Source organism: Flavihumibacter sp. ZG627 (genome assembly GCF_000814325.1).
Classification (GTDB): domain Bacteria; phylum Bacteroidota; class Bacteroidia; order Chitinophagales; family Chitinophagaceae; genus Flavihumibacter.
Genome location: NZ_JPHF01000012.1, coordinates 57,672 through 113,767 on the forward strand (window position 1 = coordinate 57,672; position 56,096 = coordinate 113,767).

The following is a 56,096-nucleotide window of genomic DNA, read 5'->3' on the forward strand; positions in this document are numbered from 1 at the left end:
GGAACTGATATCTGTTCACTTGGAATGGCAGAATGCCCGGATGATCCATCTTATGAAGAAGTTGTATTCATTGATAAGGCAAAGCGTTATTACAAGAAATGCATTATTCATAATGACCGGCTGGTTGGTGCAATACTAATTGGAGATAAATCTGAGTTCCTTGAATTCCGGGATCTGATCCAGCAAAAACTGGAGCTCAGTGAAAAGCGATTACAGTTATTGCGATCGGGAAAAGCTGCTGAGCCGGTGATAGGTAAATTGGTATGCAGTTGCAGCAATGTGGGTGAGGGAAATATCCTCAATAAAATTAACGAGGGATGCAATGATCTGGTGCAGCTATGCCAGCTATCCGGTGCAGGGATGGGATGTGGAAGCTGTCGCCCCGAAGTAAAAAAAATATTAGAGAAATCGTTAAATAAAATACCATGCATTCAATAGAATATTTTCTGTTTGAGGCTGATTTCGTGGAGAATAATATTCGTTGTATTCCCATGATAGTTCGATTGAAACTTGACCTGACGGGGGTTAAGTTTTCGCTAGCTGCCTGGAGTAAATGTTCAGTTTCTGAAAGGCAGGAACTTGCTATGATATCCTGCAACAGTGCCGATGAAAGATTGAAGTATAAAACATATGCAGAAAGGCTGGTTTGTGCGCATACTGATGAGCCGGTAAAATATATACCAGTACCCCTGCAGCCGTTGTGGGATGATATAAGGGCAGTACCCGATGAATTGAAAAGCCATGCGGATATCTATGGTTGGACCATCACAGAAGAACAGTGGAAAGTATTGCCAAGGTTAAGACGTTTTGCATTGCTAAAGCTATGCAGGCCGGGTCATGAGAACCGCAATTTTCCATTGGCAATGCGCGAGTTTGGATTGGTAAACTGAAGATTAAAAAATTACTATGGGCAGCAGTGTTATTCTTAAGATCAATTTCAGGGGCGGAATTATTTCTCCCGGCGACCTGTTTAATATATTGGTTGCTGCAGGCAGGTGTGGGGTTGCCGAAGTGAAATTCGGGCTTCGGCAGCAGATGCTGATTGAACTTTCTGTTGTTTCAGCTCAAAGGTTATCAGAGGCCCTTAATGAACTGGGCATACAACATGAAACAAGTGTTGACCGGTTTCCCAATATAGTAAGTTCCTATCCGGCTGAGGAAATATTTATCAACCAGACATGGCTGAGTGAAGGTGTTTATAAAGATATTTTTGACTCCTTTGAATATCGGCCCACGGTTAAAATAAATATTTCAGACAGCAACCAGAGTTTTACACCCTTGCTTACTGGAAATATCAATTGGGTGGCCAGTATCCAGATTCCACATTACTGGCATTGTTTTATAAGGTTGCCGAAAACGAATTCCATTTATGAATGCAATACACTGGTGTATAGCAATGATATTGCCATGATGAGCCGGAAACTTGAGGTTATAATGAATGAAAATTCCGGAAGCATAAATAGTAAGAAAGAGCCGGATGTGAAGGCGCTTTTCGATGGTATTCTTTCAGGTTCCGTTCTTTCAAAAGTAGCTCCGGGAGCGGCCGTATTACCACCATTCAATCTGCCCTATTATGAGGGATTGAATCGATATAATAACAACAAATACTGGCTGGGAATTTACAGGAGAGATGAGATGTATCCGGTTGATTTTCTAAAAGCATTATGTAAGGTTTGCCTGGACACCAAGATCGGGCAGCTCTGTTCCACACCATGGAAATCAATTATCATCAAATCAATTGAGCCAAACCACCGTACTTTGTGGAATACTGTGTTGGCGCGGTTCCATGTTAATGTAAGGCATGCCGCAAATGAACTCAATTTCCAGGTGGAAGATCATTGTGTGGAGGGACTATCGCTTAAGCATTACCTCTTAAAATACCTGAATGATACAGATACCAGAACATTCGGAATCTGTATTGGGATCAAGACAAGGAAGAAGTCGGAAGTTTTTAGCAGCATTCTGATACGTCGCAGGAGCCTGTTCAACATTGGCGACAAAGGCTTTTTCAATACCTATGATATATTGTGCGCGGAAGAATTCAATCCCAATAAAAGGACAGCTTTTGTTTTCAGCAGGAATAATCCGAAATGGTTATTGCAGGAACAGTTAAGACGCGCAATTCTCTCTTATTATAATATGCCGGTTGTTGAGCAGGTAAAGCCCGCAGCAAGGAACAAAGCAGTCATGCAGGAAATAGTGATGACAGGTGCATGGGAATGCCCTGCCTGCTTTACAGTTTACAATGAGCAATCTGGAGATGAAGGTGCCGGTGTGAGTGCCGGTACGTCCTATGAAAATCTTCCGGATAATTATTGTTGCGCCGTTTGTGAGGAGCCCAAATCTGGTTTTAAAAAACAGGTAGCAGCGAAAAGTTTAGAGACCATTTAGTTCTGAATGCGCATTGAAATTCCGGAAATCATTCAACTGCTCTTTAGGGATGGGAATGAAGAATGATCTGAGTTGCGCGATCATATATTTCATACTGTGTTTTATAAGTTTTCCCTGGAGAAATTCTTCATGAATTGCAGATAATCCTTTCGCAGTATAAATAGCACAGAGCGGTTCGGGCAATTCATTGTTGGTGAAAACATAAGCATCATAACCCGGATTTTCTTTGAAGGAATTGATCAGCAGAAGGATGGTGTTTCTTGTCATCAGTGGCATATCACAGGCAAGAACAAGCAGGTCGAGTGCAGGGCGTGTCAGGTGAACGCTCAAAACCCCTTTGAGTGGACCTTTCAATTGCAAACTATCATTGTCGACCACCAGAAGTTCTTCACGGAAAATGTTGCGATAGGTATTAAACTGGGATTGGTTAACCGAAATCAAAGCCTGTGTTTCCAGTACCGATAAGCAGTCGACGCTTGTCTGGACCCAGGTATCTGCTTCCATTAAGAGAAGACCTTTATCACTTCCCATCCTCGAACTTTGGCCACCACAAAGAACAACTGGTTGCATGATGCCGGTATTTATAAATCCTATTGAGGTTTTCTATCGGAATGTCCAAGTGTTTTTTCCGGATTCACTATATCGCGTACCAGTTGTTTGATCTCTTTGATCTCTGCAAATCCACCATAACTCTTTCTGTCGAATACCTGGTTGTCGTTTACGCTGATAGTGAATTTTCCATTCACTTCACTTGGTTCAAGCGTAACAGATTTGATATCCTCTTCAAAAGTGGTCAATAATTCCTGTGCCATATAGGCAGCGCGGAGCATCCAATGGCATTTAGGGCAATATTCGATCCGGACAATTGATTTCATATTAAATATTCTCCTTTAAAAGTACAGAACACAAACAAAACTGTTGCTGTAATATTCAATAAATTGCAGTATGCTACAGATAAGCCAACTATATATCTATCCCATTAAATCGCTGGGAGGTTTTTCCGTTCAGCAGGCAGCGGTTACTGACCGCGGACTGGAATATGATCGTCGCTGGATGCTGGTTGATGATAACGGTGTTTTTCTAACCCAGCGAATACTACCCGCGATGGCCTTGCTGCAGTTAGAGATGGCTGGTCCGGCTTTGAAAGTGTATCCCAAAAATGACAAGGGGAATAGTATTCTCATTCCTCTAGAAGCAGAAAGCGGTGATGAAATGGAAGTGATTGTATGGGATGATACCTGTTCATCATTACTTGTTAGTAAGGATGCCGATAAGTGGTTCTCTGAAATGCTGGGTTTATCGTGTCATCTGGTTTACATGCCCGATTCATCGCTTCGGTTGGTAGATAAAGGCTATGCGCAGAATGGGGAGGTGACGAGTTTCAGTGATGGATTTCCAACTCTTATTATTGGTCAGGCCTCTCTTGATGATCTTAACCAGAGATTGTCAATGCAAATACCGATGGATCGGTTCCGTCCCAATATAGTATTTAAGGGAGGCAGGGCTTTTGAAGAAGATGAGATGCACTCTTTTACCATCAACGGAATCCAGTTTGCGGGTGTTAAACCTTGCGCAAGATGTGTGATCACTACAATTGACCAGGTCACCGGAGAAAAAGGGAAAGAACCATTACAGGCTTTGTCGGGCTACCGGCAAGTAAATAACAAGGTGTTATTTGGTATGAACCTGCTTCATGAAGGTGAGGACATCATCCATGTAGGAGATGTGATCACGAGGCATTAGCCGCAGCAGCAATATTTTCCGGTACTTCCACTTCGAGGATGATGGTTTTCTGGTTTTTCTCTCCGGGCCGAATGAAGAGGTAATAGATAAGTATGAAGATCATGCCACAGGCGAAGGGGATTGCTGAATAATAACGGTAATGGTCATCCCACTCAAGAAATTCTACTACCATCCAGTAACAGTTTGCAATTATCCAGAAAGCAACAGCAAGGTTATGGTAAAGTTCTGATTTTACATTCCGGGTTTGCCAGGTTATCAACAGCGCGAAGAAAAGGGTGGGGAAGATCATGAATATGCCGAGGGGTTTCCAAAGCATTGCCCAGCTAAGGTCTTTTATCAGCCAGAATACGATATGAAGATTTTCTATTTTCCGGAATTTCTCCGGGATGGAATACATGCGTTTGCTTATCATCAGTATTATTATTCGGTGTAAAAATAAGGGAAGAGCAGGCAGGTTTTTTCATCAGGCGCCAAGGATCCTGGAGAACCTTGATATAGAGGCTTCCTCGTTGATGGGGGTGCCCTCTGTAATATGATTGGCAAATTCTTTTGCCAGCCATGGCGCAAGAGAGCAACCTTTGGTGCCCATCCCATTGAGTATGCCAACCCGGGGATATAAAGGATGCATTCCCGCAAAGGGCCTGCGCTCAACAGATGCGGGTCTTATTGCAGCCCAATGATCCAATACTTTGAAAGGCATCTTCAACCAGTTCCGGAGTTGTGATTCAGTACGATCCCGGAATGCCTTGGTTGGTTCAGGACTGTCGAAAATATTCTCATAGGTTGACCCGGCCCAGAAGTATCGTGGGTTAGATAACTGATTGAAGTGTGGAAATGGCACCAGTGAAATTCCTTTTTTATAAATATGGTCGGCGGGAAGACCTTCTAATTCAACCAGCAATGCTTCACCTTTATTGGGCGTAAATGGAAGCTTGTTAAAGTAAGGTAGATCGAGGCTGCCAACACCATCACAGAATATGATTTTATCTGCAACTATATCTCTATAGATGACTTTATTTTCTTTAATGAGGAGTTCGGAATGGTTGAATTTTCCCTGCAGGAATCGCCCCTCATTTATCAGGTTTAGCTGCCAGTTGGTCAACAGGAAATTCAGATCAATCAGTAGGGCGGGATAGATTATACCAAACCCGAATTCGGCATGCATGAGGTTATGCCATTCCTCCGTGGACGATGGAATAGCAAGGTGTTCAGGCATGACCGGAAACTTCTTTTCGAAGGCGGCTCGCATTTGTTGTGTAGCAAAGGCATGGAGTATGTCAACTGTATCAATGCAATTGATGCTAAGCCTGTTTCCTATTGCGGTGTAAGCTTCAAGGGCAAAGGGAATCAAAGTTTCAGCCATCCAGGTTTTTGCGAGCACCCTTCCCGTTACCGGGTTTATAACCCCTGAGGCTATCCGTGATGCAGTTTGTGAATGATCTTCATCAATAACGATTACATTTCTGCCAGCTTCACCCAGCCACCAGCTCAGCCAGGTACCCGATAGTCCCTGGCCTATAATAATGATATCTGCCTGCATGCTGCAAATCTAAATGAGGGCTATCAAAAAATCCTTTAAATTGTTAATTCCAATTTTAACACTTAATAATAACCAGATGAAAAGGATAGTTCTTGCCATACTCAATATCGTTATACTATTTACAGCTAAGGGGCAGGAGAAATATACCAGGGTGGAAGGAAAGATCATGACCCCATGGGCAGATAGTATTGATTTATCGGCACCACTGAATGAATATCCACGTCCGCAGATGGTGCGCACACAATGGCTTAACCTCAATGGTCTATGGCAATATGCCGTGCTTCCGGTCAATGGGTCAGAAGCAATGCCTTCCTCGTATGATGGAAATATTCTGGTTCCCTTTGCTATTGAATCAGCCTTATCAGGGGTAGGTAAAACTGTTGGCAAGGATAGTGTGCTTTGGTATAAGAGAACAGTTTCCATTTCACCATCGCAGCGGAGGGGCAGGGTATTGCTGCATTTCGGTGCAGTGGACTGGCGGACTGAACTGTTTGTGAATGGTAAATCGGCCGGTATACATGAAGGTGGTTATGATCCTTTCAGCTTTGATATTACAGCGCTGCTTCAGAAGGGAACCAGGCAGGAGATAGGTGTTCGTGTTTGGGATCCAACTGATGATGGGGTTCAGCCGCGAGGAAAGCAGGTGAAGAAGCCGGAGGGTATCTGGTATACATCGGTAACGGGAATCTGGCAAACGGTTTGGCTTGAGATGGTGCCGGAAACTTATATTGCCGCAACCAGGCAAACCCCGGATCTTGATAAGGGAGTAGTGCGTATAAATGCACGTGTTGAATCAGCAAGGCCGGGTGACAGGATAAGGGTGAAAAGCTTTGGTGAAAACAAACTGGTTGCTGAAATGGAAGGCAGTGATGCTGCGAATGTAGAATTGGCTATCCCTAATGTAAGGGTATGGTCGCCGGAAGATCCATTTTTATACCAGCTAAGCATAGCCGTTATACGAAATGGAAAAATAATTGACGAAGTGAAAAGTTATTTTGCCATGCGAAAGATCTCCATGGTGAAAGATGCTCAGGGTATACAGCGTATGATGTTCAATAATAAGTTCCTGTTTCAGTATGGCCCGCTTGACCAGGGCTGGTGGCCTGACGGACTCTATACCGCCCCCACCGACGCAGCGCTGCGTTATGATATTGAGCAAACCAGGGCCATGGGATTTAATATGATCCGCAAACATGTGAAAGTAGAGCCGGCCAGATGGTATTATCATTGTGACCAGCTTGGTATGCTGGTTTGGCAGGATATGCCAAGTGGCGATATGGGTGCGCGATGGGAGAGCAGGCCTGGCGTGGATGGACTTGGAACTGAGATGAACAGAACACCGGAATCAGAAAAGGGATTCCGAAAAGAATGGCAGGCAATCATGAGCAGTCTGCATAATTTTCCTTCTATAGTTGTTTGGGTGCCCTTCAATGAGGCATGGGGACAATTCAAAACGGTGGAGCTTTCTGAACAAACGATTCAATCAGATCCATCACGGCTGGTGAATGCAGCCAGCGGGGGTAATTTTATTGAGACCGGACATATTATTGACCTTCACAATTATCCTGAACCTGCTATGCCCAGAGCTGATCTTTTTGGCGCTAAACAGATCCTTGTTTTGGGTGAATTCGGCGGACTCGGATTGCCGGTAGAGAATCATAGCTGGCAGGATAAAAACAATTGGGGTTACCAGAGTTTCAAAGACAATCAGCAATTGCTTGATCGATATACTGTTTTCATGAATCGTTTTCCTGAGTTGATAAAGAAAGGATTATCAGCAGCCGTTTACACCCAAACAACTGATGTTGAAGTGGAAGTAAACGGGCTGATGACCTATGACAGAAAAAAAATTAAAATGCCGGTTGATAGTCTTAAGAAACTTCATTCAACATTTATTCGTATGCCTTCTGAGTGACTGGTAAATTCTGGTGCATACATACACTGGATGGTACTGATGCCATTGCTGAAAATGCCGGCATGGGAAACAAAAAGCCCGTATTCCATCACGTACGTTCCTTTGGGAAGGTAGCTGATGAAAAAGTTAGTACTTGCATCACGGGTGCTTTCATAATATCCAAGTCCCCCCTGCCAGCGATATCCGCTTAAAACATTAATGGGCTCCAGTCCACTCGCCCGCATGTCTTTTAAATGAACATATTCCATACTCCGGTCGGAAGTTATTTCCATGCGGATCTTCAGTTTGTCGCCCACCTTAAGGGTGGTTCCTTCTGTAACTGGTTCCAGAACAGGACCTGAATTGGTGAGCCTTTCCACCATTACCTGTTTTTTAAGTTTCAGCGGAGATGCTGATGCAGTTATTTTGTCAAGGTCTTCGAAATACTGCCAATACACTGCTCCCCATACCGGAAGATCAGAAGATATATTGCCAGCCTGTTGTACAGTTACATTTATTTTTCCCATTTCAGCATGTACAGCGGTTCCCGAAATTGTTTTTTTGTAATAACCGGTGCCAGCCTCCGCAACATCGGCAGTAACGGTTGTAATGTTACCCAGTGAAACGGTAATTTTAGGTTCAGCTTTCAGCCAGTCATTTCCACTCAGCAGGAGAGCATAGCAGGCATCTGCAGTGGCTTTTGTTGACTGCCAGTGGTTGGTTTGTTTATTCTTCAGGAGCCAGGCTTTTAACAGGCCTGTTGTCTTTGTATTTTTGCCGATTTCTGAGAATGCTTCAATAAGCAGCGATTGTGTTTCTATGGGTGCATCATGCCAGTAATACCTGCTTGCATTATCTTTCCAATACATGCCGAGTTCTTCATTTTTTATGGAGGTCTCTTCGAGCGACTTAAGGATGCTTTGGGCATTTAGTTTATCACCGGTGCGATGGAGGGCTAATGCGATCATTCCTTTTGCCATGCGGTTTCCTTTTTGCCAGTTTTGCTGGATCTCCTTACGGTAATGGTTGGCCGCTGCCACGTATTGACCAGGGATACCATTTTTAGGGAAAAAGCTCCGCATATAATGATACTGCACCGCATAATAATTGAGGTAGGTAACGGTCTTTGCTTTTTTATCGCGTTTGTCGTAATCTTCTTTGATGCGGGCATCCAGATAGGGCAGTGCTTTTTCCACAATACCGGTCAACTCTTCCATGTCTTCAGTAACAGCACCAAGTTTTATCAGGTGACCAATTCCTGTAACGATATACTGGGTGATAAACCTGTCATCGGGTCCCCCTTTGAACCAACTGAATCCACCATTGGGACTTTGCATTTCAAGAAGCTGAGCTGCCAGTTTATTACGGTTGGTTGCCAGCTTTACAAGGTCAAACAATTGAGCGATCCTTTTTTTCTGTTCTGATTCAGATTGTGCTTCCAGTACCCAGGGAGTTTCTTCAAGCAATACCTGCTTCAATTCCTGGTTCTTATGCAGATTACTGAGTAAGGCTGCAGTATCTGCTGTCTGCCATTTTTCCATCACCGATTTTATTCGGGGCATCTGCCTTACTATATGTGCTGCTAACAGGTTTCCATAGAGCCTGTTGAAGGTTTGTTCTGAACATTCGTATGGATAGTCGGTAAGGTAGGTGAGGGCCTGAACAGCATACCAGGCAGGGTTTGAACTATATTCCACTACCACTGACTTATTACTAAGGCTTTCACTATCGGCGCTTTCAAGTAATTTTTTTAATTCGTAGGTTTTGTTTCCTGAACCATTTACAAAGAATGGAACAGATTCTGTAACAAGTTGTCTGTTGGTTAAAACCGGTAAAGAGGCCTCTTCACCGTCACTGATATTTCCGGACCGCGCGATGATTCTCCAGGTTAATGCCTTGCCATAGAGGTAAGGAACTTCGATTGGGAATTTCACCAATTCACTGCTGCCTGCTGCCACGGTAAAATACTGGTTAGGAAAGAAGTTTCTGAACCATCCATCAACGGGTTGGTTGGTGCTGGCGTCGATAAGCTGTAATTCAGCCTGGCCAGTCATTTCCTTATCTGAGATATTTACAATTTTGGTAGTGATCTCCATGCGGTCGCCTTCACGCAAAAATCTTGGCAAATTGGGCTGAACCATCAGGTCCTTTTGCGTAATGATATTCTTTTGAATAAGACCGGTGGCAAGTTCCCTGCTATGTGCAAACAGTTGCCATTTCCAGGTTGTCAATGCTTCGGGCATTGTAAAGCTGAAACTATATGATCCATCAGCATCGGCTTCCATATGGGGGAAGAAGAATGCGGTTTCTTTAAAATCTTTCCTCACCTGTGCAACCACAGCGGGGGCTTGAGGTTTTGGTTTTGGAGCTGGTGCGGCGGCATCAATGGATTTATTCATCACCACTATATCCATATTAGCACTCTCTTCTCTGGCTGATGCTTCACGCTGTACACGGATGCCGGCCGCTTTACCCCTCAGGTAAGTTATTACACGGTTATCGCCGAAGCTCAGTAATTCATCATAGATCTTTTCTTTCCCCTCCATTCTTTTTAAGGTAGGGTATTCATTGCTGGAAACAACACCGGTGAAATTGGTGCCGCCATTCCAATTGGCAGGATTCCAGTATGTAGGCCAAATTGAAGGCTTTATCCATTGATGCAGAGCAAATTGATCCAGGGATGCATCATACATGCTGGTCAGTAATTCAGATGCTATTTTTTCTCCTTTTTTACCACTGATCTTTACCTTCCATTTTTCTTCTGAGCCAGGCAATGTTTTATCGCGAAATGTCTGTACACTAATCTCAAGCTCTTTATCCAGTCGGGGTACAGCAATGATATGATCACTCGAATAGAACCTGTTATGTTTTACATAAAAATGGGTGAAACCCATCCCGCCAAGATCTTCAGGCCTGATGGTATGTTTAAGGTTGAGGATGCCCCGGCTGAGTTTTATTAATTCAAACCTTGAGGCAAATGGCAATACTTTCTCTGTTGATGCCAGGTTTTCTTTTTGCTGGATAACTACTAAGTTGTCTGCATCGCTGCCAAGTCTCAAAAAGATCGTTTCCCCTGGTTCTGCAAATGTTTTGTTCAGGTTGCTGATCATGTAAGAAGGTGCAGGCAATGATTTTGCCGTTGGATCCATCACCAGGATATATGCCTTATTAGTAGCCGTATCGTTGTACTTATCAATGGAGCTTGCCTCTAATACGTACCAGCCCGCTTTTAATTTTTTATTGCCAATACCTATGGTTCCGTTTTCACTTGTAGTGATTGATTGCTGCCATACAGGTGCCAGGGCATTCCAATTTTTGGGATCAGACTCATTACGATATTCATCAAGTGGAAATGCCTTGAGGAATTCCGCTTCCGGAAGGATGAACCTGTCGGGCTCTTCCCAGTAACGTTGCCTGATAAGTCGCCCGGGATGTTGTAATGGTTTTATGCTCACAAAAGTAGAAGAAGCTTCAAACTGTCCGGCAGTATTTGTTGTGGTAACTTTTATCTGCTTGAGACTATCGATGCTGATATATGGAGGTGCTGTAATATTTACCTGGATGGCTTTATACGATACAGGCACAGTTGTATTTGCCGATCTGGTTTCTCCATTCTGATCGGTAACATCAACATTTACTTCATAATCGAAAACGGGATCTGTTTTCGGATCAATATCCTCATCTGGAATTGCTATGAAGGGTATAATAAAACTTCCATCATCATTGGTTGTAATATTTCCGTTTACGATCTCCTGTGTTTCCGATCTTCTGATTGGTCCGCGCATAATACCCCATGGATAAGGGAATCTTGCCATTCGTGTGACCCTGTATGTTATGACTGCATTATTGATTGGGTTTCCCGCATAGGATTTTGCAAATCCAGAAATAGTGACACTGTCATTAACCCGATATGAACCGGTAATGGGTTTGTATTCAACATAAAATCTTGGCCTTTTATATTCTTCCACCTGGAAGAATGCATCGCCTTTGAGAATTTTGTCCTCAAGCCTGAAACTGCCCGTCAGTCCGGATTCGGGAAGGGTGAATTTGCCGCTGTAAGAGCCGTATTCGTTCGTTTTCAGCGATAATGAATCCTGCACTTCACCGTTTGCATTGTATAGATAAACGGTGGTGGTTCTGCCAGAGTATATTTTACTTTTCTGGTCATTCTTATCTTTTGTGACAGCAATTCCCTTGAAGTAAATAATTTGTCCCGGACGGTATATACTCCTGTCAGTAAAAAAGAAAACCCTGCTCTGTTTTTTCTCGTAATCGAGGGTGTCTTTATCATTTAACTCAGCAGGCGAGTAGTTGTAATAATAGCCTTCTTCCAGGAGGAATAGGTGGTCTCCTTTATGATCGATCTCCAGGCTGATCCTTTTGTTCGGATGTTGGCCTATACCAAAGAATCCCTGTTCGTTTGCAACATACCTGACATCCTTTTGTAATTCATATTTTCTGGTATTGTAATCATATTTGCTCTGCCAGGTCTGGATCGCTGCTTTCGGTAATGGGTGGCCGCTGTTTCTGTCGAGAATAAAATATTCATTGTTCCTTTTCACGTAACTGATAGAGGAGATGTGAAAATAGTTGGCTGATAAGTAGGTATCGCCAGCCTGCATATCCGCTTTGCTGCCGGCTAGCAGAATATATTCACCCAATGGCAGCGCATCAACTTTTATTTCCGTGCGATGATCATTGTGATCAATTTCACCTGGAAGGGTTTGCTCCCAGTTGCGGATCGACTTTTGTTTTAGAATGCTTGTCCACCAGTCGTTATTATTGCCATAGTTTTTAGACAGCCAGGCTATTCTTCCCGCCTGATCTACCCTGATCAACCGGAGATAGATCTTATCCAGATTTTTCCAACTCACCAATGTGCGGAAGGGCTGGTCCGGGATATTTACATTCTCCATTGTTAAGCTGAGAGAAGGCTCCTTTATTGATTGCAGGAGGTTTAGACAGTTTATATAACCTTCTGAATTATTTTTTGCTTTAACAACCTCTTCACAAAGACTTATTGCTTTTTTATGGTCAGCGAGTATGGAACTGGTTAGGTGAGAAGCAAGCAGGAATGCTGCTTCATCCGCTGCGGGTTGACCTTTATACTTTGAATAAATATTTTCGAGAGCATTTGCATAAAGCCTTTTTTCACCTGGTATGGTGCTATTATTAAAAATGAAGTGGATCCTGTTTATGTCAGCATCAATATAGGCATCCGGATTTTTATCATTCTTGTGGAATGCCAGCAATTGCTGATAAAGTAATACAGCTTTATAATGATGGCTGCTGGTATCAGGTGTGTGGAACTGGTTCTTTATAAAATCAGCAGCAGGAGCAAAAAGGATCGTATCCTTTAGTTTGAAGGTTTCAGTGGGACGAATAATTTCCGATTCCTCCTGCTGGTAATACTCAATGGCCTTCCACGCCAGCAGGTCATAAAGTGTAGGTCTTAATTTTCGGGCATTTCCCTTTCTGACAATCGCATCGTATTTTTCAATGTTTACCGATTGAAGCAATCTGGATTCTTTCAATGCTTCTGTAAAAGCATTATCTATGGCTTCATGAAAATCTGCTGCTCCCCATGTTCTGAGTGATTCCTTAATATAATTACGGGTGGTGCCTGAATTATAAAGTTCCCAGCGATGTTGCTGGTAGTAGCCAATGTAATAGTCTGCCAGCAAGGTATTCAGGATGGCCTTTGTAGCGCCCGTATTTCCTGTGACCTCCTTTTTAAGATTATGGATGGCAAGCGTATCACTGAATTCCTCCAGTTGCTGTTGTAATCCTATCTTATATACCAGGGCCTTTATTTGCTGGGCTTCCTGTTTTTCTTTTTTTGCCTTTTTGTAAAGGGCATCAATTTCGGTTAAGGCTGAACGGTATAATCCTTTCTTTTCTACAAGCGAATCAATTTTTTCCCACCAGCTGATATAATTGGTTTTCATGTTTTGGGCCGATAAGGTTGCTGTAAATAACACTAAAAAACTGCATGTGAGGTACAGGATTTTGCGAAGGGTCGAGTGCATACCACCTATTTTAGTACAAGTTATCAAAAAGAGTACTAAAGGTAGATGCTGCCATCCACTAATTGCATACGCAACCATTTCAACCTGCACTACCTTAACGTTCTTTTAAGGCAGGCCAGGATCTTATTGTTTTATAAAGCGCCTGTTAATGATTTTATCACCCTTCTTTATGAGCATCATATAACTTCCATTATGGAGGGCGGTGATGTTAAGAGGATATCTTGTAGTGCCTGGAATCACTTGCAGGCTGCCGTATGAAAAACTTCTTCCGCTCATGTCGATGATATCTATTTTGACTTTTGATTCTTCACCACTGCTGATCTGCAGGTTAAGCTGGTTTTGTGCAACTGACGGGAAAATATTATCTACAGCCAGGTGGGTGCCATCCATTTTAACGAGAATGGTTTTGGTATAAGTGGTATTTCTGTTAGCATCTACAAGTTTGATCCTGTAATAATTATCGCCGCTAAAAGGATCGGTATCACTGTACCAGTAACGGGTGTCTTCTTTCTTGCGAAGGGGAACTGTTGCCAGTTTTTCATAGTTACCATTGCGGGAGTTGCTTCTCTCAATTTCAAACCATCCATTGAGCAGTTTGGCACTTGCTATCCATTCGATCTTAACGTTGCCATTGAATGGGGCAGCCATAAAATTTCTAAGCTTAAGTGTGGTTGCTGGGGTTACTGTATTTGCCTGGGTGCTGGCAGGTATGAAAAATGTAGTTGCAAGCGAGAGTAATCCCGCAGTTAAAAGCGTTTTCATTTCCGGTAGTTTACAAAAGGTGTACGAATAAATTTCCTGGTTCAAGGACTTGGAAACTGCTACCGGTTTTTCAGGGGAATGTAGTGGAGTGAGTGCTAAAGTATAAACCCTTTGCTGGAACTGCAAGTGTGTTATGGTTGAATTCGACGAATGGGCAAAAAATAACCGCCTGCTGGAGGCGGTTATTGCTATTAAATCCCGGAAATCATTTATTGTTTGATGAATTTCCCGGTGATAATTTCGTTTTCCTGTGTCAGCCTCACAGTATAGCTGCCGCTGTTAAGCCGGCTTATGTCGAGAGGGTACGACTGGCTACCTGTAGCAACAACAATCTTTTTTTGTATAACCATTCTGCCATAGGAATCAAAAACAAAAACTTCGGTTGGCTGACTGGAGGAACTGCTGACAACGAGATTCACCTGTGTATTTGCAACAGAGGGGAAAAGGTTGTCGAGTGCAAAATGAGCACCACCAACAGCTACTTTAAGAATTTTTGTATAGGAGACGCGACCATTCTCATCGGTTATACGAAGGCGGTAGTGGCTGACGGGTTTAAGGGGGCTCTCATCCGTGAATGAATAAATTGCTTCTCCAATGGCTTTGGCAGGCAGGGTAGAAATGGTGTTGAATCCGCTGTTTCCTTTGATACTGCGTTCAACCTCGAATTTTGAATTCATATGGGTGGCAACACCGGTCCAGCTAAGGTTGACTTTCCCATTGCGGGGAACAGCTGTGAAATTTCGGGTGGTGACGGGGAGGGTTTCAATTGAAGGAGCGACAATAATACCATCAATATAATTTTCTCGATCAGTGTTTCCATTTCCAGAAATTATTACAAAACGTATTGAAATGGTTGTTTCACCGGCAGGTACTATAACAGGTGTTGCAGCATAAGGACCATCATTCCACGCAATAGCTCCACTCGTTGCAAGTACTGGAGAAATTGCAAAATTACTCCAGGTGCCGCCTTCATCAAAGGAGTATTGAACTAAGGTTGTAGCCCCTCCAGAGGGTCTTCTGAATTCAAAGCCAATCACAACAGTTCCAAAATTAGTAATGGGTATATTGGAGATTGTAAAAGATTGAGTTTCTTGTGATGTAGTTGTTTTTAGTAAAACTGCCGAGCCACCTTGGGTACTAGATGTTGGAGGAATTGCTACTGAAGCCCCCGCAGTACCTGAATAATTTGAAGCCGGCAATCCTGATGTCCATCCTGTATAGGTATTGACAGATGGTGACGTTCCTGTTCCAACGTTTTCAGTGAATACACCTAGCTGCGCCTTTGCCTGTAATACCAATAAAGTTGCGGAAATAATAAGAGTAAAGATTCTTCTCATCTTGTTTGATTTAAATGATTAACTGGTTCGGGAAGAGGCAGTCGTCATTACCTTTTAAGAGGTAGAAGGAAATTCGAAGGATTGGAGAAGATTACAGACTGCTAATATAAGTAAAGCGGCCCGTTTAGGGGCCGCATTACAATATTTTAATGTCAACTATTTATTATTTCAGGACTTCTGCCATTTTCCTACCGATGTCGGCAGGACTTTGAACAACATGTATCCCACATTCGTCCATGATCTTCATTTTTGCCGCAGCGGTATCATCGGCTCCGCCAACAATAGCGCCGGCATGGCCCATCCTTCTACCTGGAGGAGCAGTTTGTCCCGCAATAAAACCCACTACTGGTTTAGTTCCATTTGCTTTTATCCACTGAGCGGCTTCTGCTTCCATACTTCCACCTATCTCACCTATCATAACAATAGCTTCTGTTTGCGGGTCATTCATTAATAATTCTACTGCCTCCTTGGTGGTTGTTCCGATGATTGGATCGCCACCTATTCCAATAGCAGTTGTAACTCCCAGTCCGGCTTTTGCAAGTTGGTCGGCTGCCTCGTAGGTAAGGGTGCCGCTTTTTGAAACGATACCCACTTTACCTGGAATAAAGATCATTCCGGGCATGATACCCACTTTACATTCGCCGGCAGTGATCACACCCGGGCAGTTGGGTCCAATAAGGCGTGAGTTCTTTCCAGCCATAAAGTTTTTGGCTTTAACCATATCCTGCACGGGAATGCCTTCTGTGATACAAACAATAAGTTGGATACCCGCGTCAGTTGCTTCCATGATGGCGTCAGCTGCAAATGCAGGTGGAACAAATATGATAGAAACGTTGGCACCCGTTGCAGTTACTGCTTCTGAAACAGTATTGAAAACAGGACGGTCCAGATGCGAACTTCCGCCTTTGCCGGGTGTTACTCCACCAACTACCTGGCTGCCGTACTCGATCATTTGGGTGGCATGAAAAGTTCCTTCCGTACCTGTAAATCCCTGTACAATTATCTTAGAATCTTTATTGACTAAAACGCTCATATGGCTTGGTTTTAATATGTAGATACCCTGATGGGGCCGAATCGGGGGCAAAACTAAGGGAAATTATTTCATCATGTCTTCCATGTTGCGGTTTTCATCAATTTTACCGGTTTGTTCCAGCATTCGCATATCCTTAGCATCGCGAAGGAATTCTGATGCAAATATGAAATCATTCAACCGTTGGTTCTTACTGAAAATGATCTCCTTATTATTTCCTTCCCATTCTTTCACGCCCTGGTACATATAAATGATTTTATCGCCAATTTCCATTACACTGTTCATGTCATGGGTATTGATAACTGTGGTAATATCATATTCAAGGGTTAACTCTTTAATGAGCTTGTCAATTACCAGTGAGGTCTGCGGGTCGAGTCCGGAGTTAGGCTCATCACAAAAAAGGAATTTTGGATTAAGCACTATGGCTCTTGCAATACCCACCCGCTTTTTCATACCTCCGCTTATTTCGGCGGGAAATTTCTTGTTTGCCCCTTTTAATTCAACCCTGTCGAGTACTTCGTTTACTCGCTTTCTTTTTTCTGCGAGTGTCCAGTCGGTGAACATGTTAAGGGGGAATTGGATATTCTGTTCAACGGTGAGACTGTCGAAAAGGGCTGATCCCTGGAAGAGCATTCCTATCTCTTTTCTTATCTCCTTCCGATCTGCATCCCCCATAGTTGTAAAATCTTCACCATGGTAAAGAATTTTGCCTGCATCCGGTTTAAAGAGTCCTACCAGGCATTTCATGAAAACGGTTTTACCGCTTCCGCTTGAACCTATTATCAGGTTGCATTTACCTGCCTCCATTACAGCGCTTACATCGTTGATAACGATCTTCTCACCAAAGCCTTTTTTCAGATTCTGAACTTCAATCACAGTTAATAAGTTGAGATTTGAACTACAATAGGATTGCTGCCAGTAAATAATCGGCAAACAGGATCAGTACACAGCTTACAACCACTGATTTTGTACTTGCCCTGCCGATCTCAAGTGCGCCGCCTTTTACATGGTATCCATAATAGGCAGGAACGCTTGAAATTATAAATGCGAACACATAGGCTTTCACCATTGCGAAGAACACATTATAGGGTAAAAAGGATTGCAGAAGTCCCTTATCAAAATCGGTTGTTGAAAGTATCTGTGCGGCTGAACCGGCTATCCTTCCACCCCAGATGCCAAGGGCAGCCGATATTACTACAAGCATGGGTATTACCAGCAGTGCTGCAACGATCTTTGGAAGAACCAGGTAAGTTTTTGTATTGATCCCCATGATCTCCAGGGCATCGATCTGTTCGCTTACCCGCATATTCCCCAGTTCACTTGCGATTTTTGAACCCACAACACCAGCAAGAACGATGCAGACGAGTGTGGGAGCAAATTCCAGCAATACAGTGTCGCGTACGATCTGTGCGATGGATGACTTTGGAATAAGGGGACTAACCAACTGGTAGGCTGTCTGAAGCGTTGATACGGCACCCATGAAAATAGAAATTATCACCACAATTCCAAGCGATCCTATTCCGATATCAGCGCATTGATGCATGAATTCTTTCCAGTATACTTTGCTGTTCTCTGGCTTTGCGAACATGCCTTTCAGCATTAATAAGAAGCGACCTATTTCAGTGAATAATTTCATTCGTTGCTGGCTTGTTGCGTAAAATACTATATATCTTTCGATACTTTGCTGAAGCGTTTCCACCATTTGGATTTGGTAACAATACCTGCGGTATCTGTTTTGCCGCATTTTATCTGCGCATCAATAACTGCCACCAGTGCCATATTAAAAATGCTGCGTACTGAACTTCCCAGTTGCAATACATGTACCGGCTTCTTCATTCCCATTAATATGGGACCCACTGCATCGGCCCCACCTACTTCCCTTAGCAGGTTGTAAGCAATGTTGCCTGCTGCGAGGTTAGGAAAAATGAGCGTATTAACATCTTTGTCAACAAGTTCACTGAAAGGGTAATTCTCTTTCAGTATATCCTTATTGAATGCTACACTTGCCTGCATTTCTCCATCAACAACCAGGGAAGGATTTTTTTCCTTAACGATCTTACGTGCGCTGGCCACCAATTGTGCCTCCGGTGATGCGCTGCTTCCGAAATTAGAATAGCTGAGCATTGCGATCCGAGGAGTGAGGTTGAAATTCCGCACCTCCTTGGCAACCATTAATGTTATTTCTGCAAGTTCTTCGGCGGTTGGATTAAAGTTAACCGTTGTGTCTGCCATAAAGATCGGCCCCTTTTTGGTAAGCAAGAGGTACATCCCGGCAATTTTCTTTACCCCTTCCTCGGTACCTATTACCTGTAAAGCGGGACGAATGGTTTCGTCATAGTTTCTTGTCAATCCGGAAATCATCGCATCTGCATCTCCTGTTTCCACCATCATGCAGCCAAAATAATTCCTGTCTTTCATGATCTTGAAAGACTCATATTTATTCATTCCTTTTCTCTGACGCTTCTGGAAAAACAACTGGCCATAAAACTTCCGCCTGTCCTCTTCTGCGTCGCTCCTTGGATCGATGATGGGCAATCCTTCCAGGTCCAGATTATTTGCTTCAGCAATACTCCTGATCTTTTTTTCATCTCCTAACAGAATAGGATATGCGACCCCTTCCTCAAATACGATCTGTGCTGCTTTAAGGATCTTAAGATTATCGGCTTCCGCAAATACCAGTCGCTTCGGATCACGCCTTGCCTTGCTGCCAATAACCCGCATAAGCTGGTTATCGAGTCCCAACCGGCGGTTGAGCTCAACAGCATAAGCATCCCAATCAGCGATGGTGGTGGTGGCAACGCCACTTTCAATTGCAGCCCTTGCTACGGCCGGAGCAATGGTGGATAAAAGACGTGGGTCTAATGGTTTAGGGATGATGTATTCGGCACCAAAAACGATGTTGCGCTCATTATAAGCGAGGTTAACGATATCGGGAACAGGTGTTTTTGCGAGATCGGCCAGTGCATGTACCGCAGCCAGTTTCATGGCTTCATTGATCTGCCGGGCCCTCACATCGAGGGCGCCACGAAATATGAACGGGAATCCCAATACATTGTTAACCTGGTTGGGATAATCACTTCTGCCTGTTGCCATGATGATATCTTTTCGGGCGCTCACAGCCATATCATAAGTGATCTCAGGATTAGGATTTGCCATCGCAAAAACGATCGGGTTTTTTGCCATGCTCTGCACCATTTCACGTGTAACTACATTGCCTACACTAAGCCCAAGAAAAACATCGGCATCCTTCATCGCTTTTTCCAGGGTCCAGTCCGTTCCCTTTATTGCAAATGGTTCTTTATCTTTTCCCAGGTCAGTTCTTCCCTGGTGTAAAACGCCATCTTTATCAAATAATATGAAATTTTCATAGCGTGCACCAAGTGAAACATAAAGTTTAACACAGGCCATTGCAGCTGCGCCGGCACCATTTATTACAAACTTTACTTTATCGATCTTTTTCTTTTGCAGCTCCAGTGCATTGAGTAGAGCGGCCGAACTAATGATAGCCGTTCCGTGCTGGTCGTCATGCATCACCGGAATATTGAGTTGCTCCCTCAACTGCTGTTCTATATAAAAACATTCCGGAGCCTTTATATCTTCCAGATTGATGCCACCAAAAGTTGGTTCCAGGGATTTCACAATCTCAACAAACTTAACAGGATCCTTTTCATTTATCTCGATATCAAAAACATCGATATCGGCGAAAATCTTAAAGAGTACGGCCTTTCCTTCCATCACGGGTTTACTTGCTTCAGGTCCAATATCCCCTAAACCAAGTACTGCCGTACCATTACTGATTACTCCTACCAGGTTTCCCTTGGCAGTATATTTATATACATTTTCTTTATTTGCGGCGATCTCGAGGCAGGGCTCGGCTACGCCTGGGCTGTATGCAAGCGAAAGATCACGCTGGGTCTTAGCTTCCTTAGTGGGTACTACTTCAATTTTGCCAGGTTTGCCCTTTGAATGATATTCCAGGGCCTGAAATCTTCTGGTTTCTTTACTCATACAGATATTTTATGGGGCACGGTTGTTTTGAGGGGTGCAAAATACGAAAATGGTATCAGGACGGGTAATTGGCAGTAGCGCCTAGCCATGCCATCATTGCTATTCCGGTGGAGATGGCATCTTCATCTATATTGAATGTTGGTGTATGAACACCTGAACTGATGCCTTTTTCAATGTTCATTACCCCCAGCCTGTAAAAGCATCCTGGGATCTGTTGGGAATAATAGCCAAAGTCTTCGGCACCCATTCGGATCTCGGTTTCTTCTACCCTGGAAGAACCCAGCAATTCAACTGCTTGCTCAACGGCCACAGTATGCAGCATTTCATTATTATAAACGGTGGGATATCCGATATCTATATGCAGGTCAATTTCTGCACCCATTGCAGTTGCCAGTCCTTCTACAATATTCCGGATTAGTTCATGGGCTTTATAACGCCATTCTTCGTCCATGGCCCTGAATGTTCCCATGAGCTTAACTTCATGTGGAATAACATTTGTTGTATGCCCCCCCTGGAAAGAGGTAATTGACAACACGGATCGCTGCACGGGGTCAGCATTTCGGCTGATCACCTGCTGTAAAGCAATTACTAAATGCGATGCAATGAGGATTGGGTCGGCCGTGGTATGAGGTGCTGCAGCATGGCCCCCTTTTGCCTTTATAGTAATATAGATCTCATCGGCGCTTGCCATTACTTTTCCACTCCGGAAGCTCACTTGCCCTACCTGCATTTGCGGGTGAACATGCATGCCAAATATTGCCGCAGGCCTTGGATTTTCCAATACTCCATCCCTGATCATTAGACTAGCACCACCCGGGTTCTTTTCTTCACCGGGCTGGAAAAGAAGCTTAATGGTTCCTTCCCAATCTCCTTTCAATTCATGGAGGATCTTTGCGGCTCCCAGGAGGCAGGTCGTGTGAACATCATGTCCACACGCATGCATGATGCCATTTTTGGTGGACTTATAAGGAATATCATTTGCTTCCTGGATAGGAAGGGCATCCATATCGGCGCGAAGTGCAATGGTGCGGGAGGAGGGATTGCGCCCCTCAATTATTCCTACCACACCTGTTTCAGCCATAATGGTAAAAGGAATACCCTGCTTTTGCAGAAAGTCCTGTATATAGGCGCTTGTTTCAAATTCCTGGTAGCTTAATTCAGGATTGGCATGAAGGTGATGCCTGATGGCAATAAATTCATCGGCATAGGTAGCTGCTTTTTGCAGAATGCTATCTTTTAATGACATTCCGCAAATATAGGGAGAAGCCATCAGCAGAGCGATGCATCAGCGTTCCCCACTTTTATCCGGGTTCACTTCAATGGTATCATTTACTATATATACATTCTGCTTGAATTCCCTGGCCAACTGACGCTGGTAGTTTTCTGCTTCATCGCGGGTCTCAAAATTCCCCACCCGCAGGCGGAAATAAGGACTTTGATAAAGGAGGTATGCTTTAAGCTCCGGATAGAGACGATACACGGTGGTTTTTGCTTCAATAGCCGCATTCCTGTCGGTTGTATTGATCACCTGTATCCGAAAGCCTTTTGCGGTTCGTCTTGCATTGCGGGTGGTGTATTCATTTATCTCTACCTGCTTCTGTATTAAAAGATCTATCCTGGAATCTTTCTGTACCGTTAATGTATCGCCAGGCAATTGCCCAAAAGCAGCCAGTGTAACTAAAGCCAATGTTATCATCATTGCAAAGGGTTTCATATAGGTGGTTTTATCAAATTCCCCGCCAAACTCTATCTGTAGACGTTAATACCCACCCAATTGGTGGTCAGGTGCTCCGGAAACAATAGCAACGCTTGAACTGCACCCAAGTCGGTTGGCTCCTGCATTAACCATGGCGATGGCTGTGGCATAATCGCGGATGCCTCCCGATGCCTTGATCCTGACGGAGGCGGGGAGATGTTTTTTCATGAGGTGAACGGCTTCAATACTGGCTCCTTTTTCGGCGTAGCCAGTGGATGTTTTCATGAAATCAATGCCCAGCGGCCCGAGCTTTTCACAACAGGAAATGATCTCTTCGGGGTAAAGGATTCCGGATTCAATGATAACCTTCAGGATGCGGCCTTTATTGTGGCAAACCTCCACGAGCAGGCTTACTTCTTTCTGGAGATAGGCGTAGTCTGCCTGCCTTAACGCAATAAGATTTATTACCATATCTATCTCATGGGCGCCATCCACAATGGCCAGTATTGTTTCCGCCACCTTGGCTTCCGTAGCAGAATAACCAAAAGGAAATCCTACCACCGTTGCGATTTTTACATTGGTGGGGGCCAGTATAGTGGCAGCTCTTTTAACAAAAGGTGGTGGAACACAAACTGCAGCAAAGCCATATTGAACTGCTTCTGAACAGCATTGTTCAATTTCTGCAATGGTTGTTGTGGGCTTAAGGATCGTATGATCAATGGATGCGGCGATGTTCATAAACAATATATGCCGTTGATAAAAATCGGTAATCGAAGTTATACCATTTACTTATATTCGGCGATAGCTAAATAAACTAACACTCATGAGAAGGCAAACCCTGTTTCACCACGGGCGAAGGCTTACGTCCTTATTGGGCGGACTGCTTTTAGCGTCCCTCGTTCATGCACAGCCGACCTTTCCGGTCAATGGCATAGCAGAAGAACGTCAATCTACTTACGCATTTACAAATGCCACCATCGTTACCAGTGAAAAGACCACCCTTACACCTGCAACACTTGTTGTAAAAGATGGGCGTATCACTGCCGTGGGTACCAATGTACCTGTTCCAAAAGAGGCCATGGTGATCGACTGCAAAGGAAAGTTTATCTATCCTTCCTTTATTGATATCTACAGCGATTATGGGATGCCGGTAGTGGAGCGGCAGCAGCGCGGATTTAATTTTAATGCACCTGCCCAGTTAACCTCTAACCAGAAAGGGCCATATGGCTGGAACCAGGCCATCAAATCAGATGTTTCCGCTTCAACCATTTTTGTTGCGGATGATTCTAAGGCAAAGGGATTACGTGACCTGGGTTTCGGAACGGTATTGACCCATCAGAAAGACGGTATCGCCAGAGGTACAGGTAGCATAGTAACGCTTGCCAATGAAAAGGAGAATAAGGTGATACTAAAAGACAGGGCCAGTGCTCATTACTCTTTTAACAAAGGAAGCTCCACACAGAGTTATCCTGGTTCACTAATGGGTGCAATAGCATTGTTGAGGCAAACTTATATTGATTCCAAATGGTACCAGAAAAACCAGGATAAGGAAGGCCTTAACCTGAGTCTCCGTTCCTGGAATGATAACCAACCTCTGCCGCAGGTATTTGAGGCCAATGATAAATGGAATGCCCTGCGTGCCGATAAGATAGGTGATGAGTTTGGTGTACAGTATATTATTAAAGCTGGCGGAAATGAATACCAGCGCATCAGCGATATGGCCGCCTCTAAGGCAGCATTCATCCTGCCACTGAACTTTCCGCAGGCAATGGATGTTGATGATCCTAATGATGCCCGCTTTGTTTCCTTATCTGATATGAAACACTGGGAACTGGCCCCAACCAATGCCGCTGCTTTTGAAAAAGCAAATATTCCTTTCTGTATTACAACGGCTGACCTCCGTGATACTAAACAGTTTATGGCAGCATTGCGCAAAGCTATTGAGCACGGCCTATCTGAAACCAAAGCACTTGAAGCCCTTACAAAGACCCCGGCAACCTTGTTGGGATTGTATGGTGAAGTCGGAAGTCTTGATGCAGGCAAACTGGCCAATTTCATTATAACTTCCGGACCCGTTTTTGCAGAGAAGACAACAATATTTCAAAACTGGATACAAGGTGAGAAATATGTGTTGAATGAATCAGGATGGGATGCAGCGGCAGGACAGTATACCATAAATCTGAATTCAGATAAAGGCACAACAAAATATTTGCTTGATGTAAAGAATAATAGCAGTGCACAGGTGCTTGATAAAGATACCTTGCCTGCCAGGTTCAGTTTTGATGGCAAAATGGTTCGAATAAGTTTTCCTGAAAGCAAGCAATCCAAAAAGAATATTCGTTTGAGTGGTGCCAGAATTGGTGATGAATGGCATGGCAGTGGTGAGGATGCTAATGGAAATAAAGTGCTTTGGATGGCTAGTCTAACAAAGGCAGCTACTACCAAAGAAGACAGTGCAAAGAAAAAATCATTACCTCAATTGACAACCGTAACCTATCCATTCAACGGATATGGATGGGAAAAGGCACCTGCCCGGGAACCTATCCTGATCCGAAATGCTACTGTATGGACAAACGAGAAGGAAGGTCGCTTGGAGGGTGCAGATGTGATGGTGAAGAACGGAAAGATAACAGCCATAGGCAAGGGACTTGCAGATGGCGGTGCAACAATTGTTGATGGCACCGGGAAGCATCTAACTGCAGGTATAATTGATGAGCATTCTCATATTGCTGCAGCATCCATTAATGAGGGGGGGCAGTCAGTTACGTCAGAAGTTCGCATTGCAGATAACCTTAATCCGGATGATATCAATATCTATCGCCAGCTCAGTGGCGGGGTAACTTCTTCACATATACTACATGGCTCTGCAAATACAATCGGAGGCCAGACCCAGCTTATAAAGTTACGTTGGGGTGCAAATGCAGAAGACCTGAAATTCGCCAATTGGGATCCTTTTATCAAGTTTGCATTAGGAGAAAATGTGAAGCGTTCCGGAGCATCCCAGAACAACCGTTTCCCTGATTCACGAATGGGTGTGGAAGAGGTGCTGATGGATGCATTTACACGTGCGCTTGATTATGACAATGCTGTTAAAGCAGCTTCTTCATCGGCAAAGGGAAAAAAATCTGTGGCTACTGATCCGTGGACTGTTGTGCGTCGTGATCTTGAGCTGGATGCATTGGCCGAGATCATAAATAAAAAGCGTTTCATTACCTGTCACTCTTATGTGCAAAGTGAGATCACAGCGGCTATGCGGGTAGGTGAGAAGTTCGGTTTCACATTCAATACATTTACGCATATACTGGAAGGCTATAAGGTAGCTGATAAGATGAAAGATCATGGCGCCAGTGTTTCCACTTTCAGTGATTGGTGGAATTATAAAATGGAAGTAGTAGATGCCATCCCCTATAATGCTACGTTGATGCACCAGGTAGGGCTTAATGTTGCCATTAATTCCGATGATGCGGAAATGGCCCGTCGCCTTAACCAGGAGGCAGCAAAAAGTGTAAAATACGGCGGCATGAGTGAGGAAGATGCTTTGAAAATGGTGACACTCAATCCGGCAAAAATGCTTCATGTGGATGACCGTGTGGGAAGCATTCGTGTGGGAAAAGATGCTGACCTGGTATTATGGTCCGATAACCCGCTAAGTATCTATGCAAAGGCTGAAAAAACCATCGTTGATGGTATCGTTTACTTTGATCGTGAAAAAGACAAGGAACTGCGCGCTAAGATTGTAGATGAACGCAGCCGGCTCGTTCAGAAAATGATGGGAGAGAAAAAGGCCGGTATGCCTTCACGACCAGCTGAGGCAAGCATGGAATTGATGCATACCTGCAGCGACCATTATCATAATCATGGTTTGCTTGTAGTAGATGCAGATGAAATCAACGGTAACAATTAAAGGCAAAAAAATGAAGAAATTATTATTCACTATATGTTGTGGTTTATTATTGACCACTTCAAGCCATGCACAGGAAAACGTTTACCCTGCTAAGGAATATAAGGGGTTATTATTTATTACGAATGCAACCGTTCACGTTGGGAATGGACAGGTTATTGAGGGGACAACCATTGAGGTCCGCAACGGAAAAATAGATAAGATTGGAAAGGATATACCGGTTCCGCAAGGTGACGTTAAGGTTTTTGATGTGAAGGGAAAACATGTTTATCCCGGGCTTATACTCACCAATTCACAGCTCGGCCTGGTAGAGGTTCCAAGTGTTCGCGCTACTGTAGACAGCAGGGAGATCGGTGATCTGAATCCTTCTGTCAGGTCCATTGTTGCTTACAACACTGATTCCAAGGTTATCAACACTTTAAAGAGTAATGGAATATTACTTGCCAATGTGGTTCCTTTGGGAGGCTTGATCAGCGGATCATCTTCAGTGGTACAACTAGATGCATGGAATTATGAGGATGCAGCCTATCGCATGGAGAATGCCATCCATTTCCGTATGCCCAGCCTGATAAACCGGCCAAATCCATTTGCAGCTTTTATGGGTATTGTTCCCCAAACGGATCCTTTGAAAAGAGGTATGGAACAAATTGCTGAAGTCAAAGCTTTTTTCAGGCAGGCACAGGCTTATGCAAATACTTCGAAGCCCCATTCCACCAATCTTAAATATGCTTCTGTAAAAGGCCTCTTCAACAAGAGCCAGAAACTATTTGTGCATTGTGACATTGTTAAAGAGATGCTTGTTGCCGTTGATTTCGTGAAGGAATTTGGGATGGATGTTGTGATTGTTGGCGGAAGCGAAAGTTACCAGATTGCACCGCTCCTTAAAGCAAATAATATAGCTGTGATCCTGAATCAACCCCACAGTTTGCCAACCATGCAGGATGATGATGTAGACCAGCCTTACAAAACTGCTGCAGCATTACAGAAAGCAGGTGTCCTTTTTGCCATCAATGATGAAGACGGACAAACAAGAGGTCGTAACCTTCCATTCAATGCAGGAACAGCGGCTGCCTACGGCCTCACAAAGGAACAGGCGCTGCAGGCCATAACCCTGAACGCTGCAACCATACTAGGAGTAGGCGACAGAACAGGTTCCATCGAAGTGGGAAAGGATGCAAATATTGTTGTGAGTGAAGGTGATATTCTTGATATGCGCACCAGCCTTGTTACCCACGCATTTATCCAGGGCCGCCATGTTGATTTAACCGATAAGCACAAGCAGTTATATGAGCGTTACAAACAGAAATACGCCAAATAGGTAATGAGTTCTTTTTTATTAAAGCCAGGCAATCTGCCTGGCTTTTTTTTTGTCAATGGGTTACTTTTTCGTAGTTTCGATATTAATCAATGAGGATTATTCATTTCCTCCATCCGCTTTGCTTCCATAAAAGCAGATTGCTTTCCCTCAACATTTGCCCACATAGTGTAACGAATTTTTGTTTGGCTTAAATGCTACTAACGTGCTGCTGTACAAAAAGCATTCTTAACCAAAAAAATGTTATTGTATGAAAAGGCAAATTCTTTCAATTGTATCGTTGCGTTTTATGATCGCAGCAACCGTATTGACGGCATCATCGGTTACAGGTGCTGCACCTTCTTTCCCTTCGGGAAACCCAGTGTTGGCGCTCGATTCCATCGTGGATGAACAACCCCAGGTAAGTTATCTTGGTAGTGATGAGGAGTATTATTACTTCCGGATACAGTTCATCAACAGTGATGGCTCGCGGAATGAAATTACACTACGCGATAAATCAAATGGTACCGTCCTCTATAGTGATAATTTCACTTCACCAATTTTTCTAAAAAGGATCGCTGTTCCCAGAGATATTACTTTTTTGCAGTGGGAGCTGGAGAAAAAGAGTGGAAAGGGAAAACCTTACAAAACTTACCAGAGTTTTACTACAGAAGTAAAGAAGCGCGAAGAAGTTTACGTTACCAGGCTCTAAGTGATATTTATCACCTTTTTACTTTTTCCTTCGTAGTAACTTAAAGAATTAAAATCCTTAGTTATGAAGCGAATGAAATTGTTGATTGGTCTGGCACTGCTGATGGTCATTGGTTTCTCGGCATGTTCTTCTGACGATGATCCTGTGCCTACTGATAATTCCCTCATCACTAGTGGTGGGTGGGTTGTTCATCTGTATACTGATGATAATATTGATGAAACATCACATTATACCGGCTATACATTCGTGTTTGGGAATGGTGGTAATCTGGCCGTTTCCAAAACCGGAGTTTCAGTTACTGGTACATGGGGAATCCGAATGGATGATGGAAAAAAGAAACTGGACATTGCTATGGTCACAACAGATGCTGACCTCCTTGAACTTAACGATGACTGGGTTATAAAATCACTAACCAGCAGTCTTATAGAGTTAGAGGATGATAATGCTGCATCTGGTGAAGTACTTCATTTCCAAAAGAAGTGAACCTTAAAGGGAAAGTAAATTCATAACCAATATGGTCCCGTTGTATTCGGGACCATATTGGTTAACCTAGGAATGTTTTTGCAGTGAATGAATAACCTTACGTAGTTTTTCGGATTGTTTTTGTATTTCCCAAGGTCTAACAATTCTACTTTCCTGAATTCAACCGGATGGCTTTCGGCCTGGAGTGAAATGTACCCTTCCTTTATTGTTTGTCCACCAGAAAGTTTTGCTTTCTGTACCCATGGATCTTTGCCATCATATTGAGGTTGCATAAAACGTAAAACAGTATCCCCCTCAATGATATGTTGAACAATTGAATCGCCAAGCACGAACATTTCAGCCCTTACCCATTGGTCACCATGATATGTTTTAGAAAGTGAATTCACGCAGTGCGGGGTAAAGAGTTTGCCATCCATCACAACATTTGTTCCGGGCGTACACAGGTTTCCTGTTGAGCGCTCGTCTTTTCCATTCCCACCCAGGAACTGGGCTTCCAGTGAAATGGGGAAGTCTTGCTCCAAAGACATGCTTTCGGGCGATTGACCATGTAGCATGGCCCCACTGTTTCGAATTGCCCAGCCTGGACCATCTTTGCATTGCTGGCCAGTAAAACGGTATTCCACTACCAGTAGATAATAGGAGAAGGAGCGGTCATAAAAAATATGGCCATATTGCTCCTTGAAACTATCATACTGGTCGTAGTTCACCGTCAGCTTCCCGTCCACAACCCGGAATGTATTGGCATAATTTTCATTCAGCGGATGATCCTTGATTTTTATTTTCCAGTTGGTTAGGTCCTTGCCATTGAAGAGTTGAATCCATTTGCCATGCTTCGTTTTTTTCTGTGCCATTGATGCTATCGAAAGCATAATTAGCAGAAGGGTTGTTAACAGTTTCATAGCAGGAAGTTAAGTATAAAAAAAGGTGCCCCGAGGGACACCTTGTAAAAATATTTGACTGGTTATCAGAGATTGCTTCCGTGACAGTTTTTGAACTTCTTGCCACTTCCACAAGGGCATGGATCATTTCGCCCAACTTTGGGTCCCACCCGAATTGGCTCCCGAACCACTGGTCCGCCCGATGGATCGAAATAGTCATTCTGGTTGGCGGCATAATCATCTCCTTTGGCTTCTATCTCCTCTTTATTAGCCTGCAATTTACTCATGTCGGTTTTCTCTTCATGACCTTCGCGGATGATATCAGCTGGTCTTTGTTGTTCCATTGGTATTCCGCTATGGCTGAGGAAGGAAACAATTTCCCTATTAACCTCGCCATCCATTTTACGGAACAGTTCAAATGCCTCAACCTTATAAATTACCAGGGGATCTTTCTGTTCGAGATATGCCGTTTGAACACTTTGTTTGAGGTCATCCATTGCACGCAGATGTTCTTTCCAGGCATCATCTATTAAGGCGAGTGTGATAGAGCGCTCAACAGCATTTACCAATTCACGGCCATCTGTATCAAGTGTTTTCTGCATATTACTTAATACACTTACTGCCTTTCTGCCATCGGTGAATGGCACCACAACATTTTCTATATGCCCTCCCTGAGTAGTCCTGATATTCTGAAAAACGGGCACAGCCTGAATACGCAATGCATCCATCTTTCTTTGATAATTTTCGGTGGCCTCGTTATATAGTCTGTCTGATAATTGCTGTGCGTTTACAGACTTGAATTCATCTGATGTGATAGCCGTGTCTATACCAAAGTTTACGATGGCCGCAAGTTTAAAACCTTCAAAGTCTTCCTGCTCCTTGAAGGAGCTGATTAGGCCTTCTGCTACACCATAGAATGCATTGTCGAGATCAAGCGCCAGTCGTTCGCCAAAGAGCGCATGCTGGCGTTTCTTATACACCACATTCCTCTGCTTGTTCATAACGTCATCGTATTCAAGTAGACGTTTACGGATACCGAAGTTATTCTCCTCAACTTTTTTCTGTGCTCGTTCGATACTCTTCGTGATCATACTATGCTGTATCACTTCCCCTTCCTTGTAACCCATTCTATCCATGAGGGAAGCGATACGGTCTGAACCAAACATTCGCATCAGGTCATCTTCCATCGAAACATAAAACTGTGAAGTACCCGGATCACCCTGGCGACCGGCACGGCCTCTCAACTGGCGATCGACGCGACGGCTTTCATGTCTCTCTGTACCTATGATCGCAAGTCCACCTGCATCTTTAACACCCGGCCCGAGTTTTATATCTGTACCCCGACCCGCCATGTTAGTGGCTATTGTTACAGCTCCGGCAAATCCGGCTTCTGCTACAACCTGTGCTTCACGGGCGTGCTGCTTTGCGTTCAATACGTTATGCGGAATTTTTTTAACCTGCAGCATTCTGCTGAGCAATTCACTTACCTCTACTGAAGTAGTACCTACAAGCACCGGACGGCCAGCAGTACGTAGGTTTTCGATTTCATCAATTACTGCAGAATATTTTTCGCGCTTGGTCTTATAAACAAGATCCTGCTGGTCTTTACGTATCACCTGCACATTGGTTGGGATATTCACCACATCCAGTTTATAGATATCCCATAGCTCTGCTGCTTCTGTTTCTGCAGTACCGGTCATGCCTGCAAGCTTGTGGTACATCCTGAAATAATTCTGCAGCGTAATGGTTGCATATGTTTGGGTGGCAGCCTCGATCTTCACATTCTCCTTTGCTTCAATGGCCTGGTGAAGTCCGTCAGAATAACGCCTTCCTTCCATGATACGGCCTGTTTGTTCATCTACTATCTTCACCTGTCCGTCTATCACTACATACTCAACATCTTTGTCGAACAACGTATATGATTTGAGCAACTGGTGGATGGTATGGATGCGATCGGCCTTTAGGGTATATTCATTTAGCAATACTTCCTTACTGTGAAGTTTTTCTTCGGCGCTGGCATCACTGCTTTCTATTTCGCCAAGTTTTACACTGATATCAGGGAGTACAAAAAAGTCGGGATCTTCTCCTGATTTGGTGATCATCTGGATACCGCGATCAGTAAGGTCAACTGAATTGTTTTTTTCATCAATATAAAAAAACAGTTCTGAGTCAACCTTCGGCATTTCTTTCTGCTGGTCAGCCAGGTAATAGTTTTCTGCTTTCTGCAGTTTCACCCTGATACCGGGCTCGCTGAGGAATTTGATCAGGGCACTGGTTTTTGGTAAGCCTCTGTACGCACGCATCAGCGCCATTCCCCCATCCTTGGGATCATCATTTCCCTCACTGATTTTTTTGCGTGCCTCATTCAGGAATTTATTTACCACTTGTTTCTGCGCTTCAACCAGCTGAAGAACCCTTGGCTTGAGAAGGTGATATTGTTGTTCATCGCCTCTAGGAACCGGACCAGAAATGATAAGTGGAGTTCTGGCATCATCAATCAATACGGAGTCAACTTCATCTACCATGGCGAAATGATGTTTTCGCTGCACCATTTCTTCCGGACTATGAACCATGTTATCACGGAGATAATCAAAACCGAATTCATTATTGGTACCATAGGTGATATCAGCATGGTAGGCTGCTCTTCTTTCTTCACTGTTTGGCTGGTGCTTATCAATGCAGTCAACCGTCAATCCCAGCCATTCGAAAATAGGACCATTCCATTCAGAGTCGCGGCGTGCCAGGTAATCATTCACGGTAACGATATGAACACCTTCGCCAGCCAGTGCATTCAGGTAGGCGGGAAGGGTAGAAACGAGGGTCTTACCTTCACCTGTTGCCATTTCTGAGATCTTGCCGGTATGTAAAACATAACCACCGATCAACTGAACATCATAATGAACCATGTTCCAGGTAACTGTACCTCCACCCGCTGTCCAGGTGTTGCTGAAATTGGACTGGTCTCCTTCAATGGTGATATGTTGTTTATTGACAGCGAGTTTGCGGTCAAGATCAGTAGCAGTTGCTGTAAGCACGGTATTTTCCTTAAAACGACGGCCGGTTTCCTTTACAACGGCAAATGCTTCAGGGGCAATTTCTTTAAGGATCTCCTCAATATGCTCATTCCGCTTTTTGCGAAGTTTATCAACTTCCTGGTAAATGGTGTCTTTGCCGGTAAAATCATTAAAAGGAAGTGCCTCTGCTGCAGCATTTGCTTCTGCGATCTCTGCATCAACAGCTTTCAGGTGATCCTGGATACGCTGTTTGAATTCTCTAGTTTTGGCCCTAAGCTGGTCATTGGTCAAGGACTGATAAGTAGTGAAATATTCGTTAACCTTGGCTACAATCGGTTGGATGATCTTTACATCTTTCTCTGATTTGCTGCCACCAAATAACTTCTGTATAAAACCTAACATGTTTTGGGTATTGTCTTATATAATAGTTCAAATGAGTTATAAACCTGTCAATTTCAATGCTACAAATCAAAAAAGGTCAAATTGACAGGGCGTCAAAGGTAATAAATCTGTATCAGGATTTGGCAATTTGATAGGGGTGTGTAGCGGCCTGTTGCTTTGATAAAAGGAAAGAATAGTGTAATTTGCCAGTTCCCATAAGTAAAAAAGAACACATGAAGTCTGTTATTCGTACGCTTACCTTATCAACCACCCTTATGATTGCCGTTTTCGGCCTAAATGCCTGCAGCGACAAAGGGGATGAAGAGAACCCTTATTTGTTCCCGGTTGATGTTCAACCTTCTCAATTCACTTTTTCAAGCGCAAACCTTAAATCGGGCGTCTGGAAAATAACCAAGCACCTCGTTGACCCGGCATATGATTATAATAATGACGGGAAGCTGGAAAACAACGCAATCCCCTTTTACCAGCAATGTGACAAGGACGATTACGTTATTTTTACCACTGACACCGAGGGAATCCAGCATGAGGGAACAAATGTTTGCGCAGGTGAACCCCAGCAAAAGCCTTTCACCTGGAGTTGGGAAGAGGGTACTAAAAGACTATACATTTCAACAGGTACTTTCCTGACCATATATAATCTTACCGCTACAGAGTTTGTTGTAAAGAGGGTCTTTAGCCAGGGTGGAAAAAATTACAACGAGTATATATATTATACCCATTAAGTAGTTTAAGCCAATAACAAAGAATTTCTTTTTTTACGGTAATAACCTAACTTTGCGCCCCATCAGGGTAGCTGAAACCTAAGCGGTTTTTGCTCCTGGTGGGATTTTTATTTAATAATTATTTGAGACATGTCAGGAGCACTAAAAGAGGTACGCAACAGGATCAAATCGGTACAAAGCACCCAGCAGATCACAAAAGCAATGAAAATGGTAAGTGCTGCAAAGCTGCGCCGTGCCCAGGATGCCATTATCCAGATGCGGCCCTATGCCAACAAGCTGCAGGAAATGCTCAGCAATATTGTTAGCAATACCGAAGGCGAGCTGGGTGGAACCCTCGCTACTGAAAGACATGTTGATAGGGTATTGCTGATCGTTATAACCAGCGACCGCGGTCTTGCCGGTGCCTATAATGCCAATATCATTAAAGCGGCCAAAGCGGTGATCGCAGAAAAATATGCCAGCCAGGCAGCAGCAGGCAATGTTGCCATTTGGAATATTGGTAAGAAGGGGTATGAATCCATGCTCAAATCCAATTATAAGGTGGATGCCACATTCAAGGATATCTTCCTTGATCTTCGTTTCGAAACGGTTCAGGCCTGTGCACAAGCTGCAGTGAAGGCCTTTGAAGAGAAGCAGTTTGATCTGGTGGAGGTTGTTTACAGTGAATTCAAAAATGCAGCTACCCAGCGCTTTGTGGTAGAGCGGTTCCTGCCTATTCCCAAGGTTAAGCCCGCTGCTAAAGCAAAAAAAAGCGATTTCATCTTCGAACCTAATAAAGAAGAGTTGATTGCTGAACTGATGCCTAAGATCCTTAATACACAATTATACAAGGCGGTGCTGGATGCCAATGCATCTGAACATGGTGCACGTATGACAGCCATGGATAAGGCTTCCGAGAACGCTAACGAACTCCTGCGTTCACTGAAGATCAGTTATAACCGTGCCCGCCAGGCAGCCATTACAACAGAACTTACTGAGATCGTAAGTGGGGCGGCAGCATTGCAGGGTTAATATAGGGTCAGGATAAGAATTTCTGATTAGTATATTCGAATATTGATAATAGCGACCATTGGTCGCTATTTTTTTACCTGATCAGAGGCTTTTCCACATTGTGCAAAACTCCATTTCCCTTTTTATCAAATAAATAGAAGCTTGCGGCATGTTGATTGCTGCAAACCCAGGGAGCATTGTGGCAGCAGTACCTTAAAAATTACGACTATGGAAATCGGACATATCATACCCCATATAGAAGCACTGATCTTTGCCAGTGAAAAGCCTCTCGGCGCTTTAGAGCTGACAGACCTGGTCAACCAGGCTTTTGGGTTCATGGAAGATAAGATCAGCCTCGAGCAGGTGGAAGCAGGAATTGAAGGGATAATTGAAAAATACCAATCAGAGTTTTATCCTTTTGAACTGCGATTCAGTGGTGGTGGATTCCAGTTCCTTACCAAGAAAGAATACCATAAGACGGTAGCCCAGCTTAATGGTGATAAATTCCTGAAACGATTGAGTCCTGCCGCTATGGAAACACTGGCCATCATTGCCTATAAGCAGCCAATAACTAAATCTGAGATCGAGTCGATAAGGGGCGTAAGCGCTGATTATAGTATCCAGAAATTACTGGAGAAAGAACTTATTATTATCAGCGGCAGGAATGAAGAATTGCCTGGAAAGCCACTGGTATATGTTACTTCCCGTTCCTTTATGGATTATTTTGGATTGAATGGTCCGGAAGATCTGCCACGAATCAAAGAAGTGCTTGCAGAACAGGCAGTAGAGCCAACACTTATGTTTGGTAATAACCTCCATGTTGCGAATGGAGATGATGAACAGGTAACGGATACTTTAGTTGATACTTTGGAGGATCCGAACTCAGTTCTTTTGGTAAGTGAGAATGGTGAGTTATTGGAAACCCTTGCTCAGCAGGAAGAAGAAGAGGAGCAGAATCAAACTGAAATAAATCCGGATGAGGATACTGAAAGTTCCGAAACTGGTGAAGAGGAAGAGCAGGATCCGCAATAAATTGTGTTATTGGCTGTATATTCGCCCAATTCGCAAGCAAACTAATTTATGTCTTATTTATCTAATGAGTACCTCGTGCAGATTGCACAGGAGTATGGTACTCCGGTTTATGTTTATAATGCCAACCAGATCAGTGAGCAGTATGAGAAACTGAAATCTGCCTTCACGAAATGTAATGCCCGATTTTTCTATGCCTGTAAGGCACTCAGTAATATTAATATCCTTAAGTATATTGAGTCAATAGGGGCATCGCTTGATTGTGTAAGTATAAACGAAGTGAAACTAGGTCTGCGTGCCGGCTTTACCCCGGAGAGAATTCTATTTACGCCCAACTGTGTTGACTTTGCTGAGATCGATGAAGGCAAACAACTTGGTGTTAACCTCAACATAGATAATATTTCTATTCTGGAACAATTCGGAACAAAATACGGTGGGTCTTATCCTATTTGTATCCGTTTCAACCCTCATATAATGGGTGGGGGCAATTACAAGATTTCAACAGGTCATATAGACAGTAAATTCGGTATCTCCATTCACCAGATTCGCCACATTGAAAGGGTCGTAAAATCAACCGGATTGAATGTTGCGGGCATCCACATGCATACAGGAAGTGATATAAAGGATGTGAATGTTTTCCTGCAGGGGCTTGAAGTGATGTTCGAAATTGCAACACATTTCCCCGCATTGAAATTTATTGACCTCGGTAGTGGATTTAAAGTTCCATACCAGGAAGGTGATGTTCAGACAGATATCAACCTGTTGGGAGAAAAGGTAGCAGAGGCTTTCAAAAATTATCAGCAGGAAACGGGTAAGGAACTGGAAGTATGGTTCGAACCTGGAAAGTACCTGGTAAGTGAATCGGGTTATTTTATCGTTAAGGCAAATGTGATCAAACAAACCACTGCTACTGTTTTTGTGGGTGTTAACAGTGGCTTTAATCACCTTATCAGGCCTATGTTTTATGATGCCTATCATCGTATCAAAAACATCAGCAATGCAAATGGAAGTGAACGGATATATACGGTGGTGGGGAATATATGTGAAACTGACACCTTTGCGTGGGACAGAACGCTGAATGAAGTTCGTGAGGGTGATTTCCTGGTATTCTATAATGCAGGGGCATATGGTTTCGAGATGTCGTCCAATTTCAATTCGCGACTTAAACCAGCTGAAATAATGGTGCTGGATGATAAAACTTACCTTATACGTAAACGTGATAGTTTCGAAGATCTGCTGAAGAACCAACTGGAGGTCATCTGATATTACAAATCATTATAAAAATCCCGGTCGTCAACTACGGCCGGGATTTTTTTTGCCTTATGCAATCCAGTATAATCCTTCTTGCGTAGATCTGTTAATACCATTCATTAAAAAAACTAAATATTATGATTCAACAAACTTCAAAAGCGCTTTCCAGACGGGGATTTCTGGGACAAGCCAGTACCGCCGCCGGAATCATGGTGCTTGCTGCTGCCTGCGATAAAGATGATGACATGATGCCGTCAGATGGCATTGATTTGGGTAGTGGTGATGTGGGCATATTAAATTATGCCTATGCGCTGGAACAATTGGAAGCAGCCTTCTACACTATGGTTATTGCAACCCCCTATAGTGGTATATCAACGTCAGAAAGGGCATTGTTAATGGATATCAGGGATCATGAAATTGCCCACCGCGAATTTTTTAAAGCAGCTTTGGGAACTGCCGCCATACCTGCACTTGAGTTCAATTTCAGTTCCGTGAATTTCAGCAACAGAGATAGTGTTCTGGCCACCTCCAAAGCTTTTGAAGACCTTGGTGTTTCGGCTTACAATGGAGCAGGAAAACTTATATCAAATCCTGATTACCTCACACTGGCAGGTAAGATCGTATCGGTTGAAGCGCGCCATGCTGCCTATATACGAGACCTGATTAGCAATGGAAGTTTTGCAGATACTACGGTTGTTGATATGAATGGACTGGATACCAGCAGGATGCCATCAGAAGTTCTTATGGCCGCTTCCTCTTTTTTGAAATCCAAAATAAACGGATCAAATCTTCCGAAATGATCATAAAACTTTAAATCATCAACTATGCAATTCAATAATATCATCCGCGAGATTCAGCAGGTGGATCCTGAAATGACGGAGAGAATGAGTACCAGGAGAAAGGCAATGAAAGAAATCGCCGGAATGGGCGCGAAGCTAACATTGGCTGCTATGCCCCTGTTTCTCGGTAGTCTGCTTAAGAAGGCCTATGGCCAATCAGGTCCGGCGCAAGGCGCGGTAATGGAAATTCTTAATTATGCACTTACCCTTGAATACCTGGAAGCGGCGTTCTATGAAGCAGCAATTGCAAAAGGAACAGCGCTGGTACCAGCGGGTGCTCCTGCAATGGCTATCAAGACAATTGGAGATCATGAAACAGCCCATGTGGCCTTCTTAAGATCTGCTATAATGAGTTCGGGTGGAACACCAGTAAATAAGCCTCAGTTTGACTTTACTGCAGGAGGTACTTTTCCGGATGTATTCACGAATTACGGAACATTCCTGGCAGTAGCCCAAACCTTTGAAGATACAGGTGTTCGTGCCTACAAGGGTCGTGCAGCCGAATTGGTGAATGGTGGGGATCTGCTTACTGCTGCACTTAATATTCATTCGGTTGAAGCCCGCCATGCAGCACATATACGCCAGATGCGTAAAGCAAATAGTTTTGGGGATGTAAAACCATGGATCACCGGAAAAGATTCCGGTATTGGTGCGGTTGTACAGGCCAGTTATGATGGTGAAGAACTCACTACCCAGGCAGGCGTAAATATCGTTAACATCGGTGGACAAAATATTTCTGCAGCAGCTGCCTCTGAAGCTTTTGATGAGGGACTAACCAAAGACCAGGTCCTTGCAATTGTTTCTCCTTTTATTGCTCAGTAATACGGTCCGGTTGTGTTGTACAAACCGTGCTGAAAGGCACGGTTTTTTTGTGCTTATTCATTATCTTGGAGAGATGTCAAACGAAGGTGCTTTTTTTGCGATTTTGAAGAATCCCATAAAATTCAGGCTATTCCTGCTAATGAATTTGCCAAGTGCTTTTTTTTCAGGTGTACGTGTAGTGGGGGCAGATAGTAACAGCTGTAGTGTAACGGTGCCATATAAGTGGTTTTCTAAGAACCCGTTTAAATCAACCTATTTTGCCTGCCTGGCAATGGCAGGAGAAATGAGTACCGGAGTATTGTGTATGGCCCATATCCATCAGCGCAAGCCGGCAGTTTCCATGCTGGTTTCATCTTTACAGGCAAATTATTATAAAAAAGCCAGGTCAATCACTACATTCACCTGTACGGATGGAGAATCAATAAGGGAAACGATTGAAAAGGCGATAGCAGATGGGGAGAGTAAATCAATAATCACAAAATCAACAGGTAAAAATGAAGCGGGTGAGTTGGTGGCTGAGTTTTTGATTACCTGGTCATTTAAAAGCAAATAATTTTATGAAGATTGCATTCCATGGTGCTGCAAGAACCGTAACCGGTTCCAAACACCTCTTAACACTGAAGAATGGTAAGAAAATTTTGCTTGACTGCGGTATGTTCCAGGGGATGGGAAAAGAAACCGATTCGCTGAACCGACACTTCGGTTTTGATCCTGCCGAGGTGGATATCCTGGTTCTATCACATGCCCATATTGATCATAGCGGCCTTATTCCCCGCCTCGTAAAGGAAGGATTCAACGGTACTATTTATTGCACGCCAGCAACCAGAGCATTAAGCGTTATTCTTTTAGAAGACTCAGCAGAAATCCAGGAAGATGATGTAAAGTATATCAACAAAAAACGTAAAGCTGAGGGCCAGCCCTACCTTCATCCACTTTATACATTGGATGATGCAAAAAAATGTTTTGACATGTTCCGTGAGGTTGAATATGGCAGCTGGTTCAGGATAGAAGAGGGTGTAGAACTTCTATTCACCGATGTAGGTCATATAATAGGAAGCGCAGCAGTACATCTTCGTGTAACAGAACAGGGGAAAACCCAACAGGTTAGTTTCAGCGGTGACGTGGGCAGGTACCGTGATATCATACTACGATCACCAGATGTATTCCCCCAAGCTGATTTTATTATTCTCGAGTCAACTTATGGTAACAGCCTTCACGATCTTCAGACCACTACTCCCGATCATTTATTGGAGTGGATTGAAAAAGTTTGCGTTCAACGCGGAGGAAAATTGATCATACCCGCTTTCAGTGTAGGTCGTACCCAGGAAATATTATATTCCCTTAACCAGTTGGAAGTTGAAAGAAGGCTTCCTGAACTTGATTATTTTGTAGATAGTCCGCTAAGTATTGAAGCAACAGAACTTGTAAAAGGCTATCCGCAATATTTCAACAAAACCATCCAACGCTTATTGCAAACCGATAATGATCCATTTCATTTTAATGGTTTGAAATATGTAAAAACGGTAGAAGAATCCAAGCTGCTTAATTTCAGGAATGGCCCCTGCGTTATTATTTCAGCCAGTGGAATGGCAGATGCCGGAAGAGTAAAACACCATATCAGTAATAATATCGAGAATAGTCATAATGCTATACTGATGGTAGGATACTGTGAACCGAATTCACTTGGTGGAAGGTTGCTTGCCGGTAAAAAAGAGGTTTCGATTTTTGGAGTTTCACATGAAGTGCACGCAGAAATAGGATCAGTAAGAAGCATGAGTGCCCATGGCGATTATGAAGATCTGAGCCAGTTCCTTGCCTGCCAGGATCCCCGAATGGTCAAAAAGCTTTTTCTCGTTCATGGAGAATTTGATGTACAGATTCAATTCAAGCAAAGACTGATCAACAAGGGGTTCCTTGATGTTGATATCCCGGAGAGGCATTATGAAATAGGGCTTACCTGATCATCCTTAAGCCGCATCTAAACCTTTGAGAATGTCGGCCAGAATATCATCCCGGTTTTCAAGTCCGGCAGATATACGAATAAGTCCGGCGCTGATGCCCACCGCTATTCTTTCAGCTTCTGAAAGCTTGGCATGTGTAGTACTCGCGGGATGGGATGCAATGCTTCGGGTATCACCAAGGTTAGCTGATAGGGAAAGCATTTGGAGTGCATTAAGAAAATTTCTGCCGCTCTCAATTCCACCTTTGAGTTCAAAGCATACGATCCCCCCGCCATTCTTCATTTGTTTTTTAGCGATATGGTGATGCGGATGGGATGGCAGCTCGGGATATTTCACCCAACTGAGCTTTGGATGGCCATCGAGCTTTTCAGCGATAAACAATGCGTTGGATGAATGCCTTTCCATTCTGACTTCCAGGGTTTCGAGACTTTTACTTAATATCCAGGCATTAAATGGAGAAAGGGAAGGGCCTGTGCTTCTGCAGAACATATAAACCTCCTTTATCAGTTCTTTATTGCCCAGTACTATTCCCCCAAGCACTCTGCCTTGTCCGTCGAGCCATTTTGTTGCAGAATGGATAACAAGATCAGCACCAAAATCACCTGGGCGTTGTGCGATGGGCGTAGCAAAACAGTTGTCTACATTTAGCAGTAATCCATGTTTTTTTGCAAGCCGGCTTACAGCCTCAAGGTCTATCACATCCAACGCCGGATTGGTGGGTGTTTCAATATAGATCATCCTGGTTGACGGGGTAATTTCTTTCTCCCAGGTATCTATATCACCGGCATCAACATAACTATAACTGATGCCATATTTCGGGAGGTATTTGGTTATGACGGTATGGGTACTGCCAAATATACTTCTGCAACTCAGCAAATGATCTCCCTGTTTGAGAAAGGTCATGAAAGATGCAAATATGGCGCTCATGCCCGAAGCAGTGGCGAAGCCAGCCTCCATGCCTTCAAGCACACACATCCTGTCTACAAATTCCTTGACATTTGGATTGCTGAATCTGCTGTAAATATTATCATCAGTTTCATCCGCGAATGCTGCCCTCATTTCTTCCGCGTTGTCAAAACAAAAGCTGCTTGTCAGGAACATAGGTTGAGAATGTTCCATTTCACCGGTTCTTTCAATTTGAGTACGGATTGCTTTTGATATTGGATGCATCTTATGATTGTTTATAATGGTTCTCTTTTCCGCTCTTCGCCCTTTTTATTTTCCCGGTTCAAGCCTTACTTCCCAGCTAATTTCACAACCACCCCGGCGAAGTGTTTCCGCAACGGAACAATATTTATCCATGGAGAGCTGGGCAGCACGTTTTGCCTTATCCTCGTCAATATTACCTCCCATTGTAAACACGATGCGGGCCGATTTCCATAATGACGGTTCAACCCCCGATTCCCTTTCTGCTTCTATATGCATGGAAAAATGGATGAGATCCTGTCTTTGCTTCTTCAGAATACTGACCACATCAATTCCGCTGCAGCCTCCCAGGCCCATCAGTAATAACTGCATTGGCCTTACTCCATAGTTGCTGCCTCCTGTTTCCGGACTGGTATCGATCCTTACAACGTGTCCGTTTGCATCCGATGCTTCGAAACCAAAATCTCCATTTTGCCTGATAATATCGATGATAACCATTTTAAAAGAGTATTTTTTTCATTTAAGACACAAAGGTAACGGTGGGAGCGTTTATTTTGCAGTCATGCTTCATCGTTTTATTTCACAGGAGCCGTTTGAACTTGAAAACGGAATTGTTTTGCCCTCATTAGAGATCGCCTATCACACTTATGGTGAGAAAAATATGGATGGCACCAATGTTGTTTGGGTATGTCATGCACTTACTGCCAATGCGGAAGTAATGCAGTGGTGGCCAGGTGTGGTAGATGAAGGCGCGGCAATTGACCCATCCAAACATTTTATCGTATGTGCCAATATTCTTGGTTCCTGCTATGGAAGCAGTGGCCCCCTTTCGGCGGATATCGTTAACGGTGAAACTTATTATGCTGCCTTTCCCCAGGTAACAATAAGGGATATGGTGAAAGCCCATATTTTACTGAGAAAGCATCTGGAAATAGATTCAATTTCCTTGTGTATGGGTGGAAGCATGGGCGGTTACCAGGCATTAGAATGGGCCATAATGGAACCCCACCTGGTAAAAAGAATCTTTTTAATAGCCACCTCGGCCACGGAAAGTGCCTGGGGCATAGCCATTCATGAGGCTCAGCGTTTGGCAATTGAAGCAGATAGTAGCTGGAAAGAAAAGCAACCTTCGGCTGGTGCAAAAGGGTTGAAAGCGGCACGTGCTATAGGTATGTTAACGTATCGCAACTATACCGCCATGGTAAACCAGCAACAGGATCCGGATTCAGAAAAACTCGATAACTACCGTGCTGCATCCTATATCAGTTACCAGGGCGATAAACTTGTAAAGCGATTCAACGCTCAGTCGTACTGGTTGCTAACTAAGAGTATGGATAGTCATCATATTGCAAGAGGAAGAGGCGGAGATGTAGTGAAAATGCTGAACTCAATTAAGCAACCAACGCTCATAATCGGTATTACAAGTGACCTCCTTTGTCCCCTTGAAGAACAGCAACGTATGGCTTCATCCATTCCCACCGCAACATTTGTTGAAATAGATTCAATGTATGGCCATGATGGTTTCCTGGTTGAATCGAAACAGGTAAGTCACCACCTTGCAGAATGGTTGGAGAACTCTTAATAAAATTTACTGCAATACCTTGATATGCTTTTTCACCTTAGCCTTATTTGCTTTGCTGACGGGTATCAGATGCCCTTCAATACTGGCATTGTTATCACGGAAATCATTGAGCTTGCACATATTCACTATATAAGAACGGTGAACCTGGCAGAAAATATCCGGATCAATTTGTGATAGAAGTTTCTTCATGCTATTATGAGTTATGTACTTTTTGTCTTTAGTTACAAAGCGTACATAATCACCCATACTTTCCATATATAGTATTTCCGAAGTTTTAAGTCTTATTACCTGCCCGTTACATTTGATGAAAATATCCTCTTCTCCTTTCTTTTTCTCTTTAGCGTTGGCGGTAATGGTTATTACTTTCCCCACTGCATCCAGAAAGCGCTGGTAGGTATAGGGTTTTTTAAGGTAATCGCATACATTATATTCAAATGCCGTGAACGCATGGTTGGTATGAGCTGTGGTCATTATTACCTGTGGTTGCATATTGATCTGGTCAAGCAAGTCAAAGCCACTTGGTCCTGGCATTTCAACATCCAGGAAAACAAGGTCAACTACGTTTTGCTGAAGAAATTCAGCAGCTAATACTGCATCAGGAAAATGATGCAATACATTGACGATTCCCGACCGAACGCAGAATTTTTTTAGTATCTCAGCCGACATGGGCTGGTCTTCAACTATTATCGCTTTTATATTCATGGCGTACTAATGCAGGTGGTTCTTTAATCTGTTTGATTCCATCTCAAGGAGGTTGAGGCCAATCTCCATCTGTTGAATGAGGCGATGATAGCTCTCCTTCAGGTTCTCCCGGTCAGGTTTCCTGCAGCAGAAATCTTCAAACACCTGTACATGCTGTTGCCAGTAGTGGAGCCCCGAAAAGCCCCACAAAGGCTTTATACGGTGAAACCGTTGCCTTAAACTTTCTGCATCACCACGTTCCGCAAAGGGCTTGCTTAGATGTATCTCATTGATGATCTGCTCGTGGGCAGTCATAAAAATTTCAGCGATGGCATTAAGATCGTTGTCATGAACCTCCAAAAGGTAGGCGCTGTCAAAGACCGCGCTGAAATCGAAGGTTTCGGTTTTCATCACAGGCATAGGATACAATTTTGGACATTGGTCAGCGTTATACTTTCGTCCTGAAAAATCAAAAAGAAAATGGCGCTGTCCAGATGAAAACGAAAAACCTTTACTCAATAGTATTTCAAGCCATAAGAATTTGGGACCAGTTGGCTGAAGATCTTTATGAAAGACAGCGTAAGGCAGGCGTTACACCGCTTAAATCACTTACGGAGATCGGGATAGGTGTTACCGCATTGAACGTTATCCTGAGTCATTGGGTGAGCCAGTTTGGAAGCGCTTTTATTTTCCTGCTCTCCTGCACCGCACTTGTTATAGCCTATGTTCTCCGCTTATATAACCGGGAGAACCAGGCCAAATGGCTTGTGATCGGAACTTTTAATGCCACGCTTTGTTTTGCCTGTTATTTTGCCGGACTTAAAACCGGCACTTATTTGTATTATTTCCCTGTAATTTTTGCAATGGTCTTTCTGATAGACAGCAAGATCAACCAGGAATTACTGATAATTGAAGCCATCACCATGACATTTCTTGGTGTTACTTTTCTTTTTTCACCTTATGAAATACAAAGTGCCGAGGCCGGTTCCGATAGCTTCCATTATTTCTTCAGAACAAACCTTTCGCTCTCTTTAATATTCACGGGTATTGTTGGCTATTCAATTTTAAAGACCCTTGGTGTTAAAGAAGAAGAAATGCGGAGTGAGAAAGCATTTTCGGATACAATTTTCAATACATCACTTGATGCAAGTTTTATTATTGGCCTCGATGATGAGTTGGTTGTTGACTGTAATGAGCGCGTACTTGAATTATTTGGATACGGAAAAAAAGATGCAGTATTAGATCGTTCTGTTGAATCACTTCTGGGTCGGCCAGCCCTGGAAATAGTCAGGACCTTCAGGTTGGGCAATACTTCACAAATGACGCCCTGGGTAGGGAATATGGAATTTGAACAGTTGAATGGCGTTCCGGTATATGCCCATACCAATATTGTTGGGTTTAATCATCAGGGTAAGCGATTTGTAAAAATGAGTATTCTGGATATTACCCAGATAAGGATTGCAGAAGTAGAAACCCTTAAGGCTAAAGAAAAGGCAGAAAGGGCGGCTATGGTCAAATCCCGCTTTCTATCCAATATGAGTCATGAATTAAGGACTCCGCTTAATGCTATCATCGGAACCACAAATCTGCTGTTAGATGAAGGCTTTAGTGATGATAAAAGACCTATGCTGGATGTATTGAAACACTCATCCGAGCATATGCTTGAACTGGTAAATGATGTATTGGATTATAGTAAACTTGAAGCAGATAAAATGGAACTCGAAAAGCTTCCTTTTATATTGCAGGGAGGCCTTAAGAAATTACATGGTATATTCCAGCCCGCCTACCAGGCAAAACAACTTCAGTTCAGGCTTGAAGAAGATATACCTCCCGGTATAATGGTTGTAGGAGATGAATTGCGGTTAACCCAGGTGCTCAATAACCTGTTATCAAATGCTTTGAAATTTACAGAGAAAGGCCAGGTAGTATTGTCAGTAAAAGCAATGAACCAGACAAGGGATGCAATGAGCATTCAGTTTTCTGTTGCTGATACCGGAATTGGAATACAGAAAGAAAAATTACATAGGATCTTCGACAAATTTTACCAGACAGATGCTATGACCACGCGTAAATATGGCGGGTCGGGACTGGGCCTTGCAATTAGTAAATATCTGGTATCATTAATGGGGGGAACATTGCAGGTAGAAAGTACTCCCAGGAAAGGGAGCTGTTTTTCATTTATTATTCAGTTACCAATTATTGCCAGTCAAAATGGCAAGGAAGCTGTGATTGTAGAGGGCATGCATAATCAACTGGAAGGAGTTAAAATACTCATTGCTGAAGATAACCCGGTAAACATGATGGTAGTAAAGAAATTCCTGCAAAAATGGGGGGTGGAAGTTACCGAAGCCATCAATGGTCTGGAGGCGCTTGATGCACTCAGGGCACAACCATTTGACCTTTTGCTGGTGGATCTCGAAATGCCCCTGGTAGATGGTGCAGGGGTGGTAGCCGTGTCAAGAAAGGAATATCCCCGAATACCCGTGATTGCATTTACAGCAGCGGTGTATGACAATATGATTGAAGACCTGCACCAGAAAGGCTTTTCAGATTTTCTCCCTAAACCTTTCCGTCCTGATGACCTGAAGGATAAGATTGTTAAGCTTTTAACGCCTGCCGGATCAGAAAAGCGGAGGGCATAAAATGACGAAAGCCTCACTCAGTGAGGCTTTTTTTGTAGCGCGTACGGGAATCGAACCCGTCATTCTTCCGTGAAAGGGAAGCGTCTTAACCGATTGACCAACGCGCCATTTCCCGTTTGGGAGTGCAAAGATAGGGAGCGGGACATATTCACCAAAAATATTTTCTTAAATTTTTCTTGGCTTTACACAAACTGTAACTTAGCGCCTCATTAATTAAAATCAAATCTCAAACTTGAAATTATGAGCACTGTAAAAGTTGCCATTAACGGTTTCGGTAGGATCGGAAGACTGGTATATCGCCAGATCTATAATATGGAAGGTATTGACGTTGTTGCAATAAATGATCTGACTTCTCCAAAGGTACTTGCACATCTGTTGAAGTATGATAGCGCACAGGGTCGCTTTGATGCGGAAGTAAATGCTACTGATGATGCCATTGTTGTAAATGGTGACCAGGTTAAAATATATGCTCAGAAGGATCCTTCACAGATACCGTGGGGTAGTCACGGTGTAGATGTTGTAATTGAAAGTACAGGTTTCTTCGCCGACAAAGATAAGGCTGCTGCTCACCTTAAAGCAGGCGCCAGGCGTGTTGTGATTTCTGCACCGGCAACCGGAGATCTCAAAACAGTTGTGTTTAATGTAAACCATAATATCCTCGATGGTTCTGAAGAAATCATTTCCTGTGCCTCCTGTACAACTAACTGCCTTGCGCCAATGGCAAAGGTTCTTCAGGATAGCTATGGCATTGTTGTAGGCAGCATGACAACTGTGCATGCGTATACAAATGATCAGAACACATTGGATGCGCCACATCCAAAAGGAGACCTTCGCCGTGCACGTGCTGCAGCTGCCAATATAGTTCCTAATAGTACGGGTGCAGCAAAGGCAATCGGACTTGTTCTACCGGAACTTAAAGGAAAGCTTGATGGTGGAGCACAGCGCATTCCGGTTATCACGGGTTCACTAACTGAACTTACTTCTGTACTTGCGAAGAAAGTTACTGTAGAAGAAATCAATGCAGCAATGAAAGCCGCAAGCAATGAAAGCTTCGGTTATACTGAAGATGAGATCGTAAGCAGTGATATTATCGGTATATCTTACGGATCATTGTTTGATGCAACACAAACCAAAGTTGTAACAGTAGGTGATCAGCAACTGGTGAAAACCGTGAGCTGGTATGATAATGAGATGAGCTATGTTAGCCAGCTCGTTCGCACTGTGAAATTCTTTGCAGGACTAATATCCAAATAGATACGGAAAGCGGGTTATGCCCGCTTTTATTTTTTCCCCGCTTAACCAACTAATATGAGCAAATTCAGTCAATATGATTTTGCGGGTCAGAAAGCATTGATCCGTGTTGATTTTAATGTGCCCCTTAATGATAAATATGAGATCACGGATGATACACGCATGCGTGCTGCCATCCCTACCATTCAGAAGATCCTGAAGGATGGTGGTAAAGTGATTTTAATGAGTCATTTAGGAAGGCCTAAAGATGGTCCAACTGAAAAGTATTCACTAAAGCATATTGTTCCACATCTCACTGAATTGTTGGGTGGTGCAAAAGTACATTTTGCTTCTGATTGTATAGACGCAACAGCACAGGATGCAGTGAATGCATTGCAGAACGGTGAAGTATTGTTACTTGAAAATCTTCGTTTTTATAAGGAGGAGGAAAAAGGAAATGAAGAGTTTGCCGGAAAGCTTGCAGCACTCGGAGACGTATATATAAATGATGCATTTGGAACAGCCCATCGTGCGCATGCCTCAACAGCTATCATTGCAAAATTCTTTGATGCTGATAAAAAAATGTTCGGGTTGGTTATGGAAGGAGAGGTGAGCAGTGCTGAGAAAGTGTTGCACGGGGCGGAAAATCCCTTCACAGCAATCATTGGCGGAGCAAAAGTGTCTGACAAGATTCTCATAATTGAAAACCTGCTGGAGAGAGCTACTGATATTATCATTGGCGGTGGTATGGCGTATACCTTTATGAAAGCTCAGGGTGGAAAAATCGGAAATTCCCTATGCGAAGAAGACAGGTTGGAGATGGCTAATGAGTTACTAGCAAAAGCAACAGCCAAAGGCGTTAATATACATCTGCCATCCGATTCCATTATTGCCGATGCATTTAATGAAGCTGCAAATGTTTCCGTTTCACCAAGTAATGCAATACCTGATGGATGGATGGGACTGGATATTGGTCCGGCTGCAAGTAATCAGTTTTCTAACGTAATCCGACATTCGAAAACGATTCTCTGGAACGGACCTATGGGTGTATTCGAGATGGCTAAATTCCAGGCCGGAACAAAGGCAATTGCCGATGCGGTAGCGGATGCTACACAACATGGCGCTTTCTCCCTGGTAGGTGGTGGAGATTCGGTAGCTGCGGTTAACCAGTTCGGTTATACTGATAAGGTAAGTTATGTATCTACAGGTGGTGGTGCAATGCTTGAATACTTTGAAGGGAAAGAACTTCCAGGTATAGCTGCGGTCAAAGCCTGATAATTCCTGAATATTTATTTTGCGGGCCATCCAACCAGGTGGCCCTCTTTTTTTGTCTACTATGTTGTACATTTAAAATCTCAACTAAATCTTTCTGCAATGAATTCTAAAAATCTTATCATCATCATTATTGTAGGTGCCATCCTTTTGCTGGGTGGATGTGGCTGCTCCAGGTACAACTCTATGGTTCAGCAGGATGAAAATGTAAAAAATAAGTGGAACAATGTTCAGAGTGATTACCAGCGGAGGTCAGACCTTATTCCAAACCTGGTGAAAACGGTACAAGGTGCTGCAAACTTTGAGCAGGAAACACTGACCAAGGTTATAGAAGCACGTTCTAAAGCAACGTCCGTTCAGATCGATCCAACAAATATAACTCCCGAAAAACTCGCAGAATATCAACAAGCGCAGGCTGGCGTAAGTTCTGCATTGGGCAGGTTGCTTGCAGTGGTAGAGAATTATCCTGATTTAAAGGCCAACCAGAATTTCCGTGACCTCCAGGCGCAGTTGGAAGGAACTGAGAACCGAATAAAAGTTTCGCGTAATGATTTTAACGCTGCGGTACAAGAGTATAACGGTACGGTAAGAACTTTCCCTAATAATTTGTTTGCAGGTATGTTTGGCTTTAAGGTAAGGGAAGGCTTCCAGGCTGATCCCGGCGCTGAAAGAGCTCCACAAGTACAATTCTAAAAAAGAATAATGGCATTTTTCTCCTTCAGGAAAGGATCCCGGTTCTTCACACATGATGAGGCTTCAAAGATCGTTCAGGCTATCCGTGAGGCAGAAGTCAAAACAAGTGGGGAGATCCGGGTCTTTATTGAGAGTCGTTGCAAGTATGTAAATCCAGTTGACCGGGCTGCAGAATTATTCTGGAGTTTGCAAATGGATCATACACAAGACCGTAATGGTGTGCTTGTATATGTGGCATCAAAAGATCACCAGGTTGCTCTATGGGGTGATGATGGAATACATAAGATTGCCGGGCCTGACTTCTGGACGAACGAAGTGGTTCAGCTTACTGATCATTTTCACCACAATGCATATGCCGAGGGCATTCTACTTGTCATAAATGACATTGGTGAATTATTACAGAAACATTTCCCTTACAAAGCAACTACTGATAAAAATGAATTGCCGGACGATATTATTTTCGGGCACTAAGGGCAAGCAGCTGAATATTATGAAGAGATCACTCCTTTTACTTTTACTGCTTATTGTGCTACTGCCATTGGCAGCACAGCGCACTTTGCCAAAACCGGTACCGGCAAAACTGGTAAATGATGCTGCAGGATTGCTGACACCTGACCAGGTGGCTTCTCTGGAAGCCAAGCTTGTGGCATACGACGATTCAACCTCCAACCAGATAGCAGTAGTAACAGTTCCAACACTCAATGGACTGGAGCCTGTGGATTATGCCACAGAGCTTGGCCGCGATTGGGGTATAGGAGGTAAGGAATTCAATAATGGAATTATTATTCTCATCTCAACAGGTCAGGGAGAAGGAGAAAGCCGGAAAGTTTTTATTGCAACAGGATATGGTCTGGAAGGTGCAGTTCCTGATATCACCGCTAAGCAGATTGTAGAAACAGATATGGTGCCTAATCTTCAGGCTGGTAATTATTACCGGGCAATTGATGAGGCTACTTCATCACTAATAAGAGCGGCGGCAGGTGAATATAAGGCACCAGAAGGTTATCGTAAAAAGGGAAAGAAAGATGGGTTTCCACTTGGACTAATAGTAATGGTGATCATTCTGGTAATATTTCTTTCCAGTAGGGGTGGGGGTGGAAGAGGTGGTGGCGGAATGATGAGCAGGCGAGGTTACAGAGGATGGAATAGCGGACCTCCAATCATATTTCTTCCTGGTGGCGGCGGTGGCGGCGGCTGGGGAGGGGGTGGCGGCGGAGGCGGTGGCTTCGGCGGTTTTGGCGGCGGCGGTTTTGGCGGCGGCGGAGCAGGCGGAAGCTGGTAATAGTGTCTCATAAATAATTAAGAATGCCACCCATTGGTGGCATTCTTAATTTAGAAAAGACTGTAATTGGTTACCGTCTTAGCAGGTATTAAACAAGGCTTAAGTCGGGGTGTAGAGGGTAGGTGGTCACCTCCTGATCGCCTCTTTATCGCCTCTTTATCTCCTCCTGGTCACCAGCACCTTAAATATTCTCAAAATGCTTTTTTCTCACTTACCCGTTTCGCTTTGATATATTCCACCAGTTCCGTATTGTTCTCTTTTTGCTTTGCAACCTGAATGCTTTGAAGGATCATGTCATTAATATAGGGATCCAGCTGGTTGCGGTAGGCTTGTGGAATACCTTCCCGGAACTCCACCAGGTTATCAACGCCCTTCTTTACTTTATCAACAGATTTAATGCCAGCAATCAACTGGGCATAGGGTTGTAATAATTCAAACTTTGTTTGCGTGAGTGGCATGGAAGAAAAAGCGTTGCTTATTGATTCAAAAGATTCTTCAATGCCATTCTTCGCAGAAACAAGGGTTACAGCGCTAACCAATGCCCCCTTAATAGGTTGGCCAGCCAGTTTGCGGGTAGCTTCAATTGCGGCCGCATTATCTACTACCATAAGGCTTTCAAGGGAAGCTCCTGCAACACTATAAGAGGAGTCATTAATTCCCTTGCGGAAAATGGGCGTATATGCGGCATTGTTATAACTGCCCAGTAATTCAATGGCTTTTGCCTTTACAATTTTCTTATTGTCTTTTTCAGCAATACCTGCTATTATTTTTTCTGCTGCTGTTCTTACTGCCGGCTTTTTCATATCCAGTTTTGTAAGAGTGAGAGTTCTTAGCCCATGATATGGATCTTTAGCTGATTGCAGCAGTAGTGCCATGGCTTTTGGATCATCCTGTTTTGTAGCGGCAAACTCAATAGCTTCGCGGCGATCCATATAATTTCCGGCATGTGTATACTGGTAGATAAATTGCTCAAGCGTTTTGTCATCTTGTTTTTCAGCAAGTAATATTTTATCTCCATCTACATTAACCAGGTCGGGCTTTTGTTGATATGAAAACCGGAAACTATCGGTTTTATTGGAGGCTATAACATTATGTCTTGTTTTCTTCCCTCCTTCATAGATGTCGATTGCGAAAGGCAGTTGGAATAATTGGTCTCCGCCCTGAGTTTGTTCAATGATCACATCAACTGTTTTTGCAGCATCATCATATATGTAGTTTATTTTCAATTTTGGATGTCCGGCATTAAAGTACCATTGATTGAAGAACCAGTTCAGGTCGCGACCGCTCACTTCCTCAAATGCCAAACGAAGGTGATGGGCTTCAGCAGCTTTGAATTTGTTTGCGGTGAGGTATTTATTCATCCCTTTAAAAAATGCACTGTCGCCCAGATAATTTCTAAGCATATGCAGAATCCTGCCGCCTTTCTGGTAGCTTACTCCATCAAACATATCTTCTTTATCCTGATAATGGAATCTTGCCAGGTGTTTTTCAGCATTGGCCGGATTAGCCAGGTATCCTTGCATGCCCGCATAGCTGGTAGCTGCGCCTGCATCTTTGCCATATTTGTATTCATTCCATAATGTTTCACTGTAATCCGCAAAAGACTCGTTGAGGGTAAGGTTGCTCCAGCTCTCGGCGGTAACATAATCACCAAACCAATGATGGAAAAGCTCATGAGCAATTACATCTTCCCACCTGTTTTCATCCAGCAGTTCTCGCGCATCTTGCTGAGCACTTTCCTGGTGAAGGGTGGCGGTTGTATTTTCCATTGCTCCGCTCACATAGTCCCTCCCCACAATTTGTGCATATTTGACCCAGGGGTAATCAATGCCCGTAATTTTACTGAAATAGGCCATCATTTCTGGTGTATTACCGAAAATTTTGCGTGCCACTGGAGCATATTCTTTCTCAACATAATAACTGACTTCCTTGCCTTTGTAGTTATCCTTAACCACGGCATAATCGCCTACCCCCATAAAGAATAGATAAGGAGCATGGGGCAGATCCATTTTCCAATGATCGGTGCGGGTACCATCATTATTGGCTTTGGAGCTAATCATTTTACCATTACTCAATGTGACATACTTCGAAGGAACTGTCATCAGAATTTCCTGGGTTGTTTTCTGTCCCGGGCGGTCGATAGTTGGGCACCACACAGATGTAGCTTCGGTTTCACCCTGGGTCCAGATCTGGGTGGGTTTGTTCTTATCTTCTCCTTTTGGATTAATAAAATACAAGCCTTTTGCATCAGTGATGGCGGCGCTTCCTTTAACTTTAAGTTCATCGGGTTTTGCGATATAATCTATATGTACAGTATATGGTTCACTACCTTTATAAACCTTATTTAATTTTATCCGGAGTTGTGTTCCATCATAATCATATTTAAGTGTTGACATGGCTGATCCCTTAACAAGGGCAACTTTTTTTATTTCCATGCCCTTTGCATCAAGCGTCAATGAGTCTGTTGAATAAAAATGAGGTTTTAAGGTAATCCATGCTTTTCCATACATCCAGGATTTTGTATAATCAAACCGCGCTTCAAGACGTGTGTGTACGAGGTTATTGATCTGGGTTGGCGTTTCCCGATAGGGTGGTTTCTCAGTGGGCTGCCCCTCCGGCACCTGGGCAAAGCCGCCTAAAAGTGATAACAAACAAACTAAACCGAAAATTCCTTTTTTCATATGTGTATTTTGACCGGGTAAATTTATCGGATAGCTGGCATCATTATTCATAAAAAAGTATGAAAGGTTCGGAAAGGCTTGTTTCAGTAGATTTGTTTACTAAACATCAGGTGGTTGAAAAGCATTTTACTAACAGGAATTATAGTGGTAAATATGGTTGCAGGGGCATTTGCCCAGGGTTCGGGTTATATCCTGCTCCAAACCGAGCCTTCTCAGCCTTTTTATGTCCGAACAGCCGACAGCCTTTACCATTCGGCAGAAGGTAATTACCTGGTGCTGGCTCCATTGAGGGGCATAAAAGATGTGATTATCGGCTTGCATGGAGGACAGTATCCACTTGCCGTTTTCACTATAACGGATAGTTCCATGGAGGCCGGGTTGTTATTAAGAAACACGGGAGAGGAGGGCTGGAGGTTATTGAACTGGCAAACCAATGAGATGATAAAGATCCGGCGGCCAGGAAGGGAAGAATCGGAAAGGGGTCAGATGCAACGGCGATCGGATGCGTTTGCTATTCGTTTAGCCCAGGCGGTAAATGATGATGCCATCTTATATTACAGGACTGCAAATATCCTAAAGCCAGTTGTAAGGAAGACCCCAACAGAAAAAGTCAATGATATAAAAGAGGAGAATAAAGTTATTTCGCAACCTAAATCAGGCGATTCCACGGAGCGGCCCAAAGCCCGGTTGCCCTTAACCAAACTATCAGAAGTGCGTCGGCTTGAATTGATGCGAACTGCAGATGGGCTTAAAATCACCTATGAGGTAAAGGAATCCGGAGGTAAGGATATCGTTATCATTGAGATACCGAAGGAATACTGACCTTACATTCGCATAATGAACAGGTATTTTATAGAAGTGAGTTATAGGGGAACCGCGTATTCGGGGTTTCAGGTTCAGGACAATTCGCATACTGTACAGGCTGAGCTACAGAAAGCTATGGAGTTGGTATTCAGGAAGCCCTTTATGTTGACGGGCTCCTCCCGTACTGATGCAGGTGTTCATGCGGTACAGAACTATTTTCATTTTGATGATGAAAATGAATTCAGCCAAAAGCAGGTATATAACCTGAATGCAGTTCTACCTAATGATTTGGCAGTGAATCGATTGATAAAAATGAATTCATCTTCACATAGTCGTTTTGATGCCATCAGCAGAGAATACCGGTATCATATTTATACCAGAAAAGATCCTTTTCTTCATGACAGGGCATATTTCTTTCCATATACAACGGATATGGATGCGATGCAGGCCGCAGCTGGTATTCTCCAGGAATACACTGATTTTACAAGTTTCAGTAAAAGAAACACCCAGGTAAAGACATTTATATGTAGGCTTTATGAGAGCAGGTGGGAGCAATCTTCAGCAGGATACAGTTATTATGTAAAGGGCAACCGCTTTTTGAGAGGAATGGTAAGAGCACTTACTGCCACAATGCTAAAGGTAGGGCGCGGAAACATTGACCTGCTGGAATTCCGATCTATTATAGAGGGCCGTGATTGTACGTTAGCGCATTTCGCAGTGCCGGCACATGGTTTATTCCTGGAAAGAGTCAATTATCCGGATGGTTATTTTCCTGAGTAACATTGTTAAATACGGCTTCAGGCACATTAACTACAAAAATATATATGGGCTGTAATCCTTAGTGGGCTGGGCTTAGGCCATTTTAACAATAAGTGGTAGTATAAATTATTTGGAGAGAACCCATTGGTGATTATCTTTGCGCCCCGCATTTGAAGTAAAACAGATGCGAAAGTTCTTCGAGAGGTGGCAGAAAAAAATCTTCAAAAAAAGATTTGGTGGTTTACGAAAAACACTGCTACCTTTGCACCCCGCTACGGATTTAAAGCGGTTAGTTCTTCGAAATAAAACGGGTTATTTTTCATTTCTTTTTTGGTGATTTAAAGTACATAATGTGCCGGAAATTACTGATAGATTTAAGCCTTCTGGTTTTTAAAACGGGAAGGAAAAAGGAAGAAAAAAAACTTCGAAAAAAGTTTGGTTCGAAATGATGAAATCACTTACCTTTGCAACCCGAACGACGGGAAAGAAATTGTGAGATAAGTTATTGAGGGTTAAGGATTTGAAGAGTTTGAACCGGGCGAAAAAAATAGAGAGAAAGTTAGTAATAATATTCTTTAAGATCTTTGAAAGTTTGG

General features: G+C 43.4%; 47 protein-coding genes and 1 tRNA gene (1 of these 48 only partly in view). 26 read left to right on the forward strand and 22 right to left on the reverse strand.

Features of this window, described 5'->3' with window-relative positions; all coding sequences use genetic code 11:
- The 3 genes in view from HY58_RS17200 to HY58_RS17210 are tightly spaced (at most 16 nt apart) and all read left to right on the forward strand, a layout consistent with a single transcriptional unit that may run on beyond the window.
- Positions 1 to 438, forward strand: the final stretch of a protein-coding gene (locus HY58_RS17200) for a nitrate reductase (protein WP_039135084.1). It extends 3,066 nt beyond the left edge of the window; the window shows 438 of its 3,504 coding nt (coding positions 3,067–3,504); the start codon falls outside the window, past its left edge; the stop codon is at positions 436 to 438.
- A complete protein-coding gene (locus HY58_RS17205) occupies positions 426 to 890 on the forward strand; it encodes a nitrate reductase associated protein (RefSeq protein WP_039134942.1) in 465 nt (154 codons plus the stop codon). Before HY58_RS17200 ends, HY58_RS17205 begins: the two co-directional genes overlap by 13 nt.
- A gap of 16 nt (positions 891 to 906) precedes the next feature.
- Entirely contained in the window at positions 907 to 2,391 is a 1,485-nt protein-coding gene (locus HY58_RS17210) for a rubredoxin (protein WP_039134945.1), read from the forward strand.
- On the opposite strand, the gene HY58_RS19080 is transcribed toward HY58_RS17210, so the two are convergent.
- Both HY58_RS19080 and HY58_RS17220 read right to left on the reverse strand, forming a co-directional pair.
- Positions 2,377 to 2,961 (reverse strand): molybdenum cofactor guanylyltransferase, encoded by a 585-nt coding sequence (locus HY58_RS19080; protein WP_082022208.1) that lies wholly within the window; start codon positions 2,959 to 2,961, stop codon positions 2,377 to 2,379. The two genes, HY58_RS17210 and HY58_RS19080, sit on opposite strands and share 15 nt — an antisense overlap.
- A 20-nt stretch (positions 2,962 to 2,981) precedes the next feature.
- A complete protein-coding gene (locus HY58_RS17220; protein WP_039134947.1) occupies positions 2,982 to 3,266 on the reverse strand; it encodes a SelT/SelW/SelH family protein in 285 nt (94 codons plus the stop codon).
- A 70-nt stretch (positions 3,267 to 3,336) separates the two neighbouring features.
- Between HY58_RS17220 and HY58_RS17225 the strand changes: the two genes are divergently transcribed.
- Positions 3,337 to 4,134 (forward strand): MOSC domain-containing protein, encoded by a 798-nt coding sequence (locus HY58_RS17225; protein ID WP_039134950.1) that lies wholly within the window; start codon positions 3,337 to 3,339, stop codon positions 4,132 to 4,134.
- Here the strand turns inward: HY58_RS17225 and HY58_RS17230 are convergent.
- Together HY58_RS17230 and HY58_RS17235 are read right to left on the reverse strand one after the other, a co-directional pair.
- Positions 4,121 to 4,546: a hypothetical protein gene (locus tag HY58_RS17230; protein WP_072037647.1), complete on the reverse strand. Its 426-nt coding sequence runs from the start codon at positions 4,544 to 4,546 to the stop codon at positions 4,121 to 4,123. The genes HY58_RS17225 and HY58_RS17230 overlap by 14 nt on opposite strands.
- Positions 4,547 to 4,597: 51 nt before the next feature.
- Complete coding sequence (locus HY58_RS17235; protein WP_039134953.1) at positions 4,598 to 5,674, reverse strand: FAD-binding oxidoreductase; 1,077 nt, start codon at positions 5,672 to 5,674, stop codon at positions 4,598 to 4,600.
- Between the two features lie 76 nt (positions 5,675 to 5,750).
- Here HY58_RS17235 and HY58_RS17240 point away from each other — a divergent pair, with 76 nt between their 5' ends.
- Entirely contained in the window at positions 5,751 to 7,589 is a 1,839-nt protein-coding gene (locus tag HY58_RS17240) for a glycoside hydrolase family 2 protein (protein ID WP_039135093.1), read from the forward strand.
- Here HY58_RS17240 and HY58_RS17245 read toward each other — a convergent pair.
- From HY58_RS17245 to deoC, 10 genes are all read right to left on the reverse strand, one after another.
- Positions 7,556 to 13,516 carry an alpha-2-macroglobulin gene (locus tag HY58_RS17245; RefSeq protein ID WP_052324257.1) on the reverse strand — a complete coding sequence of 1,987 codons (5,961 nt, stop codon included), beginning with the start codon at positions 13,514 to 13,516 and terminating at the stop codon, positions 7,556 to 7,558. The two genes, HY58_RS17240 and HY58_RS17245, sit on opposite strands and share 34 nt — an antisense overlap.
- A gap of 204 nt (positions 13,517 to 13,720) precedes the next feature.
- Positions 13,721 to 14,359 carry a T9SS type A sorting domain-containing protein gene (locus HY58_RS17250; protein WP_039134956.1) on the reverse strand — a complete coding sequence of 213 codons (639 nt, stop codon included), beginning with the start codon at positions 14,357 to 14,359 and terminating at the stop codon, positions 13,721 to 13,723.
- A 209-nt stretch (positions 14,360 to 14,568) separates the two neighbouring features.
- Positions 14,569 to 15,696 (reverse strand): T9SS type A sorting domain-containing protein, encoded by a 1,128-nt coding sequence (locus HY58_RS17255; RefSeq protein WP_039134958.1) that lies wholly within the window; start codon positions 15,694 to 15,696, stop codon positions 14,569 to 14,571.
- Positions 15,697 to 15,859: 163 nt separating this feature from the next.
- The gene (gene sucD / locus HY58_RS17260; protein ID WP_039134960.1) at positions 15,860 to 16,729 is read right to left on the reverse strand and encodes a succinate--CoA ligase subunit alpha; all 870 of its coding nucleotides are present in this window, start codon (positions 16,727 to 16,729) and stop codon (positions 15,860 to 15,862) included.
- Positions 16,730 to 16,792: 63 nt separating this feature from the next.
- Positions 16,793 to 17,602: an ABC transporter ATP-binding protein gene (locus HY58_RS17265; protein ID WP_039134962.1), complete on the reverse strand. Its 810-nt coding sequence runs from the start codon at positions 17,600 to 17,602 to the stop codon at positions 16,793 to 16,795.
- A gap of 22 nt (positions 17,603 to 17,624) precedes the next feature.
- Entirely contained in the window at positions 17,625 to 18,362 is a 738-nt protein-coding gene (locus tag HY58_RS17270) for an ABC transporter permease (RefSeq protein WP_039135098.1), read from the reverse strand.
- 26 nt (positions 18,363 to 18,388) lie between these two features.
- A complete protein-coding gene (locus HY58_RS17275; protein WP_039134965.1) occupies positions 18,389 to 20,734 on the reverse strand; it encodes an NADP-dependent malic enzyme in 2,346 nt (781 codons plus the stop codon).
- 55 nt (positions 20,735 to 20,789) lie between these two features.
- Positions 20,790 to 21,980 (reverse strand): M20 family metallopeptidase, encoded by a 1,191-nt coding sequence (locus tag HY58_RS17280; protein ID WP_039134968.1) that lies wholly within the window; start codon positions 21,978 to 21,980, stop codon positions 20,790 to 20,792.
- 39 nt (positions 21,981 to 22,019) lie between these two features.
- On the reverse strand, positions 22,020 to 22,448 hold the full coding sequence (locus tag HY58_RS17285; protein WP_039134971.1) for an SPOR domain-containing protein: 429 nt from the start codon (positions 22,446 to 22,448) through the stop codon (positions 22,020 to 22,022).
- Between the two features lie 45 nt (positions 22,449 to 22,493).
- Complete coding sequence (gene deoC / locus HY58_RS17290) at positions 22,494 to 23,168, reverse strand: deoxyribose-phosphate aldolase (protein ID WP_039134973.1); 675 nt, start codon at positions 23,166 to 23,168, stop codon at positions 22,494 to 22,496.
- A gap of 85 nt (positions 23,169 to 23,253) precedes the next feature.
- Between deoC and HY58_RS17295 the strand changes: the two genes are divergently transcribed.
- From HY58_RS17295 to HY58_RS17310, 4 genes are all read left to right on the forward strand, one after another.
- Entirely contained in the window at positions 23,254 to 26,334 is a 3,081-nt protein-coding gene (locus tag HY58_RS17295; RefSeq protein ID WP_039134976.1) for an amidohydrolase family protein, read from the forward strand.
- A gap of 10 nt (positions 26,335 to 26,344) precedes the next feature.
- A complete protein-coding gene (locus HY58_RS17300; RefSeq protein WP_039135101.1) occupies positions 26,345 to 27,649 on the forward strand; it encodes an amidohydrolase family protein in 1,305 nt (434 codons plus the stop codon).
- 247 nt (positions 27,650 to 27,896) lie between these two features.
- On the forward strand, positions 27,897 to 28,337 hold the full coding sequence (locus HY58_RS17305) for a hypothetical protein (protein WP_156123740.1): 441 nt from the start codon (positions 27,897 to 27,899) through the stop codon (positions 28,335 to 28,337).
- Positions 28,338 to 28,400: 63 nt separating this feature from the next.
- Positions 28,401 to 28,820, forward strand: coding sequence for a hypothetical protein (locus tag HY58_RS17310; protein WP_156123741.1), 420 nt, complete (start codon positions 28,401 to 28,403; stop codon positions 28,818 to 28,820).
- Positions 28,821 to 28,840: 20 nt separating this feature from the next.
- Here HY58_RS17310 and HY58_RS17315 read toward each other — a convergent pair whose 3' ends face one another.
- Together HY58_RS17315 and secA are read right to left on the reverse strand one after the other, a co-directional pair.
- On the reverse strand, positions 28,841 to 29,719 hold the full coding sequence (locus HY58_RS17315; RefSeq protein ID WP_082022210.1) for a DUF1080 domain-containing protein: 879 nt from the start codon (positions 29,717 to 29,719) through the stop codon (positions 28,841 to 28,843).
- A gap of 65 nt (positions 29,720 to 29,784) precedes the next feature.
- Positions 29,785 to 33,114 (reverse strand): preprotein translocase subunit SecA, encoded by a 3,330-nt coding sequence (secA, locus tag HY58_RS17320; protein WP_039134985.1) that lies wholly within the window; start codon positions 33,112 to 33,114, stop codon positions 29,785 to 29,787.
- 212 nt (positions 33,115 to 33,326) lie between these two features.
- Here secA and HY58_RS17325 point away from each other — a divergent pair, with 212 nt between their 5' ends.
- The 8 genes from HY58_RS17325 (at position 33,327) to HY58_RS17360 (ending at position 40,728) form a co-directional block, all read left to right on the forward strand.
- On the forward strand, positions 33,327 to 33,836 hold the full coding sequence (locus HY58_RS17325) for a hypothetical protein (RefSeq protein WP_039134987.1): 510 nt from the start codon (positions 33,327 to 33,329) through the stop codon (positions 33,834 to 33,836).
- Between the two features lie 129 nt (positions 33,837 to 33,965).
- A complete protein-coding gene (atpG, locus tag HY58_RS17330) occupies positions 33,966 to 34,847 on the forward strand; it encodes an ATP synthase F1 subunit gamma (protein WP_039134991.1) in 882 nt (293 codons plus the stop codon).
- A gap of 207 nt (positions 34,848 to 35,054) precedes the next feature.
- Positions 35,055 to 35,858, forward strand: a complete 804-nt coding sequence (gene scpB / locus HY58_RS17335; RefSeq protein WP_052324258.1) for an SMC-Scp complex subunit ScpB — start codon at positions 35,055 to 35,057, stop codon at positions 35,856 to 35,858.
- Positions 35,859 to 35,906: 48 nt separating this feature from the next.
- The gene (gene lysA, locus HY58_RS17340; protein WP_039134994.1) at positions 35,907 to 37,118 is read left to right on the forward strand and encodes a diaminopimelate decarboxylase; all 1,212 of its coding nucleotides are present in this window, start codon (positions 35,907 to 35,909) and stop codon (positions 37,116 to 37,118) included.
- 125 nt (positions 37,119 to 37,243) lie between these two features.
- Positions 37,244 to 37,906, forward strand: coding sequence for a ferritin-like domain-containing protein (locus HY58_RS17345; RefSeq protein ID WP_039134997.1), 663 nt, complete (start codon positions 37,244 to 37,246; stop codon positions 37,904 to 37,906).
- A gap of 24 nt (positions 37,907 to 37,930) precedes the next feature.
- The gene (locus HY58_RS17350) at positions 37,931 to 38,767 is read left to right on the forward strand and encodes a ferritin-like domain-containing protein (RefSeq protein ID WP_039135000.1); all 837 of its coding nucleotides are present in this window, start codon (positions 37,931 to 37,933) and stop codon (positions 38,765 to 38,767) included.
- 73 nt (positions 38,768 to 38,840) lie between these two features.
- Complete coding sequence (locus HY58_RS17355; RefSeq protein ID WP_039135003.1) at positions 38,841 to 39,320, forward strand: PaaI family thioesterase; 480 nt, start codon at positions 38,841 to 38,843, stop codon at positions 39,318 to 39,320.
- 4 nt (positions 39,321 to 39,324) lie between these two features.
- Positions 39,325 to 40,728, forward strand: coding sequence for an MBL fold metallo-hydrolase (locus HY58_RS17360; RefSeq protein WP_039135005.1), 1,404 nt, complete (start codon positions 39,325 to 39,327; stop codon positions 40,726 to 40,728).
- A 6-nt stretch (positions 40,729 to 40,734) separates the two neighbouring features.
- On the opposite strand, the gene HY58_RS17365 is transcribed toward HY58_RS17360, so the two are convergent.
- Entirely contained in the window at positions 40,735 to 41,898 is a 1,164-nt protein-coding gene (locus tag HY58_RS17365; RefSeq protein ID WP_039135008.1) for a PLP-dependent aspartate aminotransferase family protein, read from the reverse strand.
- Between the two features lie 45 nt (positions 41,899 to 41,943).
- Complete coding sequence (locus tag HY58_RS17370; RefSeq protein WP_039135010.1) at positions 41,944 to 42,372, reverse strand: OsmC family protein; 429 nt, start codon at positions 42,370 to 42,372, stop codon at positions 41,944 to 41,946.
- A gap of 64 nt (positions 42,373 to 42,436) precedes the next feature.
- On the opposite strand from HY58_RS17370, the gene metX reads away from it, so the two are divergent.
- Positions 42,437 to 43,456, forward strand: coding sequence for a homoserine O-acetyltransferase (metX, locus tag HY58_RS17375; RefSeq protein ID WP_039135013.1), 1,020 nt, complete (start codon positions 42,437 to 42,439; stop codon positions 43,454 to 43,456).
- Between the two features lie 6 nt (positions 43,457 to 43,462).
- On the opposite strand, the gene HY58_RS17380 is transcribed toward metX, so the two are convergent.
- Together HY58_RS17380 and HY58_RS17385 are read right to left on the reverse strand one after the other, a co-directional pair.
- Positions 43,463 to 44,158 (reverse strand): LytTR family DNA-binding domain-containing protein, encoded by a 696-nt coding sequence (locus HY58_RS17380; RefSeq protein WP_039135015.1) that lies wholly within the window; start codon positions 44,156 to 44,158, stop codon positions 43,463 to 43,465.
- Positions 44,159 to 44,164: 6 nt separating this feature from the next.
- On the reverse strand, positions 44,165 to 44,557 hold the full coding sequence (locus tag HY58_RS17385; RefSeq protein WP_039135018.1) for a hypothetical protein: 393 nt from the start codon (positions 44,555 to 44,557) through the stop codon (positions 44,165 to 44,167).
- A 74-nt stretch (positions 44,558 to 44,631) separates the two neighbouring features.
- Between HY58_RS17385 and HY58_RS19085 the strand changes: the two genes are divergently transcribed.
- Positions 44,632 to 46,779 carry a PAS domain-containing hybrid sensor histidine kinase/response regulator gene (locus HY58_RS19085; RefSeq protein WP_156123742.1) on the forward strand — a complete coding sequence of 716 codons (2,148 nt, stop codon included), beginning with the start codon at positions 44,632 to 44,634 and terminating at the stop codon, positions 46,777 to 46,779.
- A gap of 35 nt (positions 46,780 to 46,814) precedes the next feature.
- Here the strand turns inward: HY58_RS19085 and HY58_RS17395 are convergent.
- Positions 46,815 to 46,886: transfer RNA gene (locus tag HY58_RS17395), tRNA-Glu, on the reverse strand.
- A 133-nt stretch (positions 46,887 to 47,019) separates the two neighbouring features.
- On the opposite strand from HY58_RS17395, the gene gap reads away from it, so the two are divergent.
- The 5 genes from gap to HY58_RS17420 all read left to right on the forward strand — a co-directional run bounded on the left by gap (position 47,020) and on the right by HY58_RS17420 (position 51,256).
- A complete protein-coding gene (gene gap, locus HY58_RS17400; protein ID WP_039135021.1) occupies positions 47,020 to 48,033 on the forward strand; it encodes a type I glyceraldehyde-3-phosphate dehydrogenase in 1,014 nt (337 codons plus the stop codon).
- Between the two features lie 54 nt (positions 48,034 to 48,087).
- Positions 48,088 to 49,284, forward strand: coding sequence for a phosphoglycerate kinase (gene pgk, locus HY58_RS17405; RefSeq protein WP_039135024.1), 1,197 nt, complete (start codon positions 48,088 to 48,090; stop codon positions 49,282 to 49,284).
- A 99-nt stretch (positions 49,285 to 49,383) separates the two neighbouring features.
- Positions 49,384 to 49,974 carry a LemA family protein gene (locus tag HY58_RS17410; RefSeq protein ID WP_039135027.1) on the forward strand — a complete coding sequence of 197 codons (591 nt, stop codon included), beginning with the start codon at positions 49,384 to 49,386 and terminating at the stop codon, positions 49,972 to 49,974.
- Positions 49,975 to 49,983: 9 nt separating this feature from the next.
- Positions 49,984 to 50,445, forward strand: a complete 462-nt coding sequence (locus HY58_RS17415; protein WP_039135030.1) for a TPM domain-containing protein — start codon at positions 49,984 to 49,986, stop codon at positions 50,443 to 50,445.
- A 19-nt stretch (positions 50,446 to 50,464) separates the two neighbouring features.
- A complete protein-coding gene (locus tag HY58_RS17420) occupies positions 50,465 to 51,256 on the forward strand; it encodes a YgcG family protein (protein WP_039135032.1) in 792 nt (263 codons plus the stop codon).
- Positions 51,257 to 51,447: 191 nt separating this feature from the next.
- Here HY58_RS17420 and HY58_RS17425 read toward each other — a convergent pair whose 3' ends face one another.
- Positions 51,448 to 53,937, reverse strand: a complete 2,490-nt coding sequence (locus tag HY58_RS17425; protein ID WP_039135110.1) for a M1 family metallopeptidase — start codon at positions 53,935 to 53,937, stop codon at positions 51,448 to 51,450.
- Positions 53,938 to 54,051: 114 nt separating this feature from the next.
- On the opposite strand from HY58_RS17425, the gene HY58_RS17430 reads away from it, so the two are divergent.
- Both HY58_RS17430 and truA read left to right on the forward strand, forming a co-directional pair.
- Complete coding sequence (locus HY58_RS17430) at positions 54,052 to 54,759, forward strand: hypothetical protein (protein ID WP_039135035.1); 708 nt, start codon at positions 54,052 to 54,054, stop codon at positions 54,757 to 54,759.
- 15 nt (positions 54,760 to 54,774) lie between these two features.
- Positions 54,775 to 55,521 carry a tRNA pseudouridine(38-40) synthase TruA gene (truA, locus tag HY58_RS17435; RefSeq protein ID WP_039135038.1) on the forward strand — a complete coding sequence of 249 codons (747 nt, stop codon included), beginning with the start codon at positions 54,775 to 54,777 and terminating at the stop codon, positions 55,519 to 55,521.
- Positions 55,522 to 56,096: the final 575 nt, after the last annotated feature.

Bases quoted from the DNA above. Each gene is read 5' to 3' on its own strand.
- HY58_RS17350 (WP_039135000.1), top strand. From the start codon at position 37,931: ATGCAATTCAATAATATCATCCGCGAGATTCAGCAGGTGGATCCTGAA.
- HY58_RS17275 (WP_039134965.1), bottom strand. From the start codon at position 20,734: ATGAGTAAAGAAACCAGAAGATTTCAGGCCCTGGAATATCATTCAAAG.
- HY58_RS19080 (WP_082022208.1), bottom strand. From the start codon at position 2,961: ATGCAACCAGTTGTTCTTTGTGGTGGCCAAAGTTCGAGGATGGGAAGT.
- HY58_RS17240 (WP_039135093.1), top strand. From the start codon at position 5,751: ATGAAAAGGATAGTTCTTGCCATACTCAATATCGTTATACTATTTACA.
- HY58_RS17370 (WP_039135010.1), bottom strand. From the start codon at position 42,372: ATGGTTATCATCGATATTATCAGGCAAAATGGAGATTTTGGTTTCGAA.
- HY58_RS17235 (WP_039134953.1), bottom strand. From the start codon at position 5,674: ATGCAGGCAGATATCATTATTATAGGCCAGGGACTATCGGGTACCTGG.
- HY58_RS17270 (WP_039135098.1), bottom strand. From the start codon at position 18,362: ATGAAATTATTCACTGAAATAGGTCGCTTCTTATTAATGCTGAAAGGC.
- HY58_RS19085 (WP_156123742.1), top strand. From the start codon at position 44,632: ATGAAAACGAAAAACCTTTACTCAATAGTATTTCAAGCCATAAGAATT.
- HY58_RS17225 (WP_039134950.1), top strand. From the start codon at position 3,337: ATGCTACAGATAAGCCAACTATATATCTATCCCATTAAATCGCTGGGA.
- deoC (WP_039134973.1), bottom strand. From the start codon at position 23,168: ATGAACATCGCCGCATCCATTGATCATACGATCCTTAAGCCCACAACA.
- secA (WP_039134985.1), bottom strand. From the start codon at position 33,114: ATGTTAGGTTTTATACAGAAGTTATTTGGTGGCAGCAAATCAGAGAAA.
- HY58_RS17385 (WP_039135018.1), bottom strand. From the start codon at position 44,557: ATGCCTGTGATGAAAACCGAAACCTTCGATTTCAGCGCGGTCTTTGAC.
- HY58_RS17205 (WP_039134942.1), top strand. From the start codon at position 426: ATGCATTCAATAGAATATTTTCTGTTTGAGGCTGATTTCGTGGAGAAT.
- HY58_RS17305 (WP_156123740.1), top strand. From the start codon at position 27,897: ATGAAAAGGCAAATTCTTTCAATTGTATCGTTGCGTTTTATGATCGCA.
- HY58_RS17245 (WP_052324257.1), bottom strand. From the start codon at position 13,516: ATGAAAACCAATTATATCAGCTGGTGGGAAAAAATTGATTCGCTTGTA.
- HY58_RS17420 (WP_039135032.1), top strand. From the start codon at position 50,465: ATGAAGAGATCACTCCTTTTACTTTTACTGCTTATTGTGCTACTGCCA.
- HY58_RS17285 (WP_039134971.1), bottom strand. From the start codon at position 22,448: ATGAAACCCTTTGCAATGATGATAACATTGGCTTTAGTTACACTGGCT.
- HY58_RS17360 (WP_039135005.1), top strand. From the start codon at position 39,325: ATGAAGATTGCATTCCATGGTGCTGCAAGAACCGTAACCGGTTCCAAA.
- HY58_RS17325 (WP_039134987.1), top strand. From the start codon at position 33,327: ATGAAGTCTGTTATTCGTACGCTTACCTTATCAACCACCCTTATGATT.
- HY58_RS17310 (WP_156123741.1), top strand. From the start codon at position 28,401: ATGAAGCGAATGAAATTGTTGATTGGTCTGGCACTGCTGATGGTCATT.
- HY58_RS17280 (WP_039134968.1), bottom strand. From the start codon at position 21,980: ATGTCATTAAAAGATAGCATTCTGCAAAAAGCAGCTACCTATGCCGAT.
- pgk (WP_039135024.1), top strand. From the start codon at position 48,088: ATGAGCAAATTCAGTCAATATGATTTTGCGGGTCAGAAAGCATTGATC.
- HY58_RS17345 (WP_039134997.1), top strand. From the start codon at position 37,244: ATGATTCAACAAACTTCAAAAGCGCTTTCCAGACGGGGATTTCTGGGA.
- HY58_RS17220 (WP_039134947.1), bottom strand. From the start codon at position 3,266: ATGAAATCAATTGTCCGGATCGAATATTGCCCTAAATGCCATTGGATG.
- HY58_RS17355 (WP_039135003.1), top strand. From the start codon at position 38,841: ATGTCAAACGAAGGTGCTTTTTTTGCGATTTTGAAGAATCCCATAAAA.
- HY58_RS17365 (WP_039135008.1), bottom strand. From the start codon at position 41,898: ATGCATCCAATATCAAAAGCAATCCGTACTCAAATTGAAAGAACCGGT.
- HY58_RS17410 (WP_039135027.1), top strand. From the start codon at position 49,384: ATGAATTCTAAAAATCTTATCATCATCATTATTGTAGGTGCCATCCTT.
- HY58_RS17210 (WP_039134945.1), top strand. From the start codon at position 907: ATGGGCAGCAGTGTTATTCTTAAGATCAATTTCAGGGGCGGAATTATT.
- HY58_RS17295 (WP_039134976.1), top strand. From the start codon at position 23,254: ATGAGAAGGCAAACCCTGTTTCACCACGGGCGAAGGCTTACGTCCTTA.
- gap (WP_039135021.1), top strand. From the start codon at position 47,020: ATGAGCACTGTAAAAGTTGCCATTAACGGTTTCGGTAGGATCGGAAGA.
- HY58_RS17415 (WP_039135030.1), top strand. From the start codon at position 49,984: ATGGCATTTTTCTCCTTCAGGAAAGGATCCCGGTTCTTCACACATGAT.
- HY58_RS17300 (WP_039135101.1), top strand. From the start codon at position 26,345: ATGAAGAAATTATTATTCACTATATGTTGTGGTTTATTATTGACCACT.
- HY58_RS17230 (WP_072037647.1), bottom strand. From the start codon at position 4,546: ATGATAAGCAAACGCATGTATTCCATCCCGGAGAAATTCCGGAAAATA.
- HY58_RS17425 (WP_039135110.1), bottom strand. From the start codon at position 53,937: ATGAAAAAAGGAATTTTCGGTTTAGTTTGTTTGTTATCACTTTTAGGC.
- HY58_RS17380 (WP_039135015.1), bottom strand. From the start codon at position 44,158: ATGAATATAAAAGCGATAATAGTTGAAGACCAGCCCATGTCGGCTGAG.
- HY58_RS17250 (WP_039134956.1), bottom strand. From the start codon at position 14,359: ATGAAAACGCTTTTAACTGCGGGATTACTCTCGCTTGCAACTACATTT.
- truA (WP_039135038.1), top strand. From the start codon at position 54,775: ATGAACAGGTATTTTATAGAAGTGAGTTATAGGGGAACCGCGTATTCG.
- sucD (WP_039134960.1), bottom strand. From the start codon at position 16,729: ATGAGCGTTTTAGTCAATAAAGATTCTAAGATAATTGTACAGGGATTT.
- metX (WP_039135013.1), top strand. From the start codon at position 42,437: ATGCTTCATCGTTTTATTTCACAGGAGCCGTTTGAACTTGAAAACGGA.
- atpG (WP_039134991.1), top strand. From the start codon at position 33,966: ATGTCAGGAGCACTAAAAGAGGTACGCAACAGGATCAAATCGGTACAA.
- lysA (WP_039134994.1), top strand. From the start codon at position 35,907: ATGTCTTATTTATCTAATGAGTACCTCGTGCAGATTGCACAGGAGTAT.
- scpB (WP_052324258.1), top strand. From the start codon at position 35,055: ATGGAAATCGGACATATCATACCCCATATAGAAGCACTGATCTTTGCC.
- HY58_RS17255 (WP_039134958.1), bottom strand. From the start codon at position 15,696: ATGAGAAGAATCTTTACTCTTATTATTTCCGCAACTTTATTGGTATTA.
- HY58_RS17315 (WP_082022210.1), bottom strand. From the start codon at position 29,719: ATGAAACTGTTAACAACCCTTCTGCTAATTATGCTTTCGATAGCATCA.